Annotated in this window: 53 protein-coding genes and 2 pseudogenes (1 of these 55 only partly in view); 29 read left to right on the forward strand and 26 right to left on the reverse strand. The window is 66.9% G+C overall.

The annotated features are described in order from the left end of the window. Positions 1 to 132 precede the first annotated feature (132 nt). From MQH10_RS27205 to MQH10_RS00020, 5 genes are all read left to right on the forward strand, one after another. Positions 133 to 1,611, forward strand: a complete 1,479-nt coding sequence (locus tag MQH10_RS27205; protein ID WP_242562027.1) for an HAD-IC family P-type ATPase — start codon at positions 133 to 135, stop codon at positions 1,609 to 1,611. Between the two features lie 35 nt (positions 1,612 to 1,646). Next, complete coding sequence (locus MQH10_RS27210) at positions 1,647 to 1,997, forward strand: HAD family hydrolase (protein ID WP_473828303.1); 351 nt, start codon at positions 1,647 to 1,649, stop codon at positions 1,995 to 1,997. Further along, the gene (locus tag MQH10_RS27215; RefSeq protein WP_272886621.1) at positions 1,951 to 2,640 is read left to right on the forward strand and encodes an HAD-IC family P-type ATPase; all 690 of its coding nucleotides are present in this window, start codon (positions 1,951 to 1,953) and stop codon (positions 2,638 to 2,640) included. Before MQH10_RS27210 ends, MQH10_RS27215 begins: the two co-directional genes overlap by 47 nt. Positions 2,641 to 2,834: 194 nt before the next feature. Next, complete coding sequence (locus MQH10_RS00015; RefSeq protein WP_242562028.1) at positions 2,835 to 3,335, forward strand: peptidoglycan DD-metalloendopeptidase family protein; 501 nt, start codon at positions 2,835 to 2,837, stop codon at positions 3,333 to 3,335. A gap of 562 nt (positions 3,336 to 3,897) precedes the next feature. Then, positions 3,898 to 4,365: an SRPBCC domain-containing protein gene (locus tag MQH10_RS00020; protein WP_242562029.1), complete on the forward strand. Its 468-nt coding sequence runs from the start codon at positions 3,898 to 3,900 to the stop codon at positions 4,363 to 4,365. A 47-nt stretch (positions 4,366 to 4,412) separates the two neighbouring features. Here MQH10_RS00020 and MQH10_RS00025 read toward each other — a convergent pair whose 3' ends face one another. Continuing rightward, a complete protein-coding gene (locus MQH10_RS00025; RefSeq protein ID WP_242562030.1) occupies positions 4,413 to 4,757 on the reverse strand; it encodes a copper-binding protein in 345 nt (114 codons plus the stop codon). A 303-nt stretch (positions 4,758 to 5,060) separates the two neighbouring features. Between MQH10_RS00025 and MQH10_RS00030 the strand changes: the two genes are divergently transcribed. Next, complete coding sequence (locus MQH10_RS00030; RefSeq protein ID WP_242562031.1) at positions 5,061 to 6,029, forward strand: cation diffusion facilitator family transporter; 969 nt, start codon at positions 5,061 to 5,063, stop codon at positions 6,027 to 6,029. Between the two features lie 41 nt (positions 6,030 to 6,070). Further along, the gene (locus MQH10_RS00035; protein ID WP_242562032.1) at positions 6,071 to 6,757 is read left to right on the forward strand and encodes a ZIP family metal transporter; all 687 of its coding nucleotides are present in this window, start codon (positions 6,071 to 6,073) and stop codon (positions 6,755 to 6,757) included. A 427-nt stretch (positions 6,758 to 7,184) separates the two neighbouring features. On the opposite strand, the gene MQH10_RS00040 is transcribed toward MQH10_RS00035, so the two are convergent. Both MQH10_RS00040 and MQH10_RS00045 read right to left on the reverse strand, forming a co-directional pair. Beyond that, entirely contained in the window at positions 7,185 to 8,513 is a 1,329-nt protein-coding gene (locus MQH10_RS00040) for an NRAMP family divalent metal transporter (protein WP_242562033.1), read from the reverse strand. A 418-nt stretch (positions 8,514 to 8,931) separates the two neighbouring features. Then, positions 8,932 to 9,387 carry an MgtC/SapB family protein gene (locus tag MQH10_RS00045; RefSeq protein ID WP_242562034.1) on the reverse strand — a complete coding sequence of 152 codons (456 nt, stop codon included), beginning with the start codon at positions 9,385 to 9,387 and terminating at the stop codon, positions 8,932 to 8,934. Positions 9,388 to 9,519: 132 nt separating this feature from the next. On the opposite strand from MQH10_RS00045, the gene MQH10_RS00050 reads away from it, so the two are divergent. From MQH10_RS00050 to lpdA, 4 genes are all read left to right on the forward strand, one after another. Next, a complete protein-coding gene (locus MQH10_RS00050; RefSeq protein ID WP_242562035.1) occupies positions 9,520 to 9,888 on the forward strand; it encodes a hypothetical protein in 369 nt (122 codons plus the stop codon). A gap of 72 nt (positions 9,889 to 9,960) precedes the next feature. Continuing rightward, positions 9,961 to 10,371 (forward strand): TFIIB-type zinc ribbon-containing protein, encoded by a 411-nt coding sequence (locus MQH10_RS00055; RefSeq protein ID WP_242562036.1) that lies wholly within the window; start codon positions 9,961 to 9,963, stop codon positions 10,369 to 10,371. 124 nt (positions 10,372 to 10,495) lie between these two features. Further along, a complete protein-coding gene (locus MQH10_RS00060) occupies positions 10,496 to 11,413 on the forward strand; it encodes a diacylglycerol/lipid kinase family protein (protein ID WP_242562037.1) in 918 nt (305 codons plus the stop codon). Between the two features lie 81 nt (positions 11,414 to 11,494). Then, positions 11,495 to 12,820, forward strand: a complete 1,326-nt coding sequence (gene lpdA / locus MQH10_RS00065) for a dihydrolipoyl dehydrogenase (RefSeq protein ID WP_336605015.1) — start codon at positions 11,495 to 11,497, stop codon at positions 12,818 to 12,820. A gap of 18 nt (positions 12,821 to 12,838) precedes the next feature. Here lpdA and MQH10_RS00070 read toward each other — a convergent pair whose 3' ends face one another. Together MQH10_RS00070 and MQH10_RS00075 are read right to left on the reverse strand one after the other, a co-directional pair. Continuing rightward, the gene (locus tag MQH10_RS00070) at positions 12,839 to 13,183 is read right to left on the reverse strand and encodes a DUF190 domain-containing protein (RefSeq protein WP_242562038.1); all 345 of its coding nucleotides are present in this window, start codon (positions 13,181 to 13,183) and stop codon (positions 12,839 to 12,841) included. Positions 13,184 to 13,251: 68 nt separating this feature from the next. Next, the gene (locus MQH10_RS00075; RefSeq protein WP_242562039.1) at positions 13,252 to 13,518 is read right to left on the reverse strand and encodes a hypothetical protein; all 267 of its coding nucleotides are present in this window, start codon (positions 13,516 to 13,518) and stop codon (positions 13,252 to 13,254) included. 180 nt (positions 13,519 to 13,698) lie between these two features. On the opposite strand from MQH10_RS00075, the gene MQH10_RS00080 reads away from it, so the two are divergent. Next, positions 13,699 to 14,592, forward strand: a complete 894-nt coding sequence (locus MQH10_RS00080) for a cation diffusion facilitator family transporter (RefSeq protein ID WP_242562040.1) — start codon at positions 13,699 to 13,701, stop codon at positions 14,590 to 14,592. A 47-nt stretch (positions 14,593 to 14,639) separates the two neighbouring features. Here the strand turns inward: MQH10_RS00080 and MQH10_RS00085 are convergent, their stop codons facing one another. From MQH10_RS00085 to MQH10_RS00105, 5 genes are all read right to left on the reverse strand, one after another. Then, a complete protein-coding gene (locus MQH10_RS00085; RefSeq protein ID WP_242562041.1) occupies positions 14,640 to 15,029 on the reverse strand; it encodes a response regulator in 390 nt (129 codons plus the stop codon). Between the two features lie 133 nt (positions 15,030 to 15,162). After that, the gene (locus tag MQH10_RS00090) at positions 15,163 to 15,759 is read right to left on the reverse strand and encodes a CC0125/CC1285 family lipoprotein (RefSeq protein WP_242562042.1); all 597 of its coding nucleotides are present in this window, start codon (positions 15,757 to 15,759) and stop codon (positions 15,163 to 15,165) included. Positions 15,760 to 15,846: 87 nt separating this feature from the next. Beyond that, positions 15,847 to 16,488 (reverse strand): hypothetical protein, encoded by a 642-nt coding sequence (locus tag MQH10_RS00095; RefSeq protein ID WP_242562043.1) that lies wholly within the window; start codon positions 16,486 to 16,488, stop codon positions 15,847 to 15,849. Between the two features lie 77 nt (positions 16,489 to 16,565). After that, on the reverse strand, positions 16,566 to 17,090 hold the full coding sequence (locus tag MQH10_RS00100; RefSeq protein ID WP_242562044.1) for a copper-binding protein: 525 nt from the start codon (positions 17,088 to 17,090) through the stop codon (positions 16,566 to 16,568). Between the two features lie 1,567 nt (positions 17,091 to 18,657). Then, entirely contained in the window at positions 18,658 to 19,107 is a 450-nt protein-coding gene (locus tag MQH10_RS00105) for a MerR family transcriptional regulator (RefSeq protein WP_242562045.1), read from the reverse strand. Between the two features lie 804 nt (positions 19,108 to 19,911). Here MQH10_RS00105 and MQH10_RS00110 point away from each other — a divergent pair. The 3 genes and pseudogenes from MQH10_RS00110 (at position 19,912) to MQH10_RS00120 (ending at position 23,863) form a co-directional block, all read left to right on the forward strand. Next, entirely contained in the window at positions 19,912 to 21,180 is a 1,269-nt protein-coding gene (locus MQH10_RS00110; protein WP_242562046.1) for a sodium:proton exchanger, read from the forward strand. A gap of 53 nt (positions 21,181 to 21,233) precedes the next feature. Continuing rightward, the gene (gene lspA, locus MQH10_RS00115; RefSeq protein WP_336605024.1) at positions 21,234 to 21,734 is read left to right on the forward strand and encodes a signal peptidase II; all 501 of its coding nucleotides are present in this window, start codon (positions 21,234 to 21,236) and stop codon (positions 21,732 to 21,734) included. A gap of 84 nt (positions 21,735 to 21,818) precedes the next feature. Then, positions 21,819 to 23,863 (forward strand): annotated as a pseudogene (locus tag MQH10_RS00120) (NAD(+) synthase). Here MQH10_RS00120 and MQH10_RS00125 read toward each other — a convergent pair. Continuing rightward, entirely contained in the window at positions 23,860 to 25,797 is a 1,938-nt protein-coding gene (locus tag MQH10_RS00125) for a cytochrome c/FTR1 family iron permease (protein ID WP_242562048.1), read from the reverse strand. The pseudogene MQH10_RS00120 and the gene MQH10_RS00125 overlap by 4 nt on opposite strands. 162 nt (positions 25,798 to 25,959) lie before the next feature. On the opposite strand from MQH10_RS00125, the gene MQH10_RS00130 reads away from it, so the two are divergent. The 3 genes from MQH10_RS00130 (at position 25,960) to MQH10_RS00140 (ending at position 29,678) form a co-directional block, all read left to right on the forward strand. Next, the gene (locus MQH10_RS00130) at positions 25,960 to 26,832 is read left to right on the forward strand and encodes a cation efflux transmembrane domain-containing protein (RefSeq protein WP_242562049.1); all 873 of its coding nucleotides are present in this window, start codon (positions 25,960 to 25,962) and stop codon (positions 26,830 to 26,832) included. A gap of 69 nt (positions 26,833 to 26,901) precedes the next feature. After that, on the forward strand, positions 26,902 to 29,115 hold the full coding sequence (locus tag MQH10_RS00135; protein ID WP_242562050.1) for a class I SAM-dependent methyltransferase: 2,214 nt from the start codon (positions 26,902 to 26,904) through the stop codon (positions 29,113 to 29,115). Next, entirely contained in the window at positions 29,112 to 29,678 is a 567-nt protein-coding gene (locus MQH10_RS00140) for an MAPEG family protein (protein WP_242562051.1), read from the forward strand. Before MQH10_RS00135 ends, MQH10_RS00140 begins: the two co-directional genes overlap by 4 nt. Positions 29,679 to 29,734: 56 nt before the next feature. Here MQH10_RS00140 and MQH10_RS00145 read toward each other — a convergent pair whose 3' ends face one another. Then, on the reverse strand, positions 29,735 to 30,841 hold the full coding sequence (locus tag MQH10_RS00145) for an aspartyl protease family protein (RefSeq protein WP_242562052.1): 1,107 nt from the start codon (positions 30,839 to 30,841) through the stop codon (positions 29,735 to 29,737). A gap of 238 nt (positions 30,842 to 31,079) precedes the next feature. On the opposite strand from MQH10_RS00145, the gene MQH10_RS00150 reads away from it, so the two are divergent. After that, entirely contained in the window at positions 31,080 to 31,898 is an 819-nt protein-coding gene (locus tag MQH10_RS00150) for a transporter (protein WP_242562053.1), read from the forward strand. Between the two features lie 297 nt (positions 31,899 to 32,195). Here the strand turns inward: MQH10_RS00150 and MQH10_RS00155 are convergent, their stop codons facing one another. The 3 genes from MQH10_RS00155 to MQH10_RS00165 all read right to left on the reverse strand — a co-directional run bounded on the left by MQH10_RS00155 (position 32,196) and on the right by MQH10_RS00165 (position 36,201). Beyond that, complete coding sequence (locus MQH10_RS00155; RefSeq protein WP_242562054.1) at positions 32,196 to 32,843, reverse strand: DsbA family protein; 648 nt, start codon at positions 32,841 to 32,843, stop codon at positions 32,196 to 32,198. Positions 32,844 to 32,902: 59 nt separating this feature from the next. Further along, entirely contained in the window at positions 32,903 to 35,539 is a 2,637-nt protein-coding gene (locus MQH10_RS00160; protein ID WP_242562055.1) for a vitamin K epoxide reductase family protein, read from the reverse strand. 368 nt (positions 35,540 to 35,907) lie between these two features. After that, positions 35,908 to 36,201 (reverse strand): hypothetical protein, encoded by a 294-nt coding sequence (locus MQH10_RS00165; protein WP_242562056.1) that lies wholly within the window; start codon positions 36,199 to 36,201, stop codon positions 35,908 to 35,910. A 186-nt stretch (positions 36,202 to 36,387) separates the two neighbouring features. Between MQH10_RS00165 and MQH10_RS00170 the strand changes: the two genes are divergently transcribed. The 3 genes from MQH10_RS00170 to MQH10_RS26235 all read left to right on the forward strand — a co-directional run bounded on the left by MQH10_RS00170 (position 36,388) and on the right by MQH10_RS26235 (position 38,928). Continuing rightward, positions 36,388 to 36,723 carry a hypothetical protein gene (locus MQH10_RS00170; protein WP_242562057.1) on the forward strand — a complete coding sequence of 112 codons (336 nt, stop codon included), beginning with the start codon at positions 36,388 to 36,390 and terminating at the stop codon, positions 36,721 to 36,723. Positions 36,724 to 36,808: 85 nt separating this feature from the next. Further along, positions 36,809 to 38,311, forward strand: a complete 1,503-nt coding sequence (locus tag MQH10_RS26230; RefSeq protein WP_336605016.1) for a TonB-dependent receptor — start codon at positions 36,809 to 36,811, stop codon at positions 38,309 to 38,311. An 11-nt stretch (positions 38,312 to 38,322) separates the two neighbouring features. Next, on the forward strand, positions 38,323 to 38,928 hold the full coding sequence (locus tag MQH10_RS26235) for a TonB-dependent receptor (RefSeq protein ID WP_272886622.1): 606 nt from the start codon (positions 38,323 to 38,325) through the stop codon (positions 38,926 to 38,928). Positions 38,929 to 39,679: 751 nt separating this feature from the next. Here MQH10_RS26235 and MQH10_RS00180 read toward each other — a convergent pair. The 4 genes from MQH10_RS00180 to fliQ all read right to left on the reverse strand — a co-directional run bounded on the left by MQH10_RS00180 (position 39,680) and on the right by fliQ (position 41,910). Continuing rightward, positions 39,680 to 39,868, reverse strand: a complete 189-nt coding sequence (locus tag MQH10_RS00180; protein WP_242562058.1) for a hypothetical protein — start codon at positions 39,866 to 39,868, stop codon at positions 39,680 to 39,682. Between the two features lie 37 nt (positions 39,869 to 39,905). Then, positions 39,906 to 40,823: an NAD(P)/FAD-dependent oxidoreductase gene (locus MQH10_RS00185; RefSeq protein ID WP_242562059.1), complete on the reverse strand. Its 918-nt coding sequence runs from the start codon at positions 40,821 to 40,823 to the stop codon at positions 39,906 to 39,908. Positions 40,824 to 40,878: 55 nt separating this feature from the next. Then, positions 40,879 to 41,532 carry a c-type cytochrome gene (locus MQH10_RS00190; RefSeq protein ID WP_242562060.1) on the reverse strand — a complete coding sequence of 218 codons (654 nt, stop codon included), beginning with the start codon at positions 41,530 to 41,532 and terminating at the stop codon, positions 40,879 to 40,881. 111 nt (positions 41,533 to 41,643) lie between these two features. Further along, a complete protein-coding gene (gene fliQ, locus MQH10_RS00195) occupies positions 41,644 to 41,910 on the reverse strand; it encodes a flagellar biosynthesis protein FliQ (protein ID WP_242562362.1) in 267 nt (88 codons plus the stop codon). 379 nt (positions 41,911 to 42,289) lie between these two features. Between fliQ and MQH10_RS00200 the strand changes: the two genes are divergently transcribed. After that, positions 42,290 to 42,622, forward strand: coding sequence for a hypothetical protein (locus tag MQH10_RS00200; protein ID WP_242562061.1), 333 nt, complete (start codon positions 42,290 to 42,292; stop codon positions 42,620 to 42,622). On the opposite strand, the gene MQH10_RS00205 is transcribed toward MQH10_RS00200, so the two are convergent. Both MQH10_RS00205 and MQH10_RS00210 read right to left on the reverse strand, forming a co-directional pair. Further along, complete coding sequence (locus MQH10_RS00205; RefSeq protein WP_242562062.1) at positions 42,582 to 44,027, reverse strand: sensor histidine kinase; 1,446 nt, start codon at positions 44,025 to 44,027, stop codon at positions 42,582 to 42,584. The two genes, MQH10_RS00200 and MQH10_RS00205, sit on opposite strands and share 41 nt — an antisense overlap. Further along, entirely contained in the window at positions 44,014 to 44,691 is a 678-nt protein-coding gene (locus tag MQH10_RS00210) for a winged helix-turn-helix domain-containing protein (protein ID WP_242562063.1), read from the reverse strand. The genes MQH10_RS00205 and MQH10_RS00210 overlap by 14 nt, the downstream gene beginning before the upstream one ends. Before the next feature lie 343 nt (positions 44,692 to 45,034). Here MQH10_RS00210 and MQH10_RS00215 point away from each other — a divergent pair, with 343 nt between their 5' ends. The 6 genes from MQH10_RS00215 to MQH10_RS00240 all read left to right on the forward strand — a co-directional run bounded on the left by MQH10_RS00215 (position 45,035) and on the right by MQH10_RS00240 (position 51,140). Next, on the forward strand, positions 45,035 to 45,469 hold the full coding sequence (locus MQH10_RS00215; RefSeq protein WP_242562064.1) for a hypothetical protein: 435 nt from the start codon (positions 45,035 to 45,037) through the stop codon (positions 45,467 to 45,469). 124 nt (positions 45,470 to 45,593) lie between these two features. After that, positions 45,594 to 45,848 carry a hypothetical protein gene (locus tag MQH10_RS00220; protein ID WP_242562065.1) on the forward strand — a complete coding sequence of 85 codons (255 nt, stop codon included), beginning with the start codon at positions 45,594 to 45,596 and terminating at the stop codon, positions 45,846 to 45,848. A 67-nt stretch (positions 45,849 to 45,915) separates the two neighbouring features. After that, positions 45,916 to 46,296 (forward strand): response regulator, encoded by a 381-nt coding sequence (locus tag MQH10_RS00225; protein ID WP_242562066.1) that lies wholly within the window; start codon positions 45,916 to 45,918, stop codon positions 46,294 to 46,296. 635 nt (positions 46,297 to 46,931) lie between these two features. Then, on the forward strand, positions 46,932 to 49,619 hold the full coding sequence (locus MQH10_RS00230) for a TonB-dependent receptor domain-containing protein (protein ID WP_242562067.1): 2,688 nt from the start codon (positions 46,932 to 46,934) through the stop codon (positions 49,617 to 49,619). 71 nt (positions 49,620 to 49,690) lie between these two features. Next, positions 49,691 to 50,398, forward strand: a complete 708-nt coding sequence (locus MQH10_RS00235) for a hypothetical protein (protein ID WP_242562068.1) — start codon at positions 49,691 to 49,693, stop codon at positions 50,396 to 50,398. Between the two features lie 4 nt (positions 50,399 to 50,402). Next, a complete protein-coding gene (locus MQH10_RS00240) occupies positions 50,403 to 51,140 on the forward strand; it encodes a PepSY domain-containing protein (protein ID WP_242562069.1) in 738 nt (245 codons plus the stop codon). Between the two features lie 7 nt (positions 51,141 to 51,147). On the opposite strand, the pseudogene MQH10_RS00245 reads toward MQH10_RS00240, so the two are convergent. From MQH10_RS00245 to hutI, 5 genes and pseudogenes are all read right to left on the reverse strand, one after another. Then, a pseudogene (locus MQH10_RS00245) lies at positions 51,148 to 51,830 on the reverse strand (HutD/Ves family protein). Further along, complete coding sequence (gene hutU, locus MQH10_RS00250) at positions 51,722 to 53,389, reverse strand: urocanate hydratase (RefSeq protein ID WP_242562070.1); 1,668 nt, start codon at positions 53,387 to 53,389, stop codon at positions 51,722 to 51,724. The pseudogene MQH10_RS00245 and the gene hutU overlap by 109 nt, the downstream one beginning before the upstream one ends. A 14-nt stretch (positions 53,390 to 53,403) precedes the next feature. Then, positions 53,404 to 54,216, reverse strand: coding sequence for an N-formylglutamate deformylase (gene hutG / locus MQH10_RS00255; protein WP_419720742.1), 813 nt, complete (start codon positions 54,214 to 54,216; stop codon positions 53,404 to 53,406). Beyond that, positions 54,216 to 55,760: a histidine ammonia-lyase gene (gene hutH / locus MQH10_RS00260; protein ID WP_242562364.1), complete on the reverse strand. Its 1,545-nt coding sequence runs from the start codon at positions 55,758 to 55,760 to the stop codon at positions 54,216 to 54,218. The genes hutG and hutH overlap by 1 nt, the downstream gene beginning before the upstream one ends. Next, positions 55,745 to 56,475 carry the 3' portion of an imidazolonepropionase gene (gene hutI / locus MQH10_RS00265; protein WP_242562071.1) on the reverse strand. Its footprint extends 475 nt past the window's final position, so only the last 731 of its 1,206 coding nucleotides appear in the window; its start codon lies off the right edge, out of view; the stop codon is at positions 55,745 to 55,747. Before hutI ends, hutH begins: the two co-directional genes overlap by 16 nt.

Raw genomic sequence — 56,475 nt, forward strand, 5'->3', positions numbered from 1 at the left:
CCGGCTGCGCGCCTTCGTGACCACCCTCGAGGATCTGACCGATATCGGGCTGGTCACCTTCGAGAAGGTCGAGGTTCTCCGGTACGGCGGGCACCACCCCGAGCATCACGATTAGAAACGGCGCACACACCGATGGCCGATGACCTGCTGCGGCTCAACCCTTCCACCTTGCTTTCGAACGAAGCCGGCGGGTGTCGCCGCTGTATAGACGCCCTCATTCGCGATGTCGGCTCACAGCCGGGCGTGAGTTCGGCTGACATAGCTCGGGCGGGGGATGATTCCGAAGTCATCTCCGTGCGCTTTGATGGGGAGACGACTTCCGCCGAGCAGCTCGGCGGGATCGCGCGGGAGGCCGGCGCCGCGTTGGACGCGCAGTTCGGGCACTTTAGCCTTCCCGTGGGTGGCGGCGCTCACGCGAACGCGGCGGAAAGGATAGTCGACCGACTACGCGAAGAGCCCGGCGTCAGCCAGGCTGTGGTCGGAGCGGATGGGCACAGCTTTGTCGAATACGAACGTCATAAGACCGACGAGGCCCGCTTGCGGGCGGCAATTCGAACGCTCGGCGTCGAGTTCGAGTCAAGCGCCCCGCCCGCGGCGCAGGCTTGGCCCCGCGGTGATGCGGCGTCGGAGGGCGCCCGTCCGGCGGCGCCGGAGACCTCACACGACGCCCACGAGGGCAAGGAACATGCTCCTGGCGATCACGATCACGCGCACGGCGGCATATTTGGTGAACGCACCGAACTGATCTTCGCGGTGCTCGCGGGTATCATGCTGGGCGCCGGCTGGCTCACGGAGAAGTCTGTCCAGGGCTTACTGCCACTCGCTTGCTACGTAATCGCGTACGGTTTCGGCGGCTTCTTCACCCTTAAGGAAGCGCTCGACAACCTGCGCCATAGGCGTTTCGAGATCGATACTCTGATGCTCGTGGCGGCGGTGGGCGCGGCCACCCTTGGGCAGTGGGCGGAAGGCGCCTTGCTGCTCTTCCTATTCAGCCTCGGCCATTCCCTCGAACACTACGCCATGGGCCGGGCGCGGCGTGCGATCGAGGCGCTGGCGGAGCTTGCCCCCGAAACCGCGACCGTTCGGCGCGCCGCGGCCACGAAGGATGTCCCCGTCGCGGAACTGCAGATCGGCGACGTCATCCTGGTCCGGCCCAATGAGCGGATCGCGGCCGATGGCGTCGTAATCGTCGGCGAGAGCAGCGTGAACCAGGCCCCAGTGACAGGGGAGAGCGTTCCCGTCGACAAGACGGCCGCCGCAGATCCTGATCTCGACTTCGCCAAGGCGAGCGCCGAACAGCGCGTCTACGCCGGCACCATCAACGGCGCGGGCGCCCTTGATGTCCGGGTCGCACGTCAGGCTTCGGAGACCACCTTGGCCCGCGTCGTGAAGATGGTGGCCGAGGCGGAGGGCCAACGGTCCCCGACACAACACTTTACCGACCGCTTCGAGAAGATTTTCGTTCCTGCCGTCCTCGTAGGCGTCGCGCTCCTTATGTTGTCTTGGATGGTCGTCGACGAGCCGTTCAGCGCGAGCTTCTACCGGGCCATGGCGTGTTGGTGGCGGCGAGCCCCTGCGCGCTCGCCATCTCCGTCCCCAGCGCCGTGCTGAGCGGGGTGGCTCGGGCCGGTCGTGGCGGTGTGCTGGTGAAGGGCGGCGGCCCGCTCGAAAACCTCGGCACCCTGACGGCGCTCGCCTTCGACAAGACCGGCACCCTGACCGAGGGCAAGCCCCGACTGACCGACGTCGTGCCGGCCGACGGCGTCAATGAGCAAGAGTTGTTGGCCGTTGCTGTCGCTGTGGAACGGCTCAGTGATCATCCCCTCGCGGCGGCGGTCGTGCGCGACGGCGGCGCCAAGCTCGGCGGTCATCCGGAGCCCCGGGCCGAAGCGGTCGAAAGCCTCACGGGCCAAGGGGTCCGCGCTCAAGTGGCCGGTAAGACAACGATGATTGGCAAGCCGGGGCTCTTCGAGAGCGGGGAGGGCCCACCTTTCTGAAATTATCTGGAGCGATGCACGTCGCCTGGAGACGAGCGGCCGAACTGTGATGGTGGTGCGCCAAGGCGACCGCTACCTCGGGGTCCTGGGGCTCATGGACACCGCGCGACCGGCCGCCAAGGCCGTGATCCAGCGCCTAAGAACGCTCGGCATCAAGCGCATGATCATGCTCTCGGGCGACAACCAGTCCGTCGCCGACGCCATCGCCAAAGAGCTTGGCCTCGACGAGGCCAAGGGCGGCCTGATGCCGGAGGATAAGGTCGAGGTCATCAAAGCCATCAAGGCGCAGGCGGGCAAGATCGCCATGGTCGGCGACGGGGTCAACGACGCACCGGCCATGGCCAACGCGACTGTCGGCATAGCCATGGGCGCGGCCGGCTCCGACGTCGCCCTGGAAACGGCCGACGTGGCCCTGATGGCGGATGACCTCAGCCACCTGCCGTTCGCCGTCGGTCTCAGCCGTCGCACCAGCGGCATCATCAAGCAGAACCTTTTTGTCAGCCTCGGGATGGTTGCCTTCCTAATCCCAGCGACGCTGTTCGGGCTGAAGATTGGGGCTGCGGTGATCTTCCATGAAGGCTCCACCCTACTGGTGGTGGGTAACGCGTTGCGCCTCCTTGCTTTCAAGGAAAAAACGGTGTGAGGGCATCGGTATCGAAGAACGCGGACGGCGATGCTCCCCCTCGATTGGCGCACGCAGGTTTCATGATCCGCCGGGCTGCGACGCGGATGGGCCTCGTCGGGCTCCTGGCTGCCGGCGGCCCACTGGGGTTCGTGCTCGGAGCTCACCCCGGTTCAACCCCCGAGAGGTGGGTCCCGGCTGCCGCAGTCCGAATTGTGGCCGGACGATCCGAGATCGCTGGCATCGACCTCGACGGTGACGGCCAGCCTGACATTGCCCGGCCAGTCGCCAATCCCGTTCGCGGCGTCGACGTCTACGGTTCGGGGGCCTTCGGCGCAGCGCGCGATGGCGGCCGCCGGACCCACCATGGCGTGGATCTCGTCGCCGTCGCTGGGGAAGCCGTCCGCGCGCCGATCGCGGGTGTGATCACCCGTATCGGACCGGCCTATGCGGGGCAGGACAAGCTCCAATTTGTCGAGATCGCAAACCCGACGACCCACTATGTGGCGAGGGTGCTCTACGTCGGGCCACTCGTCAGGAAGGGCGTCACGGTCGCAGCAGGGGACTTCATCGGGACAGCCCAAAGCCTGGCTGAACGATATCCAAAGGGCATCATCAACCACGTCCATGTCGAGCTCACCGGACGGCTCGGCGACCGCCTCGACCCGCTTGTGGTGCTGCCACCGCTCGCCGCCCGCGAAGCACCAACAGCATGAGCGCGGCGTCCAGATGAATAAGGAGCCACGCGCACGACCCTCCATCTGGGCGGTGCTGCTGCTCGCAGCCTCCATCGGCTTCCTCGTGACCGGGGTCACGCTTCTCGTCTTCGGATGACCGCCAAGCCCCCCAGACCTGAACTGGAATTCTCGCCATGAACCCCCTGATGACCGCCGGCATCCTTGCTTCATTCGGGCTCGCCGGCTGCGCGGCTTATGGCGGCGCGACCTTACTGAGCTCGCCGATCGACGTCGCGCCATCGCGGAACGCGTCTGTTTCGACGCCCGATGCGATCCAAACCGCCACTGGGACCAGGTTTCATGGATCGGTCTGCCGGAGAGCGCCCTGGACCTCCCCGACGCGGATTCGCATTGAGCGGATCGGACAGGACGGCACGGTTGTCGGGGTGGCGTCACGTCCCATCTCAGGCCTCGGCGGACGGGGGTCGCGGTGCGCCTTCTATGACGTGCCGACCGACTGGACCATCGCCCCGCCAGAGCGGGTGCGCGTGTGCGCGGCCCGCTCAGATGCACCGTGCCAACCTGCGGCTCCGTCTGGATCATGATCGTCTCTTGCGAGACGGAGATTGCTGCGCCGCCGATCAAGGTCTGGCGGGCGCTCAGCGACTTCTCGACCTATCGCCGCTGGAACCCATACCGCGAGGTGATCGGGTCAGCAGCGCTCGGCGCGAAGGTCACACTGATGATCGGCCCAGACCCGGAAGGACGCCGGAAGCTCCGAGCGACGATCAGCGTCTTCGAGCCCGGACACCGGATCGGCTTCACAACCGGTCGGCCACTGCTGGGTCGCGCCCTGGAAACCTACGTCATCGAGCCTGGCCGGCGGGGCACACATCTTCTGCACACCGCCGAGATGAACGGGCTTGGCGCCTTGGTGCTCGGCCGCCGCTCGTTCGAGCCGCGCCTTTTAGGGGTCTATAGGCGCGTCGACGACGCCTTGGCCAAATACCTGGAGTCCGGTTCGCGGGGGCAGCCCTCCGCCAAATCTCGCGGGAGACGCGCGTCTTGACGCTTCGGATGGAAGACTCCCACAAGCGCGCGACCGTAGCGACCTCGCTATCGTTGGGCGGGCGACATGGGAGCGGCCCCGGCTTCGGCCACGTAGGGCTGAAGTGCGACCACTTCGGGTGTGCCAGCACGGTATTCCAGATGAAACTGAGCGCGGTCGCCGACTTTGACCCGATCGAGCAGGCTTGGAGGCCGCACCGCCGCAGTCATGGTGAGAACGGGCCAGTCCCCCGGCGAGCCTGGATCGTGTTGCAAGGTCAACCGTCCACCGGTGCGGTCAATCGCAACAATCCTACCGAGGCTGACGCCGCGGGCCGGGACGTCGGCGATGGCGACGGGCTTGGTCGGTCCATCATGGCGGGGAAGCTCGCCCGCGCGGAGATGCGCCGCCATGGCCTCCGGCGTCCTCTCGACGAGCTTGTCGTTCCTGCCGCACGCGCTGACGCTCAAAAGGCCCAACAGAAGCCAACATTGGGACAAGCGCCGTTGAGAGGCCGCCTCCGCGACAACCGAGGATGCCGACATACGCAAAGGCGACACCTCCTCATTTGCGGGCCGGATACTTGCGAGGCGCATCCTAAACCTGGGCGCTGCAACCGGCTACCGCCAGACGATTTACAACCTAATCAGCCCGCCAGCCTTGATCCTCTAGGGGCTCGAGGATCTACACCCACGCCAGTTAGAAAGAGCAAGTAGATGGCGCAACATCAGCACGGCCATGATCACGCGGATCACGCGGATCACGCGCACGAAGGGCACGGGGATGGAGGAGGGCATTCCCACTCGCATGCGCCCGCCAGCTTCGACCGGGCCTTCGCGATTGGGGTGGCGCTGAACGTCGGCTTCGTCGTCATCGAGGCGACCTACGGCGTTATCGCTAACTCCCTCGCCCTGCTGGCGGACGCGGGCCACAACCTCAGTGACGTCGCCGGCTTGCTGCTGGCCTGGGGCGCGGTGTGGCTGGGCCGCCGCGCGCCGACCGCCAAGCGCACTTACGGATTTGGCCGCACGTCGATCCTCGCCGCCTTAGCTAACGCGGTCCTGCTGCTCGTGGCGATCGGAGCGATCGCCTGGGAGGCCATCCGCCGCTTTGAGGCGCCGCAACCGGTGGAAGGCGGGACGGTGATGGTGGTGGCCGCGATCGGCATCGTCATCAACACCGCCACCGCCTTGCTGTTCATGCGCGGGCGCAAAGGCGACATCAACATTCGCGGCGCCTTCCTGCACATGGCCGCCGACGCGGGCGTTTCCGCCGGCGTGGTGGTGGCCGGTCTGGTGATCACCATGACGGGCTGGCTGTGGCTGGACCCGGTCGTCAGCCTCGTGATCGTCGTCGTCATCGCTTTGGGGACCTGGGGACTCCTCAAGGATTCCGTTGCGATGGCAATCGACGCTGTGCCCCCAGGTATCGACCGGGACGAGGTCTTCGCCCACTTGCAAGGCCTCGAGGGGGTGAAGGAGGTGCACGATCTGCACATCTGGCCGCTCAGCACGACATCGACGGCCCTGACCGTGCACCTGGTGCGCTCCGAGGACCGCATCGATGATGCGTTCACGGCGACAGTCACCGACGCACTGAAGGACCGGTTTGGGATCGGCCACGCGACGATCCAGTTCGAAACCGGGCAGGTCTCCTGTGACCTCGAGCCCAACCACGTCGTCTAGCCGCAACCAAAAGCCTTGGACCGGACAACCGAGAAGCGCTGATGAACGCCCTAACCTACACGCTCATCCCCGTGGGCGCCGCTGTGGTGGGCGGCGGCGTCGCCGTTTGGCGCCAGCCCGGACCCACGCTCGTCAGTACGATTCAGCACTTCGCCGCCGGCGTCGTATTCGCTGCGGCAGCCGGCGAAATCCTACCGGACGTCATGCATGGGGGATCGCCGACGGCCACTTTGGTAGGGGGCGCGCTCGGCGTCCTCGTGATGCTGCTGATCAAGAAGTTCGAAGAGCGGGCGCGGGGACCGGTCGGGCTGCTTGCCGCGGTCGGTATCGATATCCTCGTCGATGGGCTGGTGCTCGGCCTTGCGTTCATCGGCGGGCAAAAGGCTGGCGTGCTGCTCACAATCGCCCTCACGGTCGAGATCCTCTTCCTCGGTCTGACGGTGACGACGGAGCTGAATGACTTTCTCAAATCCCGCTGGAAGATTTTCGCTGCGACCGCGGCGTTGTCCGTCCTGCTCCCCTTGGGAGCGATTGCGGCGGCGCCTGTGCACCTGCTGCCAGCCGTTATGGTAACGGGATTCCTGAGCTTCGGGCTGATGGCTCTGCTTTATCTCGTGACAGAGGAACTGCTGGTCGATGCGCACCAGAAGCCTGACACGGTCTGGATTAGTTCCGCCTTCTTCGTCGGCTTCTTGGCGCTCCTCGCACTCGAGGAATTGATGGGGTAGCCGAAGCCGCTCAGCCGGTCCTTGGAAGTTAAACGCGCCAGACGAGCCGAAAAAGTGTAAGGAGCCATTTAGAGAGATTGCTTTATCACCGGACATACACGCGGGACGGGTGAAGTCTACTGGCGTATACGCCGAGGTTTAGCTAGATATTGGCTCAACATACCCCTCACGATTTCTCGTTCCGTCAAATAACGTCGCCAGCTCTCATGGCCGCTACAAGCAATCCGAGAGGCTAGGCCGAGGCCAGTTTCAGCTGCGGCGAGCGGGACGACCTTCAGCAGCAATGAAAGCCTGATGAGGGAGGTTAGAGCTCGCGACGTCGCGATGGCTGCGTTCGTTGTTGCCCAGGCTGAAACACGACGCCACCTGAGTCTGGCCATACGTCGCCGGATATCCATCAATGTCGTCATGGGTGAGCGCCTCGCGGCTAGCCCCCCCGCGCCAGGGTCGCAAACATCGCGACGGAAGCGACCGCCATGACGCCAGTAGCGGCCCAGCCCACGATCTTCAGCGGCCCGGACAGGATGAACCCCCCCATAATGTCCCTCTTGCCGCCCATAAGCATCATCAGCACCATGACCGGAACCGCGACAACGCCATTGATCACGGCGCTCCAGAATAGCGCTTTGATCGGATCGAGCTTGGTGAAGTTGAGCAGGGCGCCTACCAAGGTCGCGACGACGATGACGGCGTAGAAGCCGCGGGCGCGATTGAGCTTCCGCGCCAGCCCGACATGCCAGCCGAAGGACTCGCCGATGGCGTAGGCCGCCGAGCCGGCCAGGACCGGAACCGCCAGCAGGCCGGTGCCCACGATGCCCAGCGCGAAGATGACGAACGCGAATTGGCCGGCGATCGGCCTCAAGGCTTCCGCCGCCTGGGCCGAGGTTTGGATGTCGGTGACGCCCCGAGCGTTCAGGGTAGCGGCTGTCGACAGGATGATGAAGAGCGCCACCAGGTTAGAGAAGCCCATGCCCAAGTAGGTGTCGAGGCGGATGCGCGCGAACTCCGCCTTGGCTTGTGAGGGTGCGCGCTCGAGCGGTTTGGCCCCGTCACGTTCCTTGACCTCTTCGACTTCTTCTTCGGCCTGCCAGAAGAAGAGGTAGGGGCTGATCGTCGTGCCGAGGATGGCGACCACGGCGGTGATGTAGGCTGGTGTCCACGCGATTTGTGGCGCCACGAGACGGTAGGCGACCGTGCCCCAGGGGATCTTCACGACAAAAGCCACGGCCACATAGGCAAACAAAGCCAGGGTCAGCCACTTCAGCACCGACACATACCGGGTGTAGCGGACAAACACCTCCAGACCGATGCAGAGCACAGCAAAAAGGCCGACGTAGAGCAGTTCCGGGCCGCCCATCACCAGCTTTAGCGCCGCGGCCATGGCGCCGAGGTCCGCACCGAGATTGATCGTGTTGGCCGCCAGGAGCAGGGTGACGATCACCGCGAGCACGCTGCGCGGATAGTGCTGCTTGAGATTGCCGGCCAGCCCGCGCCCGGTCACCCGTCCTATGCGGGCGGAAATCTCCTGGATCGCGCACATCAGCGGCCAGCTGAACAGCATGGTCCATCCGACGTTGTAGCCAAATTGAGCGCCGACCTGAGAGTAGGTCGCGATCCCGCTGGGATCGTCGTCGGAGGCGCCGGTAATCAGACCGGGCCCCAGGACCTGAAGGAGCTTGGGCCGTTCAGGCTGCTTGACGTCGGCAGACGCATTCGGCTCGCCCGCCGGGGTGTCCACCTCCTCGATGTCAGCCACCTGCGACGCTCCTGCTCTGTCGAATGACAGCTCGACCGTGGATATCAAATGATGAGCCAGCGTTTCGTTCCGTGTTCCCGGATGGCGAGCGCCGCGGCCCGGCCGTGACCGGCGGCAACGCCTTCCTCTAACAGTCGTTTAGGCCAGACGTCCGCCGGGCTCCGGGTGATCGGGCGCAGGAAGAGGACTGAGTGATGAACGGCCCGACACAACCCCCGAAGGCCCCGAACCCATCCGGTGGCGGAGCCTCTCCGAAAGCGCCTCAGCCGGAGTCCAAGGGCGTTGGGGAGCAGGGTGGCATGATCGGCGAAGGCACATCCGGCGAGCCCGCGGCGGACGTCACGGAAGATGACCCAAGGACGACGCGCCCAGGCGGGATGATTGGTGAGGGGTAGTGGCCACGGCGACGCGCTGTCGCTTAATCGTCGTCGCCGCCGTTACCTTGCGCTGCCTGCTTCATTGGACGCGCGCAGCGCAGGGTCAGGAAGGTGGTGAGGCTGAGCACAACGGCGATGTCGTAGAGCCCGTAGCCGACGGCGGCCCCGAGGGCGCCGGTGGCCCACAGGCTGGCGGCGGTCGCGGTGCCTGTCGCCTTGCCGCCCTCCTTCAGGATCGCGCCGCCGCCGATGAAGCCCACGCCGGTGATCAGCCCTTCCAAAATCCGGGCCTGGCCCATCGATTCGCGGCCGAGCACGGCGATCCCCACCAGCACAAACCCGCAGCTGGCGATGGCGACGAGCGGAAACGTCCGGATGCCGGCGCTGCGATCCTCGCGCTCGCGATCCCATCCGACGGGCAAGGCGAGGGCGTAGGCCAGGCCCAGATTGAAGACATGGGTCGCGATCTCCCAGAGGCCGGCGGCGTTGGCGGTCATGGGAATCCCCGTCTCGATGTCTTGTGCAAGATGAACAGAAGATGACGCCGACCGTTCCGTCTGAGTTCAGGCGCGCGGAGAGAAGATGCCTGATCGCTGGATGGGTTCGCCATCCGGCAAAGGAGACCACCCATGAGACTCCTCATCGCCGCCACGGCGGCTGTTTCAGTCCTCGGCGGCTCGGCGGCGCTCGCCCAGCCTTACGGCTACGGCGGCCAACAAGGCTACTACGACCAGCAGCCCTATTCCCAGGGGCAGCCGTACTACGATCAGGGGCAACAATACCGTGGCCAGAGCTATGGTCGTGGCTACGCGCCGCCGGTGCAATACGGCTACGCCCAACCCTACGGGGGCAACGCATACCACGGCGGCTCGCCCTACTACGGCGCCCAGGTCTACGGCTACAACACCCGCCCCGACCGCCATGTGCGCCGCGAGCACCGTCGTGACCGGGACCGCCACTATATGGCCCCGCGCGGCGGATACGATCGCCACTGGTAGGGCGAATGCCGGCCCTGACCCGCAAAAACAGCGCCTCGCTCGCCCGAGCGGGGCGCTCGTCAGGAGACTCCGATGACAGATGCCGCCCTCACCGCTTCGGCCCGCCACGAGCAGGGCCTGATCTGCCCGGCCTGCCGGGTAGACCTGGTCATGACAGACCGACAAGGGGTCGAGATCGACTATTGCCCCAAGTGCCGGGGCGTCTGGCTGGACCGCGGCGAACTCGACAAGATCATCGAGCGCAGCGCCGCCTACGAGGCCGGCCTCGGCCAACCGCAGCCTGTCGATGAGCCCCAGCCCCGCACTGCGCCGGGCTATGGCCAGCCCTGGGGCGGCGGCTATTCGGAGCATGGTGGGGGACACGGGGGCGGCCACGGCGGCGGAAAGCACGGCGGCGGCATGGTGGCCGGCGCCGGGGATTCCTCGGAAATCTGTTCGACGATTGACACAGCCCTGCAGATCGCCTGGCCGGCGGTCAGCTAGGAGCGCAACGCGAACGCGCGGCAGCAGTTAGGTCTGAGCCTGCCGCGCCACTGTTTGGTTTCGCAAGGCCGCCTTCGTTCTCAACCCTGCCTCGGCGCCCAGCGCCTGCCCTTGTGAGCCCCCTATGACGCCTGATCTGGATCTGCGTTCGCTTCGCGTCGGGGCACTGCTCAACAATTCCAGCGGCGGCTGCGACGCAACCTCCCGCGAGGCGCTGCTCGCCATCCTCGAAGGGGCAGGGATTGAACCCGCCAAGGTGTGGGATGTCGTCGGCAAGGACGTCGACCAGGCCTTGAGCGAGGCGATCGAGACCGGGGTGGACGTGCTGATCGTCCTGGGCGGTGACGGGACCATCCGCTCTGCGGCTCAGCGCTGCGACCAGGACGGCCCGATGCTGGTTCCGCTTCCGGGCGGCACCATGAACATGCTGCCCAAGGCGCTCTACGGTGCACGGCCCTGGCGGCAGGCGCTCAGCGATACCCTGAACGCACCGTTCATCCAGGCCGTCCACGCGGGCGAGGTCGGCGCCCATCGGTTCTTCGTCGCCGGCGTCTTCGGTAGCGCGTCCCTACTGGCCGAGGCGCGGGAGTCGATCCGCGAAGGCGACCTTGTCGGGGCATTGGGCCAGGGCGTTTCGGCTATCCGCCAGGCGCTGGGGCATGAACTCACCTATCGCTTCGAAGGCCAGGCGCCGTCGAAGGCTGAAGCCGTGGTTGTGCTCTGTCCGCTGCCGCCGCCGCAGAGCGATCTGGACGTGCTGCTGGAGGCCGCGGCCATCGACATCGGGGGTGCGGGCGACGCTGTTCGGCTGGCCCTGATGTCGGCGTTCCGGGACTGGCGGGCGGACCAGACCGTGACCCATGCCCGATTGCAGAGCCTGGACATCGCTTCGGATGATCCGATCCCCGCTATCCTCGACGGGGAGCGATTCACCCTCGGGCGCACGGCGCGCGTGGCGCGGGTCAAGCAGGCCTTCTACGCCTTGCGGCCCGCGCCGGGACCCGAGGACGCTTTGGATGCATCGCCGACGGAAGGAACCTAGTCATGGCTGACTATGACGTCGTCATTATCGGCGGCGGCCCCCGGCGGCTACCCTGCTGCGATCCGCGCCAGTCAGCTCGGCATGAAGGTTGCCGTCATCGAGGAGCGGGACCTGCTGGGCGGCACATGCCTGAACATCGGCTGCATCCCCTCCAAAGCGCTGCTGCAGTCCACCGAGCGTCTGGTGGCGGCCCAGCACCTCGCCGCCTTTGGCGTCCTGGCGGACAATGTGCGCGCCGATCTGACCGGCGTCATGGCCCACAAGACCAAGATCGTCGGCGAGCTGGGCGCCGGCGTCGCCTATCTCTTCAAGAAGAACGGCGTCACCTGGCTCAAGGGTCGAGGCCGCCTGCTCGCCGCCGACCGGGTTGCGGTGACGAAAGCCGATGGGACGGTCGGGGAGATCAGCGCATCCCGCGCGGTGATCATCGCCACTGGCTCGGAGTCCACACCCTTGCCCAGCGTGCCCGTCGACGAGCGCCGGATCGTCTCATCGGCCGGCGCCCTCAGCCTGTCGGAAATTCCGAAGCGGCTGGTCGTCATCGGCGGCGGCTACGTCGGTCTGGAATTGGGGTCGGTGTGGCGGCGGCTGGGCAGCGAAGTCATCGTCGTCGAGTTCATGGACCGGATCGCGGCCGGATTGGACGCCGAGATGGCCGAGGCGCTGCAGAAGGTCCTCGAGAAGCAGGGCATGACGTTCCAACTCGCCCGCAAGGTCGTAGGCAGCCGGCCGACGGACGGCGGCGTGACCCTCGACCTTGAGCCGAGCGCCGGCGGCGAAGCTGCCCAGCTCGACGCGGACTACGTCCTGGTCTCCATTGGCCGGCGCGCCATGACGGCCGACGTCGGCTTCGAGGACGTTGGCGTTCAGCTGGACCCGAAAGGCCGCGTGACGGTGGACGAACGCTTCCAGACCAGCGTGCCCGGCGTCTACGCGATCGGCGACGTCATCGGCGGGCTGATGCTTGCGCACAAGGTGGAGGAAGAAGGTATCGCGCTGGCCGAGCAACTCGCCGGCGGATTCGGCCATGTGGACTACGCAACGATACCGGCCGTCGTCTACACTTGGCCGGAACTGGCGTCCGTCGGGCGAACCGAGGAAGAACTGAAGGCCAGCGCCGTCAACTACAAGGTCGGCAAGTTCCCGTTCTCGGCCAACGCTATGGCCAAGGCGCGCCTGGAGCCTGGGGGCCTGGTGAAGGTCTTGGCCGACGCGACGACCGACGAGATTCTGGGCGTTCATATCCTGGGTCCCGACGCCGGATCGCTGATCCATGAAGCCGTGGTGGCGATGACCTTCCGGGCGGCCTCGGAAGACATCGCCCGCACCAGCCATGCCCACCCGACCTTGCCGGAGGCGCTTCGCGAGGCCTGCCTGGCGGTGGAGAAGCGGACAATCAATCTTTGAGCGAGGGCGGTCGCCCGTTCAGCGTCGATGGCCGCCGTGGCGGTGGCCGCCGTACCCGACGATATCGACCGCCTCCAGGGTCACCAGGCCGGTGTCGTCGGAGACCTCAAGGGTATCCTGAAAGGCCTGCAGCGCCGGCTTGGTGTCCGTAAGTTCGAATATCACATGCTTGCCGGGCTCGAGGTCCGTAGCCTTCGCCATATGGACAGTGGAGGCCGGCCCGAAGGCGTCCAACACCTGCAGGACCGCTGCGTTGGTGATCCCCATGGACCTGGCCCGGGCCATCAGGACCGCCCAGTAGGGCTGTCCGTCGCGCAGCGCCGCTGCGTCGACGTAGACGCGCAGCAGGTGTGTCTGGCTCATGGTTGTTCCTAGCCTGTGCGGTCCGTCAACCGACCCAGTGCAAAGGACAGCGCAGGGTAGACACCAGCTCAGTGCCGCCGGCCGCCCAGATGGCCAAAGCCGTTGTGGCCGCTCGAATATCCGCGTGAAGGATAGGCGTGGCGATCATAGCGGTAGGGCGCGGCGTAGATCGAGCCTCGTCCGTAGCCGTAGGGCGCGCGGTAGGAAGCGCTCGGATAGGATCGTCCGTAGTAGCCGTAATCGCCGGCGCCGTAGGTCGAGCATCCGGCCAGAGCCAGTCCGGATAGTCCCGCAGCCACCAGCATGGACACCTTTCTGACGGTTCTCCTCGGCATCGCCGGTCTCCTTCATTTAGACAACGTCCCATAAAGACAAACGTCCCATCGCCCCCGTTCGTTCAGAGGTGGCGTCGGGCCAACCGGGGCGCCACCCCCGCCGCGACTCGCGCGGCGTGCGTCGATCCTTGATTTCAAGCGTTGCGCCTCAGCGGATCGAACAAGGACAGGGACCAGACCATGGGTGCAGGCCACGACCACGCCGGCGGAACCACCAACAGCCGGCGGCTGATGATCGCGCTGGCCCTGACCAGTACCTTCCTGATCGCCGAGGTCATCGCAGGCCTGGTGTTCAACAGCCTGGCGCTGCTCTCTGACGCGGCCCACATGTTCACCGACGCCGCCGCCCTCGCCATCGCCCTGATCGCTATCCGCATCGGCGCGAAGCCCGCCGATGAGCGGCGCACGTTCGGCTACCGCCGCTTTGAAATCCTGGCGGCCGCCTTCAACGCGCTCCTGCTGTTCGGCGTGGCGATCTACGTGCTGGTCGAAGGTATCCGTCGTCTCTTGACCCCGGAGACCGTGCAGTCGACCGGCATGCTCATCGTCGCCGTGCTCGGCCTGGGTATCAACCTCATCTCCATGCGCCTGCTCGCCGGCGGCAAGGACAAGAGCCTCAACGTCAAGGGCGCTTATCTGGAAGTCTGGGCCGACATGCTGGGCTCGCTCGGCGTCATCGTCGGCGCGCTCGTCATCCGGTTCACCGGCTGGCCGTGGGTCGACCCGATCGTGGCCATCGCCATCGGCCTGTGGGTGCTGCCCAGGACCTGGATCCTGCTTCGCGACAGCACCAACATCCTCCTGGAGAGCGCGCCGCGCGGCGCGGTCCTCGCCGACATCCGCACGGTGATGTCCGAAACGGAGGGGGTCGCCGGTGTGCACGACCTCCACGTCTGGGTCAGCGGCGCTGATCAGTCGAGCCTTTCGGCCCATGTGTTCCTGGCGCCGGGCGCAGACGCCGAGGCGGTGCGGCTCGCCGTCGCTGCGCGGCTTCGTGACGACCACAAGATTGAGCATTTGACGCTGCAGACTGAGCGGGAGCCCTGTCAGGACGCCGCCATCGCGCACCTCTAGGCCATGCATTATGTTCGGACGCTCACCACGGCAACCGTTGACCCGCCCTACCTCGCGTGATGGCCCTCAGCGCCTAGGATGGGGCCGACTACGGCTTCGAAGGCGCGGCGGAATTGCCAATGGTCGATCGGCTTCTCGACGACTGCGGGCGCGGCGACGTCACGAAGCATGTCGAGGTTTCCCGTGACATAGAAATGAGGAATCGTGCCCAATTGGCGAACGATGGACTGGATGGCGTCGATCCCGGTGCCTCCGACGATTCGGATGTCAGCTGTTATCAGGTCGGGGCGCCGGCCGATGGCCCGCTCCAGCGCCTCCGCGGTAGATGAGGCGAAGTCCACCGACGCGAGTCCCAGGTCTCGCAACAGTATCTCCACCTCCAGGGCGATGATCATTTCATCTTCGACGACGAGCGCGTGCCGCACGACCTTCGCCATCGTTCTACCTCGTGTGCCGACAGCGTAGCCCCAGTTGACTTTGCCGCCTTCCCTCGAAGGGCTGTCTCCACAATGGCTATACAACAGAATCGACCTAACCGTCAGGTCGAGTGAAAGGCGTGTGCCGCAAACTCTAGTGGGGCGCGGGGCGCTGGATCCGCGGACCTAGATTTTCCAACACCGCGCGCGCCTCGAAGGCCGCGGGATCGTCGAGGGGCTTCGCACCCCTAGCCATGACGATCTCGGCGGTCGCCTCGAACTTCTGGATTGTGCGGACGTCGATCCGGTTGGCGAAGAAGGGGCCTCCCATGTGCGAATCCCATGTATTCCAGCCGTGGCCGCCATGGTAGCGCCAAGTTGGGGCGAAGTGGCCGAAGTGGGAGCCGTACCACGAATTGTAGAACGGGTCGGTCTGCAGATAGGTCTGAGTCCGCCGGTCCGTTTGCCGGTCAGCGATCGAGAACCAGTCGTAGCCCTGGGCTTGGGTGAGTTCGGCCGCGCGGAACAGCAGGTAGCTCTCCACCGTCTCGCGCGAGGTGAGGCTGTTGCCGGCGAACGTCACCCGGAAGCGGTTCGGCTCGATGCGTTGTTCGGAAAAACCCCCCGCGACCGCCTGTTGCGCCAAACGAGGCTGATAGGGCGTGGCGGTGGCGCAGGCGCTGAGGGCGGCGAGCGCCGCTACAGCAGCAAGAGCGCGCATCGTCGAAGCGGCAAATCTATTGTTGGTCATGGTTAGTCAACTCCGGGTGCGGCGACACGGTTGCCCAGGGCGGACATCAGCCGATCTAGGCGCGCCGACAAGGCAGGTCACTCACGCCTAACGGGCTGTTCGGGCTCCGTACCGCCCGTATTGCGGGCCCCGCGGATCAACGCAGCGGCCGTCATCGGTCCACCCTGACCCGGTCGGCCACAACTGCGTCGTGTTGAAGCGCCGTCGACAATCGCCGGATCGGGCCGAATCTCCAAGGTATAGGGAGACGCCGACCGACTGGCGCGCGCCATGGCCGAAGTTCCCGAGGCCGCCGGAGCCGAAGGCTCCATAGGCACCTGGCCGGTCATAGCCATAATCGTAATAGCCTCGATACGCGTGCTCGCCGCGGGATTCGCTCACGGCGACGCTCAGCATCCCCGTCTCGCCGATCGGAATGTCAGTCTGGACAAACGCGCTTCGGTAACCTCCCGTGCCCACCGCCACGCCGGCCTGGCCGTGGATTTGCCGCTTCACTTCGATGTCCTGGCCTGTGAGCGGGGCATAGTTGCTCCAGGGCGTTGACGGCGCGCTGCGGATGAAAGCGTCGATCTGCGCATCGGTGCTCATCGGAGCCTGCGGGACGACCGGCGGCCCCTCAAACCGCGAACTCTGTTGGACCGCGGCGACAACAGGCGGGGCCGTGGCGATCGGATCCTGTTCCGCGTCGGCGACCGCTGCGGTCGCCATCAGTGAGAGTGACGCGGTCATGGCGGCGCACGCGCAGACATTGACCGCGTCCCGGGCCGGAATGCGGCGGCTCGCAGTCGCGTTAAGCCCGAAAGTCCTCATCGGCGGAACGCCGCACGCGACAGCTCGTCGCTGGCCTTCGGCGCAGGCGCGGGCGGCGGGGGCGCCACGGCAAGCGGCGGCTCCCTGACGACGGCAGGTTTGGGCGTGAGTGACTGCAACTGAGTGATCTGCTGGCTCTCCATCTTGAAGCCCACTTTGTCGCCGACCGCCACGCCTTCGAGCAGCTTGCTCCTACTGACCTGGAACGGCTTCGTTCCCGCCGGCCAGTTCATCACCTCGATCGGCTGGTAGGTGATCGTCACCTGCCCATTGGCCGCATCGATACCTTCGACCACGCCGTACGCCATGTAGTCGCTCAGGTTGACCGGCGCCCGCGCGACCGGCGGAGGGACGGGGGCGCGTCTCGGCGCCGGCCGGCTCGGCCCGCGACCCGCGGGCGTACGACTGGATTGGGGCATGCGGCCCCGGCCGCCATACTGGGCGAGCGCGGGCAGCGCCATGGCGAGTCCCGCGATGACGATGAGCGGCAGAGCGAGTTTCATGGCGATGCTTTTGTCCATCAGTGGCGGCCCCCGCCGCCATGGCCGCCCTCGCGATGGCCGCCGTGGCCACCGCTGAAGTGGCCGTCCCCATGAAAGGCCAATCCGACGCCATAGTAGGGTCGAGGGTAGTATCCTCGGCCAAAATAGCTTGAAGAATAATAGCGCCCGCTTGCGTACGCCGGCGCGCGAAGCGCCGCCACGATGCAGGGGGCTGGGCCGGCAACAGGAGTGGCTGGAGGCGCGGCAGCGCTCGAAACCGGGTCGGGGGACATGGCGCCGACCGGCGCGCCAGGCGGGGCTGGCGCCGCTCCGCCAGTCTGTATGGCGCCGGGCGTGTCGCAGGGGACGACATAGTAGGCGTACTGAGGTTGCTGGGGCCCGATGAGGCTTGCACAGCCACTGAGGAGAACGGAGCCCGCCAGCGCCAGGCCAATAGCGATCACGCTTCGCCACATGCGGGACATCCCTGGTTACTCAATGGCTGGCATACTGCGCCTTTGATGTGCATCCACCTAGTCAATTGACGGTGTTGCCAAATTCTCGGCCGCATCTCTGGATGCAGATAGCACCTGGGCTATCCACACTTCGCCCGAACAGAGGCCGCCTGCGGTCATAGTCTCAACTTGGAATGAGATGCGCCCGCGGTCCGAGACAGGTCTCCCCGGCGGCCGGGGACTGGGAGGGCCGCCGGCGAGAGCACGGGCCGCTGGGGGGCGGGTGGCGGGATCGTGCATCCCGGAGGAGTGCGCTCAGATCGTGGCCGGGGTATGGTCGCGGTCGCCCTCCGTCAGCAGGCGAACGTGACCTCGACGTAGCCTTTGCGCGGGTCCCGGACCAGGCGTCGACAGATGGCTCGTGGCTTTGCCTCCACCGAGCCTAGACGGACATTGGGCGAAGCGGATAATGGACGCGGCGCCGGAATTCCCAGCCCCGTGCGCGACGGGCTAGCGGAAAACAACGGGGTATGTTGCGCCGCGTGGCTGGCAGCGCCCAGGGGGTGCAACTCGGCCCAAGCGGTTGCGGGCAAGACCAACGTGGCCCACGCCGCTACAATGCGGGCTGAGGTCATGGCTTCAATCCCGTCTTTGGAGCGAAGACCGTGCGCTCTTCTGAGCAATGTGGCATGTGGACCAGACTTGGCGCTATCGGACGCCCCCCGCTTGCGAGAAAGGCCGAAGTTCGCCGCCGGGTTGCTGGAGTAGAATCTCGATAGTCCGTCCGGCCCCGCTGGAGGCCGCGGCGAACCGCAGTGCCGCCTCCTCGGCATCCACCCGATAGGCGTAGTCGCCAACCAAACCCCCGTCCGAGATCAGCCGCCAGCCACCAGGGTTGCGAAGGATCGCGAGGGAAATGGGGACCTGCGTCATTGGGACCTCCTCTATCAATGGGGCGCCCAGAGGTGTGGACGGACGCTTGGCCAACATAGAGTCTTCGTGAGCCGGATTTGAGGCCCTCCCCACTATCTCCTGGGTGCGCCAGGGGAAGCTGCGGGCGCGACCTCCTTGCAAACGCTCGAACCCACACCTTAGGACATCGTCCACATCGGGGGTTTGCGCGAGAATGCCTACGGCTAGGGCCCAGAAGCTCACTCCGGCGCAACAACATTTCCGCCAACCGATGCACAACCGGTGAATGGTGCGTGCTCTGCCAGGGCTTCTATCACGCGGCAGCGACCGGGACCCCCCTCACATCTCGACGCGACCATCCGCCCTAGCGCAGACCGCAGTGACTCCAACTGCACGATCTTGCTTTCCACGGCCGCGAGTTGTTCCTGGGCAAGAATGATGGCGTCTTCGCAAGCGCGATCTGGATGATCGGAAAGGTCGAGCAGGGTCCGGACGGCGTCGATAGGAAAGCCAAGCTGGCGCGCGCGCTTGATAAAGGCCAGACGCCCGACCGAAACCTCGTCGTAAAGGCGACGATCGCTTTCCGTTCTTGGCGGTCGCGGCAGCAGGCCGATCTGCTCATAGAAACGGATGGTCGGAACCTTTACGTCCGCCGCCTTCGCGAGCTTACCAATTGAAAGGGTCGCCATCGAATTCTCCAACTCGTGGACAACATTAGCCGCTTGATCCTCTAGTAACTAGAGGGATTACGCTTGCAAGATGGCCCTCCTACGACGCGACCTAGAGCATCTACACGGGAGGCGGCGCACCATATGGATTATGGTCGCACGCGCAGTACGCTCGTGCGTTGGGACGTGTAGGCGCCCAGCGCAGTTCGTTGCGATCCTTCTTGTGGCAGCTTTGCTTCAGGCCCCACTTGAGGCGGCGGTCAGCAAGGACTGCGACTGTCCCACCAGCCTCACCTGTATCTGCCTCGGACAGACCAAGTCTTCGCTGCCGTCGAGGACGGTGTGCCACTGTCTCGCCTCGTTGCCGGTAAGCGATCGGAACGGAGTGCAGTATCCGATGTCGTCACCATCCACGATCGACTTCAACATGTCTATCGCCCTGCCTACCGGATTGACCTTAGCGCCGCCGCTGCGACCTCCGACCTTCGCCTGACGGCCTTGTGAGCGGCTTGACACCGCTCCGATACCGCTTGGGCCTACGCGCCCATTGACGCGAAGGAGATTCGAAATGAAAGCATCACAGATAGCCGGCGCCGCTCTGGCGCTCGTCCTGCTTTCTGCGTGCACGTCGCCCGCCGTCCACTCCACTCCGGCCAGCGCTGGAAATCCAAAGTTCACGACAGGCATCAATGCGCCCGCAGTAAAATTGCCCGCCCAGAGGTGAGCAACCGGGGGGGCGGTCCACGCCGCTCCCCCCTCTCTCCGAGACCGGGACGACAACCACCTGCCGGCGCGCGATCCGGCGGTGCGATGGAAAGGTCAGAGATGCGCCGGTTCGTACTTCTTATATTGATGACCCTGCTTGCGGTCGCGCCAGCGATGGGCTTGAGGCTGACCGGCTGGCGGCCCGACCCAGTCGCGGACGCACTTCTGTTCGGCGTAGCGGTTCTGGCCGCAGGTTTCATGCTCTCCTGGGGCGCGGAAGCCGCTGAAAAGCACATTTCGCAGGGGCTGATCGTCGCTCTGGTCGCCCTGGTCACCGTCCTGCCGGAATACGCGGTCGATCTCTACTACGCCTTCCGCGCTGGCCAGGCGCCGCAGTCGAACTACGTCCACTACGCCGCCGCCAACATGACGGGCGCCAACCGCCTTCTGGTGGGGGTGGCTTGGCCGCTCATGGTGCTCCTGCATTGGCTGCGAACACGCAATCGGGCGGTCGAGCTCTCGCCGGTCAACACTGTCGAGATCGCCTTCCTAACTCTGGGCAGCCTCTATGCCTTCGTCATCGTTTTGAAAGGCGCGATCGCACCATTCGACTTCGCGGTGCTGTTCGCAATCTTCGCTGCCTACCTCTACCGCGTCAGCCAGTTGCCAAAGGCCGACGAGGACGTCGACGAAGACGAGGAGCCGGGCCCTGCGGCGGCGCTTAGCTCGCTTCCTCCTGCCGCCCAATGGGCCTGGATGGGCGGTCTCACCTTGATCGCTTTCGTCGTTATCGCCCTCTCCGCCGAACCGTTCGCCGAAGCCATGGTGCAGTCAGGCCGGATTCTCGGCATCGACGAATTCCTCCTGATCCAGTGGCTGGCGCCGCTCGCCAGCGAGGCGCCTGCCGTCACGATCGCCGTGCTCTTCGTCCTGGCCGGCCGCGCCGTGAGCGGCCTGACCGCGATGATCAGCGACAAGATAAACCAGTGGACCCTTCTCGTTGGCATGCTCCCCTTGGCCATGAGCCTGGGCGCTGCAGGCCTGACTAGCCTGCCGCTGGATGCTCGGCAGAAGGAGGAATTCCTGCTTACCGCCGCCCAGTCCCTCTTCGCGATCATGCTACTCGTGCGCCTGCGACTCTCGGTTTTAGCTGCGGGCCTGTTGTTCGGGCTCTTCGCCGTGCAGGTCGGACTGGCATTCCATTTCCGCGAGGACGAGGCGGCGACGATCAAGAGCCTCACAACCCTTGCCTGGATCTATCTGGCCTTGGCGGCGATGCTCATCCTGCTCAACGGTCAGCAGCTCGCGAGCACCCTGCGCGATGGCCTCGTGCGGTCACATCGCCGCCTGGAGACGGCGCACAAGGCCCAGCGCCCAGCGGGCGACTAGCTCGTTTCTGGCCGCTAGGGGCGGAGGGCGGTGACGTGCATTTAGGTGAAAATATGCCGCATCGGACGCTTTCTGGAGCGCTTACAGTTGGAGTGTTAATGGCCGACCAGGCCGCCAAGCTCCTGGCGCGCGCTCATTTAGCCGAGCCCGTCGCCTTGGGTCCCCTCCTCAACCTGCGCCTTGGTTTCAACACCGGGGTCACCTTCGGACTGTTCGCGGGCGCGGGTGACCTCAGCCGCTGGACATTGGTCGCCGCCACCGGGGCCGTGGCGCTTTGGCTTGGAGGATGGATGTGGCGAGAGGCGCGCTTGGCCGTAGCGATCCCCCTCGCGCTGATCGTCGGCGGGGCGTCAGGGAACATCCTCGACCGTGTACGGGCAGGCGCCGTCACCGACTTCATCGACGCTCACATCGGCAGCGCCCATTGGCCGACGTTCAATTTGGCCGACAGCGCCATCGTGCTCGGCGCTGCATGGCTGATCTTGGCATCGGCCTGGCGCCGCGCGCCCGCGACCTCCAGAGCAGCGCTCCGTTCAAACCAACACCGCCGATGAATGGTGGACGCGCGTGGCGCGGCCCAGCGGCAACCTCTGCGGGCTCCGAGGCTTTGATTCATCGCACAGCAGAGGTGAGGGCCCGTGACGTCGAACTTCTATTCCATCCACGCGCAAGGCTTCGTCCGAGTCGCGGCCTGCACGCCGCGCGTCGCCGTCGGCGACCCCGGGTTCAACGCGGTCGAAACCCTAACTCTGGCGCGGGAGGGCGACGCTCGCGGCGTCGATCTCATGCTCTTTCCGGAGCTCGGCTTGTCCGCCTACGCCATCGACGACCTGTTCCTACAGGATGCCTTACTGCGTCGCGTCGAGTTGGAACTGGCTCGTCTCGCCGAGGCGACCGCGGGCCTAAACCCAGTCTTGATCGTCGGCGCGCCGCTGGCGCACCACGACCGGCTCTACAACTGCGCCGTGGCCATTTCCCGCGGGCGGATCCTGGGCGTCACGCCGAAGAGCTTCCTTCCGAACTATCGGGAGTACTACGAGAACCGTTGGTTTGCGCCAGGCGCCGGTCTGACGGGGCTTGAGATGCGGCTAGCAGGCCAGGCGGTCCCGTTCGGCACAGACCTGATCTTCGCGGCCAGCGACCTGGCCGACTTCGTGTTCCACATGGAGATGTGCGAGGATTTCTGGGCCGCCACGCCCCCGTCCACTCAGGCCGCGCTCGCGGGCGCCCACATCCTTTGCAATCTCTCGGCGTCGAACATCATCGTCGGCAAGGCGGAAGACCGAGCGCTGCTCTGCGCTTCGCAATCCTTGCGCTGCCAGGCCGCCTACCTCTATTCAGCGGCCGGCCCCGGGGAAAGCACGACCGACCTCGCCTGGGATGGCCAGGCCACGATCCACGAGCTCGGCGTGCTGCTCGCACAGACCGATCGTTTCCCGGCCAAGGCGCAGATGGCGGTGGCCGACGTCGATGTCGAGCGGCTGCGCCTGGAGCGCATGCGGACCCCGACCTTCAACAACGCCGCGCGCGCTTCCGGCCATCCGGAGTTACGCTTCCGGCGTGTCGCGTTTGAGCACCGGCCGAGCTTCAGCGACCTCGGTCTCATACGTCGGCTCGATCGATTTCCCTTCGTGCCGGACGATCCCAACCGACTCGACAAGGATTGCTACGAAGCCTTCAGCATTCAGGTCCAGGGGCTGGTCAAACGCCTCGAGGCCACCAAAGCCAAGCACGCGGTGGTTGGCGTGTCGGGTGGGCTGGACTCCACGCATGCCCTGATCGTCGCGGCCAAGGCGTTCGACGCCTTGGGCAAGCCGCGATCCGACATCCTAGGCTTCACCATGCCTGGCTTCGCCACCAGCGAAGGCACGAAAGCCAACGCCTGGAAGCTGATGCAAGCTCTCGGGGTCACCGGCGAGGAGATCGATATCAAGCCCGCCGCACGCCAACTGCTGGGGGACCTTGGCCATCCGTTCGCCAAAGGAGAGCCCGTCTACGATGTGACGTTCGAAAACGTGCAGGCGGGCCTTCGCACCGACTATCTCTTCCGCTTGGCCAACCAGCGGGCTGGCTTCGTGCTTGGGACCGGCGACCTCTCAGAGCTGGCGCTGGGCTGGTGCACCTATGGCGTCGGCGACCAGATGAGTCACTACAACGTCAACGGATCCGTCGCGAAGACCCTAATCCAGCACCTGATCCGCTGGGTCGCCCAGACTGGCCAGTTCGATTCCGATGCGTCTAAAACCTTACTGTCGATCCTCGTCACGGAAATCTCGCCGGAACTCGTGCCCGCGGACGCCTCCGGCGCCATTCAGAGCACGCAGGCCAAGGTGGGACCCTACGAACTGCAAGACTTCAACCTCTACCATATCACCCGCTACGGCCTGCGACCCTCGAAAGTCGCCTTCCTGGCCTGGCATGCCTGGCGGGATCGCGACCTGGGGCAGTGGCCCGCACACCTGCCGGCGGAGGCCCGCACCGCCTATGATCTCGTCGCGATCAAGCACTGGCTCGCGGTGTTCCTCTTCCGCTTCTTTGAAATCAGTCAGTTCAAGCGGTCTGCCATGCCCAACGGACCAAAGGTGATCTCAGGCGGAAACCTCTCACCGCGCGGGGACTGGCGCGCGCGTCCGACGGGACGGCGCGCACTTGGCTCGAGGAGTTGGCGGCCAACGTGCCTTAGGCGTTCGCCCGTCCTTCGGCGCGGCGCCCAGCGGCCCAGAAGCCGATCACCACGACGGCCAAGGTCGCGAGCTGAGCGACAAGCCCCTCCCAGGTCGGGAAGACGCCGAGCACCTCGATCCTGGGCAACGCCGGGAGCGGTCTGACATTCAGCCAACCCGCCTCCTGCAGCCCGGCAACGCCCTTGCCGGCGAGCACCACGGCGAGGGTGGCGATCAGCAGGGAGCTGTAGGAGAAGAACTGCGCGATCGGCAGGCGCTTGCTGTAGCTCAAGAGCGCCCAGGCGATCACGCCGAGGCAAGCCACCGCCAGCGCGGCGCCGGAGACCATCGCGACCTGTCCGCCTTGGCTCCAGAGGGCGGCGTAGAACAGGATCGTCTCGAAGACCTCCCGGTAGACGACGATGAAAGCCAGAAGGAACAAGAACCACGCCGAGCGCTTCGAAAGCGCGGCCGAAAGCTTGTCTCGGATGTAGGCCTGCCAGGCGCCAGCCTGCGCCTTGCCATGCATCCAAACCCCAACCGAGATCAGCACCACGGCCGAGACCAGCGAGCCCACGCCTTCGGTGAGTTCGCGGCTGGCCCCGCTGATGGAGATCAGGTAGGTCGCCGCCGCCCAGGTCAGGCCGCCGCCCGCCAGAGCTGACACCCACCCCGCATGAACATACGGCAGCACGTCGTGGCGTTCGGCCTTCCGCAAGAAAGCGATCATCGCGATGACGATGAGCAACGCTTCGACACCTTCCCGCAGGAGGATCGTAAACGCACCCAGGAAGGTCGAAGCTGCGCTGGCTTGATCGGGGGCGAGCGCCTTGGCCGACTGGTCGAACAAGGAGTCCAAAGTGCGGACCTGCGTCGCGACTTCGGTCGCTGGAGCGCCTCGGCTAATGCTCGCGCGCAGCTGACCCATGCCGGCCTCGACCTTCGCCATGAGGCCGCCATCGCGGGCGCGGAGCATCGGCTCGACCGGCTCGAACCCATCGAGATAAGCGGAAAGCGCGAGTTCTTCCGCGCGCCTTCGGTCGCCGGCCTGGTAGGCCGTCAGGCTCTCGGCGAGCTTGCGGCGCGCCACACCCAGCCCGCCCGCCGACTTCGTCGCGATGACGTCCGGGTTGCGTCTCAGATAAGCGACGAGCTGGCTGGCCTGCGGCTCGCCGACACGTGCGGCGAACGCGGCGGGTGTGGTCTGCACGAGGGCTTGCAGGTCCGCAACGTCGGCGCGCAGCTCCGGGCGGCTGCGCCATAGCTCCCCGCCGGCGCGCCCGGCGTCCTGCGGATAGGCGAGGCTTCCCACATGAAACGCCAGGGCCCAGCGATCATCGGACGACAGATGGGCGAAGCTTGGCATGGCCGTTCCGTCGAGCCCTTGACCGATCACCTGGTAGAGCCCGAACAGGCTACGTTCCTTGGCCCTGGCCACGTCCGTGAACGCGACAGGCCGCGGGTTCAGATTCTTGGCGGTGGGGCCATCGCCCCGGCCGCTGGCGCCGTGGCATGCGGCGCACTGCTCGGCGTAGAGGGCGGCGCCGCGCGCAAGGTCCGGCGCCTGACGGGGCGCGAGGGGAACGGGGTAGGCTTTGAGGAGGTCGCTCCCCAGGCTCCGCGCCTGCAACGCCACGGTCTTGGGTTCGGCGCGCCGGTCCACGGCGGCGGCCAGCGCGGCGGATTCGGCGAGGAGCTGAGACTTGGCCGGGCCGGCGGGCAGGGCGCCGATGCGGCTGCGCACGGACGCGGAGAATTCGCGCATTTCAGCGTACTCCGCATCACTGACGATGCGCCCGCCTGAGACCGCCCGGGGGTAGTCCACGGCAATGTAGTCGAGAAGCCGCCAGGCGACCGCGGCCGGGGAGGCGGACTCCTGTCCCATGGCGGTAACGGGGAGCTGGGCGGCCACCAAGAGGGCGACCGTAAGGAAAAGGCGTGCGAGCGCCGGCATCGAAACGTCCTGACTGCAACTGAGAATGGATCTCAATAACAGAATACATGCTCAAGCCACTAGAGGATCAAGGGGCGCAACTTTCGCATCTCATAGGTTCGCAATGGCTTGATCCTCTAGCCGCTAGAGCAAGTAGGCTCATCGCTCAGAGGAGGATTTCGCATGCCGAACACGCCGGCGGTCGCTGAGACGCTTCGCTACCGCGTCACCGGGATGGATTGCTCGAGCTGCGCCGAGAAGATCCAGTCCGCGGTGATCAAACTTCCCGGCGTGGAGGCGGCGCGCGTCTCGATCGCCTCGTCGATGATGACCCTGAAGGTCGACAAGGCCGAACGGCGAACGCCCGTGATCGAGGCGACTGTGGCTGAGCTCGGCTACCAGCTGGATCGGGACGAGGTTGTTGCGAACGACGATGAGCGCGAGATCGCGAAGGACCTCAGCCATATCACGCCGTCGTACCGGCGCGCCCTTTGGGCCGTGGTCCTGATCAATGTCGGCTACGGCCTGGTGGAGATCGTCGCCGGCTTCGTCGCGCGGTCTCAGGCGCTGAAGGCCGACGCCCTGGACTTCGTGGGCGACGGGTTGATCAGCTTCCTCGGGCTGCTGGCGATTGGATGGTCCCTTGCGTGGCGGGCCAAGGCGGCCTTGATCCAGGGCTACTTCCTGGCGGCGCTCGGATTGGGCGTGCTCTTGAACACCGGCTACCGCGTCCTCGTCCTAAACCAGCCTGAAGCTGAGCTCATGGGAGCCTTCGGGATCGTGGCGCTGGTGGCCAACGTCGCGGCCGCTCTGATCCTGATTCCGCACCGGAAGGGTGACGCCAACGTCCGGGCCGTCTGGCTCTTCTCGCGCAATGACGCCCTCGGCAATTTGGCGGTCGTCGTGGCGGCGGGCCTGGTCTTCTGGACCAAGACGGCCTGGCCGGACCTCGTGGTGGCGGTGATCATTGGCGGGCTCTTCCTGCAGTCTGCCTGGTCGATCGTCCGCGACGCACGCGCCGATCTGCGCGAGTCGCAGGCGCTGAGCCCGGCGTAGCCGCTTATGAGACGGCCGCCGCCACCTCTGCTGCGCCGACCGCCGGCCGTCGGGCCGCCGCCCCAGGTGATGGCGGACCTGCAGCGCGCGGTCGCGCTTTTGAACGGCGGCGAGTGGGACCAGGCGCAGCTTCACGCCGAACGCGTCCTCGCCGTCAGGCCAGCGGATCCGTCGGCCCAGAATGTCCTCGGAACCGTGGCCATGAACACAGGCCGGGCTGAGGACGCCCTGACATGGTTTGAACGCGCGGCCGCCGGCCAGCCTCGGAACCCGTTCATCCAGTTCAATCTGGGAGAGGCGCACAGGCGCATGCTGGCCTATCCGAGAGCGGCGAAGTTCTTCCAGCGCGCCGCGGCGTTGAAACCGGACTTTGCAGAAGCCCACGCCGCCGCAGGCGACATCTTCCGGATGATGGGGCAGGGGGCGGACGCCGAGCGTAGCTACCAATCCGCCTTGCGCCAGTCTCCGGCCCTGCTCAACGCCCTCAACGGATATGGGCTATTGCTGCTACAGCGGGGGGACCTCGGCTCCGCAGCAACACGCTTCCAAGTCGGCTGTGCAAATGCGCCCATCGGCCATCCCATGCGGCCGACCCTTCTCACCAACCTTGGTGTCTCCCTACTACATCTCGGGCAGGGGCTCCCGGCCCTCAACGCCCTCGCGCAGGCCGTGGAGGCCGCACAAGAGGACGATGAGGGTTGGCGGCGACTAGCCAGCGCGCTGCGCGACACCCGGGTTGCGCCCGGCACCGCCGCTTTCCGGGGTATCCTGCTCCGCCTCTTCGAGCGGGTGGACATCAATCCTCGGAATCTCGCGACCGCAGCCATTGCCGTCTTACGCCAGGACGAGAACATTAACGCCCTCCTGGACGCGATCGCCGCCGCGCCGCGAGCGCTGGGGCGGACGCTTGAGCAAAGGGCGGACGCCGCCTCGCAGCTGGTCCAGGATCCGCTGTTCCAGACGCTCCTTGCCGCTGCGCCGATCCCGGACGCAGCGATCGAGCTTCTGCTCGTGCAGCTTCGGGCCGACCTGTTGACGGCCGCCCACGACGAACCGGCAAGTCTGGAGGAGGAGCTTAGCCTTGTCGTCGCGATCGCGCGGCAGGCGTTCCTTAACGAATATGTCTTCTTCACCGGCGCTGAAGAGCAGGGCCGCGTGGATGCCCTGATCGCCCAGCTCGATCACGACGAGTTCGAATGCGGGGCGGGCGTGGCCGCCAGGATCGCCGTCGTGGCGGCGTACCGCCCGCTCACTTCCACCCCGCTCGCGGCGCGGCTCCACGACCTCAATCACCCCGCCTTGGCCGACCTCTTGTGCGAACAGCTGGTCGAGCCGGCCGAGGAGGCCCGTCTTCGGTCTAGCTTGCCGCTGCTGAAGCCCGCGGCCGACGCCACCTCGCTCGCCGTGCAGCAGCAGTACGAGCAAAATCCCTATCCGCGCTGGACGCGCTGCAGTCTGGGCGTGCCGCTGCCGTTCCGGGCGGCCGTTCAGAGTGCGTTGCCTGAGCTTCCCGCGCGGGAGATTCCCGAGACTGAGGCTCCCCGCGTGCTCATCGCAGGTTGCGGCACGGGACTGGAAACACTGCGCGTGGCGGGCGCCTATCGTGACGCGTCGATCCTCGCGATTGACCTCAGCGGCGCCAGCCTCGGCTACGCCATGCGCAAGAGCCGAGAATACGGGCTCGAGGTCCAACACATGCAAGCCGACATTCTGGATCTCCCGGCGCTAAGCGAGCGGTTTGATCTGATCGACAGCTTTGGCGTCATCCACCACATGGCCGAGCCGGCGAAGGGTCTTAAGGTGCTCTCGGAGCTGTTGAAGCCGCAGGGCTTCATCTTCCTGGGGCTCTATAGCGAGATCGGCCGGCGCGCTGTTGTCGAGGCCCGACACCACATCGCCGAAAAGCAGTACGCCGACACGGCGGAGGGGATCCGCGCCCTGCGGCGCGAACTGATGCTCGCCGGCGCACCCGCGCAGTTGCAAGACGTCGTGAGCCCGGCGTCGGATTTCTGGACGCTCTCCGACTGCCGCGACCTCCTCTTCCACGTTGAGGAGCATCGATTCACGCTGCCTCAGATTGGCGACCTGTTGGACGCTGCCGGCTTGGAATTTCTCGGCGTGCAGTTCGGCCATGCGGCGGATCGCACCCGATACCGCGCCGAAAACCGGCAAGCGGGCGCAATGCGCGATCTCCAGCGACTTCATCGCCACGAGGTGCAACATCCCGAGATCTTCGGCGACACCTACCGGCTTTGGGCTCGACCGAAAAAGATGCTCCGATGACGGGAGAATTCACGCCGCCGCCGGTCGACCTGGCGAAGGAGCAGAGAGCGGTTCGCCGGCAAGCCGCCCTCGCGTTCATCGTCTGCGTCCCGGCCCTTGCGCTGGCGAGCCTCGGCCTCCCGCGACTCTTCGAATTCCCGACGTCCGTGGCCGACCGCGTGGCCTTTTGCCTACGGGCCAACCTGGTGCTCGGCTTCTGGGTCCTGCTGGCCGTGCGCAGGGTTGCGAACGTGCGGTTCGCGTCGGCCGCTGACAACGCCGGCTCCGCCTTCAGCCGGCCAAGCGCACGCCTGGCGGTTCCCGCTGCATTCCTGCAGAACACCCTTGAGCAGGCCTTCGTGGCCGCCCTTGGCATCTTGGCGCTCGCCACGACCAGGGGTGAAGCCGCGCTAGCCTACATCGTTGGGGCCGTCGTCCTCTTCAGCGTCGGGCGGATCACGTTCCTTCGCGGCTATCCCCATGGTGCCGGCGGCCGCGCTTTTGGGATCGCCACCACAGCGCTGCCCATCATAGGCGCCTACTGCTGGGCCATCGTCGACGTCGGTGCGAATCTATTGCGTTGATCATGATGAAGAGTGGAGGGACGCGCCCGCGGGTCACCGGTCCTCGAGCGCGCGCCTCAATAATAGCGTTGCAGCACCAGCGTGCGCTCAGATCCGTCCGACAGCGACAGCACGGCCTTGCCGCCTGCCGGCCCGTAGCGCCACCGCGCCAACCCTCCCGTCACGTAGTCCGGCCCGATCGGCACGCCGTTCACGGCGATGATGTTCTCGCCCTCGCGCCAACCGGCCAGGGCCGCCGGGCCGCCCACCGCGACGTGAACCACCCGAAGCCGGTCGGCTTCTAGGGCGAGGCCCAGGCCCGAGAGGTCGCGCTGGAAGGGCGCCGCGAGCAGGCGTCGCGCCGGCCGCAGCCAGAGCGCTCCGCCCGCCACATCCAGCGCGAATCCGTAGCGCTCGAGGACCGGCAGACCCAGTTTGGCCGGCGCCAGGGTGGCGTCGGTCTTCGCCAGAATCTCGCAGGGCACGTCGTTCAGTTGGTCCTGCCCAAGTCGCAGCGTCGACACAGAGATGGTGCGACTGATCGAAATGCCGTCGACGCCGCCCGTAGCGGCTGACGAGACCTGGCGACCGTTCAGCAGGCCCAGCGCCTCCGCCAGGGTTGGCGAGACGGTCAGCGGGTTGGAACTGCCTAGATCGAGGGCGGCGTCGACCGGCGCCTTCCCTTCGAGCACGATCGGAATGAAAAGCTGCCCGCGCGCGCTCCGCGCGACCGCGAACCGTTCAGAGTCCTTGCCGGGCTGAAAGCCCGCCCGCGGCCAGATCGCCAGGCGCCGCGCGGGGAAATCGATGTCCAGCACAGCATCCTTCAGCACGTCGACACCGAGGATGAGGTGGGGTGCGCCGCTGTCCGCGCCGAAGATTGGCCTGAAGTCCGTCACGAAGTAGCGGTCGGTGGCCAGCTTCACGCCGCCGACTTCGAAGGCGAGGGCGCCGCCCGCGCCGAGTGTCACCGAGCCAATATCACCGCGGACGCTGCGACTCTCCGCAGGCTTCAGACCGAGCCGCTGCGCGAGGGCGGCGTCGACCATGGTCGCGGCCGAGCCGGTGTCGATCAGGACCCGCACGCGCTCGCCGAGCACCGTTCCCGTCACGATCACTGCGTCCGGATCGGGAAGCAGCGGCGTCCATTGATCCTCGGAATTCGGGGCGGCTTGTGTGCTCATCGCTCTGCCTGCTAGCGCTGCTCCGCCCGACAGCAGAGCCAATGCGCCCACGCCGTGCAGCACGCGACGACGAGACCTTCTTGCGCTGCGCATGGATGCTGCTCCCGGTCGTCGGCTCCTGGCGCCCGTTAGCATGACCCTAACCGGCTTGTGGCCCTTGAGAATGATCGTAGGACTTTAGCCGAGCCTGTGGATTCGCGATCGCACTGAGTCGCGCGGTCCGGGATGAGGGGCGACCATGACGTGGACATATTCGGGCTGCGCTGCGGCGCTGGGGCTTGGCTTGGCCCTGTCGGCTCCGATCTGCGCCCGGGCGCAGGCCGCTGCGGGCGACGACTACATCAACCCCGATCGTCCGGGCATCGCCGATGGCAGCAATGTCGTTGGACCTGGTCACTTCCAGATCGAGACGGGTGTGCAGGAAGAGTTTCGGCGCTCCGGCGGGGTGTCGGACCGGACCCTTCTCCTGCCGACGTTGCTTCGCCTAGGGCTGAACAAGGACTGGGAGCTGCGGGTCGAGACCACGGGCGCCTACATCTGGGACCGGGTGAACGATCCCGCCTCGGGGATCACCAAGAGCCAGGGCGCCGATCCCGTCTCCCTGGGCGTGAAATATCACTTCCAGGACACCGCGGGCATTGCGCAGCCTTCGCTGGGCGTGATCCTGCGGGTCTTCGCGCCCTCCGGCACCGGCCCGTTCAAGACCAGCCATATGACCGCCGACCTGCGCCTGGCCGCCGACTGGGACATCGCGCCCAAGTGGTCGTTGAACCCGAACGTAGGCGTGGCGGTCTATGAGAGCGGGGGCCGGACCTACGAAGCTGGGCTGTTCGCCACGACCCTCAACTACAACCCGAGCCCGATCCTCAACTTCTTCGTCGACACCGGCGTCCAGTCGCCGGAGACCAAAGGCGGGCGCACGTCGGTGATCTACGACGCCGGCCTCGCCTACATCCTCGGACACGACATCCAGCTGGACGCCAGCGTCGGCACGGGCGCGGCTGGCTCGACGCCACCGCACCCCTTCGTCGCGGCTGGGATCAGCAAGCGGTTCTGAGCGCCGCTCACGGCGCGAGTGTCGATCGATCAGACTATTTCCGATAACGCCAAACGCGCGAGCCACCGGAAACGCCTTATTACACAACGCCCCTAAGTCATTGATTTCGCATAAGATATATTGGCAGACGGGGAGGTGCGAAGGCCGAATGTTCCGGTGCCTGTCCGCCAGCTTGAGGACGGCAGGCGTAGCGTACTTGTCCGAAGTTTCACGGAGAGGTTCGGACAACGGGACGCCAACTGGCGTCTTCTTTGTGCAGATGACCCCGTTCGCATCTAAGGCGAGGCCAGCACGCGCTCATCCGTGCCGGCTCCGGTCGGCGCGGGCGATCTTCACCAACCGCCGCAAGGCGGCATCGTCCAGCCCGCCGCGAACGAGCTGCCGCCCCACGAGGTAGGCCGGCGTTCCCTCAAGGCCCAGCGCGAAGGCCTGCAGCGCGTGACGGCCGAGCTGCGCCTCGATCTGCGCGGCGTCACGGCTCCGATCCGCCTCAAGGCGCGACCAGTCGACGCCCGCCGACAAGGCGGCGTCACGGATGCGTTCCGCAGTTAATGCACCCCGTGACGCCATGAGGGCGACATGGACCTCGGCATAGCGTCCCTGGCGCGCGGCGGCCAAGGCGACCTGCGCGGCCGCTCGGGAGGTCTCTCCGAGGATCGGCCAATCCTTGTAAATGACCGCGACCTGTAGATCCTGCGCGATCAGTCGGCCGAGGGCGGCGTCTGTGCGACGACAGACCGGACACTGGTAGTCGGTGAAGATCACGACCGTCACGTTCGCATTCGTCGGCCCGATCCGAGGTGAGCCGGGGTCATCCACGACCTGGCGGAAGACGGGCGTGTCGCCCAGTCGCTGCGGCGGCGCGCCCTGCTGTCGCAACCACGCCGACACGCCCCAACCCAGCAGGCCGGCGGCGCTGAGGCCAAGCCACGCGCGTCGATCCAACTGTCGGGGTCCGCGCCCCGCGGCGCCCTCGGGCCGGGCGACCCGCGGCTCGCCGGAGCTCATAGCACCAGCCTGTCCCAGCTCGCATAATGCTCACGACTGCGACGGCCGCGCGGCAGGCTGAGCGCGACGAGCGCGAGCCCCAGGGCGATGCTGGCGATGCGGCCCAGCGGCGTGTCGCCGCTCAGCAGGAAAGGCGCGGCGACGAGCCAAAGGCCCAGCGCCGCGTTCACCAGCCGGAGCGCGCGGGCGACCTCCGAGGTGGCGATGATCGCGACCGTGATCACGAGCGCGCCCACGACATGGTCGCTGTTGGCCATCTCGCCGGAGGCTCCGAACACGACCCGCGTCAACATCAGGAGACCGCCGACGGCGACGCTCACCGCCAGCGTCCAGGGCAGGGTCATCCCACGGACCGAATCCGTCCAGAAGGCGCTGGGGCTCGCCAACGCATCGGCGTCGTCCACCTCGCCGCCGTCTACGGGACCGCCCTGGAAGAAGGTGCGGATCACCGGCTTGCCGGAGCAATGCACCCACCAGAGGTACTGTCCCATGGCGATTACCTCATCCAGTGCGAACGGGATCATGATGAGCATCGCCAGCGCGGCCAGCAGGCATAGTGTGCACCAGGTGCCGATCACGATCGGCTGGATGATGATGAAGTAGATGCTGACCACACCTAGCGGGATCACCAGGATGCCGAAGAAGGTCACCATCCACGGCATCGTCCGCCAGCGGTCGCGCCCGCCCATGACCGCCATTAGGATCTCGAGGGTGTAGCTGATCGCGCCCAGGCCCGCGTCCGGGACCGGCCAGGCCTTTGAGACAGAGGAGGTGATGATCTCCTCGGTCCCGTTCTTCAGGTTGGTGGGGTCGCCGCCGAAGAAAGGCTCGAACACCGCGTCGATGTGCCCGAGCTGATAGGCGGTGAGCACACGCGAGATCAGCAGGCCGATCAGGCCCAGCATGGCGATCGGCAGGCGCTGCGCCCAGGTCGAGGGACAGTAGGTCCAACCGGGCGGGATGTTCTTCGGGTCCATCATCCCGGCCATGCTCATGCCCGGCATCATCGGGATCAGCACAGAGAAGGCGATCACCAGCACGCCCACGAGGGTGTCATTGAGGTATTGCGCGGCGCTCGGCGTCCAGAACAGCATCGGCGCGAAGAGCAGCCAAAGGCCCACGAAGGTGTTGGCCCATTGGGCGAACCAGGCGGTGCGCTTGGAGAGCGAAAGCGCCCCGAAGCCGGCGATCGCCAGGCCGCTGAGGAGATCGCTGAGGAAGAGGGCTGTGGCCCGCACATCGAGGCTGGCCAGCCCGCGGTCTTCGGTCACCGCCCGCACCAGCGGGCTCGCCGCGGCTGCGCCCAGCCCGTCGTAGATGAACGGGCTGGCGGCGAGCCAGAGGCCCAGGCCGATATTGGCGAAGTGCGCCCAGCGGACCCGGCGAGCGTCGGCGTCCATCATCGCCATGTGATCGTGTCCGCCGCCGTGTGTGGCGTGCTGACTGGCCGGGCCGGCATTGGACGCAGCCGCTAGGTCCACATGATGCGCCATCGGATCGCCGGTTCTGGTCCGTCCAGCGGGCGCGGCGGCGTCCGTGCCGGGCGCGTGCGACGCGCCGTGTTGTGGCCGATTCCAGGCCACGGCCGCAGCATCCAGGCCATTGGTCTCGTACCACCCCTGGGGATCGCGCTTCAGCGCGTCCACGATCTTCGGTAGGGTGGCCCTGAGACTGTGCCGCGGCGTCCAGTCGAGCAGGGTACGGGCGCGCGTTATGTCGAGCACATAGTGGTCGTTCGACTGGTCGACCATCCACGGCTTCACGAACGCCTCGTCGCCTAGCGCCTCGGTCTGCAACCAGGCGCCCAGCTTGGCGACCGGCTTGGGGATGCGCACCGTCTCCCAGTCCTCGCCGTGCAGGGTCTGGCCGATGATGTCCTGCACCGCGCCATAGCCGAGCGCCTCTGGCTCGCCGAGCAACAGCGGAAGCTCGGGGGGCAGTTGGGCGCGGCGCGCGACGAGTTTGGCGATCCCGTCGACCAGATCCTCGAGATGGATGAAGGACTGCCCGGCGCAGAGCATGCCCGGATAGACGTGGGCCGTCAGCCGATGCTCATAGATCCGCGCCACGTGTTCCGCGACAAAGGGGGAGTGAGCCTGGTCGTCGTAGACACCGGCGATGCGCAGCAGCACGAGAGGAATATCGCCGTGCTCCTCGCGCAGGATGGCTTCGCTCCTGACCTTCGATTCTGGATAGGCCCAGCCCGGCGCGATGGGCGAGTCCTCGTTGATGGTCTCGTCCGGCCGGTCGGTAGGCCGATGCACCAACATGGTGCTCGCCAGGATGAACTGGCCGACCTCGAACCCTTGGAGGCCCTCGATCAGACGTCGCGCCCCCTGGACGGTGATCTTGTCGTAGAGCGGATTGGGCTTGCCGGAGACATCGAAGTAGGCGGCCAGGTGGACGACAGAGGCGATCCGGCCGCCGAAGCGGGCGCGGACCGTCTCCAGGGCCTTGGCGACCCCCTCGTCGGTTCCCAGGTCGAAATCGACCGCCTCGGCCTCGGCGGGAGGGGCCGGCGGACCCGCGCGGTCCAGCGCCACCACCTGATAGTCCTGCGCCAGGCGTTTGATCACCGCGCTGCCGATGAAGCCGCTGCCGCCGGTTACCAGTACGAGTTCGCGTTCCGCCATCGTGCGCTCCCTTGGTCTTAGTCGTCCGGACTCGCTCTATGAGGATAAGCGCGAACCCGCGGCTACCCGGCAGAACTAAGTCTTTTCTCCGCCGCCGCGCCCAGCACTAGGCGCGGGGGCGCTAGCGGTTGCGGGCATGCCAGAAGGCGTCGACCATGGCTCCGATGCCCAGCAGGGCCATCACAGTGGCGTCACCAAGCAGATGCTGCTGGGAAAGACCAAAGACTGGCCCGCCGCGCACCCCGCTGATCCACGCTGTGACGAGGACCAGAAGCGCTAGCCCAAGGAAGACCCTCCCGATCCCCACCATGACTAACAAGCTGGAACCTCCTCCGTAGTCGACGTCCAAGGCGATCTGAGCGTCACGCTCAGTCTCGCCCCTCAAGAAGAGTGGACGGAGCGAAGTGGCCAGCGCTGGAAAGCACCGCATAGGGCCTCGGCGTGACTATGGCCGACGCGACGAGCGCGGCGCCCGTGGTCACGCCCATCGCCAGCGCCAGCACGACGGAGGCGACCCGCACCGGTAGGAGCTCCGCCAGGACGCGGGCCTCCGCCCGCAGGGCGACGATCCTGCGGATGACCTCGCTCTCCATGCTCTCGAAACGCGCATCGGTGGGCGTCGCCGCCAGGTCTGCCATCAGCCGGTCCAGGCATTCGCTCATCTGCGCACCTTTCACGCCATCCTTGGGGATACGCGGCAGGCGAGCTCCAGCCCTCAGATCGACAATCCGATCACCGAGCAGAGCAAAATGTCGCGCAGCGGGATGGCGACGTCCGGCTTTTGAGGGGCCCGACCTCGCTGGGACGTATGCTCTTTAGAGCAGGCCGCAGCGTCTGGAGGCTTACCCATGCCCGAACCCGTTCCCTCGCCGATCCAGATCGGCCCCGGTCGTGCTGCGAGTGAGCAGGATCGCACTTGGCGCGCGCCAAAGCGCGTCGCCGTCACCGTCTCGGGCGCACTGCTGTCGGTCGTCCTCAGCGGCTGCGTTAGCGCCCCGGAGATGGCGGCCCGGCACCGGCAGGCGTGCGTCACCTACGGCTTCTCGCCGGGCACTGAAGCCTATGCCAATTGTCTCCTGCAGCTCGATGTCGGGGATTACGGCTATGGCCACCACGGCCGGCCCCGGCTGATGCTGCACCCTTACACCACACCGGCGCCGGCGGCCGCGCCACCCGTATACTAGCATTTATGAGAATGCGTCGCATTCTCATTGACAAGATGCATGCCGGTTCGTAGAAGGCCCGCAAAACTGCGCAGGAGCCTTCACCGTGTTCTTCTCCCTTCGATGGGCGGTCCGCCGCGCGACCCTGTTCACCGCGACCGTTTCGTTGCTGCCGCTCCTGGCTCCCGGATTAGCCTGGGCGGATGACGCGGCGACGGAAGTCTCGAGCGTGACGGTGCGGGGCGCGCGGGGAGGCTACGGCGTCGAGCAGACCCGGACCGCGACGAAGACGGCCACCGCCCTGATCGACACGCCGCAGGCGGTGAGCGTGGTGACGCGCGAGTTGATCGATGACCAGGCGATGCAGGGCATGGCCGACGTGGTCCGCTACATGCCCGGCGTGGGGATGGCCCAGGGGGAGGGCAACCGCAACGCCCCGATCATGCGTGGCGTCAGCTCGACGGCGAACTTCTTCGTCGACGGCGTGCGCGATGACGTCGAGTATTTCCGCGATCTCTACAATGTCGAGCGCGTCGAAGCGATGAAAGGGCCCAACGCGATGATCTTCGGCCGCGGCGGCGGCGGCGGGATCCTCAACCGGGTTACCCGGCAGGCGGACGGAACCCGAGGTGGCGAGTTGGTGCTGCAAGGCGGCTCATGGAACAACCGCCGCGTCACCGGCGACCTGCGCCAGCAGCTGAATGATCGAATCTCACTGCGGGCGACGGGCGTCTACGAGAACTCGGACAGCTACCGCGATGGGGTGCAGCTGGAGCGCTACGGCGTCAACCCGACGGCCAGACTGGTCTTGAGCGAGCGGACGACCGTTCGGCTCAGCTACGAGTATTTCACCTACGACATGGTGGCCGATCGCGGGATCCCGTCATTCCAGGGACGGCCGGTCCGCACCCCTCCTTCGACCTTCTTCGGCGATCCCGCCGGCAGTCCCACGGGCGCCACGATCAAGGTCGCCAGCGGCGTCATCGAACACGATTTCGGCGGCGTCAGCCTGCGCAACGTCACCAGCTTCGGCGACTACGACAAGGCCTACCAGAACGTCTATCCGGGGGCAGTCAACGCCGCCGGGACCGCGGTCTCCCTCTCGGCCTACAACAACGCCACGCGGCGCGAGAACCTGTTCAACCAGACGGACCTCACCTGGTCGGCGGCCACGGGTCCTGTCGGCCACAAGCTGCTGCTGGGCGCCGAGTTCGGCCGGCAGAGGACCGACAACTTCCGCCAGACCGGCTACTTCACGGGCGTCGGACCCACGGTGACCACGATCACGGTCCCGCTGACCGCTCCGACCGTCTCGGTTCCGGTCACCTACCGCCAGAGCGCCACCGACGCTGACAACCACGGCCTCGCCAAGATCGCCGCGGCCTACGCGCAGGACCAGATCCAGCTCACCGGCCGCCTGCAGGCGATCGTCGGCCTGCGCTATGATCGGTTCGACGTGAACTTCCGCAACAACCGCACCGGCGCGGTGTTCGCGACACAGGACAAGCTCTGGTCTCCGCGCGCGGGCCTGGTCTTCAAGCCGGTGGAACCGCTCGCCCTCTACGCCAGCTACAGCCGCTCTTACCTGCCCGCGCGGGCGACCAGTTGAGTTCGTTGTCCTTGTCCAACCAGGCGCTCGATCCGGAACGGTTCATCAACCGGGAGGTCGGCGTGAAATGGGACCTGCGCCCCGATTTCTCCCTAACCGCGGCCATCTACCAGCTCGATCGTGAGAATGTGGCCGCGACCGATCCAGCCGATCCCACCCGTCTGGTTCTGGTTAAGGGTCAACGCAGCAAGGGCGTGGAGCTTGGCGCCGAGGGCGTCGTGCGGCCCGGATGGACCCTCGTGGGCGGTTACGCCTACCAGGACGGAGAGATCACCCAGACGCAGTCGGCCACCGTGCGCGCCGGCGCGCGCCTGGCTCAGTTGCCGAAGCATTCGGCATCGCTGTGGAACCGGGTGGAGGTGACGCCGCGTCTGGGCCTCGGCCTCGGCGTGATCTACCGCAGCGCCATCTTCGCTTCGACAGACAACGCCGTCACGCTGCCGGGCTTCACCCGTGTCGACGCGGCCCTCTATTACAAGGTCTCCGATCAGGTGTCGGCGCAGCTCAATCTCGAGAACGTCTTCGACAGGGGCTACTACGCCGCTGCCAACAGCAACACGAACATCACCCCCGGCTCGCCCCGCGCCCTGCGGCTGTCGCTGCGGCTCAGCTACTGATCAATCTGTGTGGACCCCCGCTCACGCAGTGCTCGGCGCTCTTAAGGGCTGCAGCCCACGGCGCGCGTATCCAGATTAGAGCCCCGATCGGCTCTGGTGGCTGCGCTGGCCCGATCCCCCGCCAGCGACGCACGCAGGGTAGGGGGCGCGGCCCACCTCGGTCGCGTCCCTCTTCCTCGGCGTTCTCCGGCGCGCAGGCCGCTCGTTCGACGGGGCGACCTGTGGTGACGACAGGAGGCGCGCCATGACCCGTTGTTTGAAGATCATCCTGCTTTGCGCGGCCCTCGCGCTCCCTGCGGTCGCAGTCGCGCACGAACGGATGCTGCGAGGCCCTGTGGGGAGGTGGGTGGAATATGGCTATAGCACCTACCCGCGAGGCGATTATCTGCCCGCTTACCGCGGCGGCGCCGGCTACTCGGACTACTCGGGTTACTCTGCGCCGTATTGGACGCCAGGTCCTCGGGTCTACGTCTATCCGCATGGGACGCGCGTCTGGTACGGACCAAGTGTGGCTCCAGGCTACAGCTACGGATCTGGCGGACACGCTGGCTACGGTTACGGCGGCCATCACCATCCCCACCACGTTGACCACCACCATGGTTGGTGACCACGATGCCGGACTCCGAGCATGGCGGGCGGCCGGTTGCCGGCCAAGCTGACGGGTCCTGAGCTCTCCGGGGGTCAAGTTGAGCCCACGGCCCGGGGGCGAGGAGCTACTGACCTCGCCGCACCGAAACGGGCTCGGCGCCACTTACATCCAGTCGTAGTCCGCGCGCAGGAACCCATTCTCCACCGCCGCGGGATCGACTCCGACCCCGGCGCAGAGGATGCGCACGGCGCCGGGCAGGGCTTCAATCGCTTCGCGCGTCGCCAAGCGACTGGCCGCGGCGGGGGCGCCGCCTGTCGAGCAGGTGAAGTGATAGACCGTGATGGTGGACACCGCGGCTCCTGAGCGCGCGGATCGTGGCCGCGACACCTCAGTCATGGACGGTACGCACAGGCGGGAGGCTATTGTGGATGGAGGTCGCGGCGATCGCCGCCTCACCGACAGCGACGCTGATCTGGTCGAGGCCCCGCGCGACGTCTCCCGCGGCATAGACGCCCGGGAGGAAGGTGCGCTGGTGCTCATCCACGAGGATGCATCCCGAACCGTCGACAACGACGCCGATCGCCTCGGCGAGGCCCGACTGCGGCTCAACGCCCAGCGCGCCGTAGATTACTTCGAACGGTTCGAGCTCTGATCCATCCATCCGCCAGGCGTGCAGCCGGCCGCCTTCGACCTTCAGGCTATCGGCCTGCACAGCGATCAGCGGTACGCCCGCTGCGTCGAGGGCGTCGCGGCTCGCACGCGAGACCGCATGGTTCGGACCAAGGGTCAACAAACTAACGCTGGGGCTGTAAGCGCGGAGGAACAGCGCCTCGTTTGCGGCGTGATCGTCCATGCCGATGACGGCAATCCTATCCAGCATGGCTTCGAAGCCGTCACATATGGGACAGAACCGAAGCAGTCCATCATGGATCGCCTGCTCGGGCTCGGAGATCGGCGGGCGCCGGTCAACCACGCCGGTGGCGAAGAGGACGGTGCGGCCGAGGACAGCCCGATCCGCGAAGGTCGCACGCCAAAGGGTTTCGTCCACGCGCTCCAAGCCCGTCACTTGGCCCGCCCAGTCCACCGGGCCGAACGGCGCCAGTTGCTCGCGCAGTTGGGCGAGCAGGTCCAGCCCGCGAATACCCCCGGCGAAACCGGGGACGTTATGACTGCGTGGGATCAACGCCGCACGGCTCTGTCCGGCGTCGGCGACCAAGATACTTCGGCGAAACCGCCGCAGATAGAGCGCCGCAGCGAGGCCGGCCGGTCCCGCGCCCAGGATGAGACAATCGAAGATGTCGTCCACGGGAGGCTTCGGATCGACGTCTTCGCTCGGGCGGGGGCTCTCGTGCATCTGCGGCTCAGTGGCCATCGCCGGCATGCCCGTCCGGCTCCTTGGGCGGCATCGCCATCCCGGGCATCGCCATGCCCGGCATCCCGCCTTCCTTCATCATCTCGTCGTGGTCGGCCGGCGCGCTCTTAATGGCCGCCTGGTATTGTGCGGGCGACATCTTGGGCAGCTGGCGGACAAAGGCCACCATGTCCCATATCAGCTCGTCGCTGTGGGTTCGCCCCCAGGCCGGCATGGCGGTCATCTTGATACCGTGTTTGATCGCCCAGAACTGCTCGCCTGCGGAGAGGTCTGCGTGCCGCCAGAGCTCAGGGGCTTGCGGATAGAGCCCTTGGCTCATCTCGGTTTTTTCGAGGCCAGGCGCCAGGTGGCAGCCGCTGCACATCTCGGTGTACAGCCCCGCACCGCTCGCGATCCGCTTGGGGTCGTTCAAGTTCGCCGGCGCCTTGACGCCCGCCGCTCGGACACTGATGGACCGGTCGCGCAGGGTTTCCAGCACCTTGTAGACCGGCCGCGTGTGAGGTGCGTCTGCCCCGATGTTGTAAAGCCCCAGGCCGATCGTCACGCCTATGGCCACCGCCACGAGCAGCCCAGCCGCGCCCAGCACCACGACGATCCCGAGATGCGTCCTCGGATGCCTCAGATCCCACCCCATCACGTGCATCGGTCTTCCCTCCCTATGAGATCTACGAGACTGCGATGGACGCCGTGGGCGGCGCCTGTCTCGAACATGAATTTGGTTTAATGTCGTGAGGTCCGCCGCCGCCGCGTGCCGCTACATCGCCGCGATCCGTTGCGCGATGTGCTCCATGAAGCCCTTCATGAGGGCGGCCATCATCGGCAGGAAGATCAGGAGCGCGATGAAGATCGCCACGATCTTCGGGGCGTAGACGAGCGTCTGCTCCTGGATTTGCGTCAGGGCCTGCAAAAGACCGATCGCGACCCCGACAACCAGGCCAACGATCAAGACCGGCGCCGAGATCTGCACCGTCAGCCAGATGGCGTCGCGCGCCACGTCGAGGACTTCGGCGCCCTCCATCAGCGCCGTGGCGCGGGCGCGAACCCGTGGTAATCTCGATGTGGATCGGAGATCCAGATCCGGTCATCGGCCTTGGACGTGTTGGTTCCGACGACTTCATAGGCGGTCAGTCCGACAATAACGGCGGCGACGAGGAGCGCCGCCGTCCAGAAAAGCGGGCCGCGCCGGCGCCCGCTCGTGCGATCAAGTCTCGTCTTCCGGCGGACCACAGGATTCCCCTGTCAGCACTGCTAATGGGGTTACGCGCCGGGTCCCGGCGATCCCTCAGCGCGCACCTGATCGCCTAAACCGGATGTCACGTCCGCTTGCGGTCCACGACATCCGCGTGGGCGACAACGCTCCTCATCGCCGACCTCTCGTCGGCCAGTCCAAGGAGCCTCCCATGCAACGCTTTCTTGCCGCCGCCGCCGCGACGGCGGCCCTCACGATGGCCTCGGCCGCCTCGGCGCAGCCATATGCCCATCCCGGCGCGCCCTACGCGCCATCGGTCAGCGCCTGGCGCTCAAACCCTTACGGCGCCGCAAGAACGTACCAGGACGACCGCGCTTACGACGGTGGCGCGCGCTACGACTACGGCGCCCGCCGCAGCTACGATTCCGCGGTCGGCCCCACCCGTCCATACGGCGCCTATGGATACGCGCCCAACCGCACCTATGGCGGCTGGGGCGCGCGCTTCACCCTTCCGTTCCGATCACCCGGCCAGTCTCACCGGTGACCTCCTTGGCGCGGGCGAGGCGCAGGTCCCGGTCCGGGCTCAGCGGCAAGCGTAGCTCCGCCCTGAGCCCGGGCTGATTGTCCGCCAGCACGAGCTGGCCACGATGGACCCGCGCGACGGTCGCCACGAGGGATAGCCCAAGGCCGCTGCCGGGCGTGGAGCGGCTCTCGTCCAGCCGGCTGAAGCGCTGCACGGCCCGTTCGCGCGCGTCCGGAGCGATTCCCGGCCCTCGGTCGCCAATGGTGAGGCTGCTGGCCGCACCGTCGATTCTCGTGGCGACGACGATCTGGCCGCCTGGGCTCCCATGCTTGATGGCGTTGTCGATCAGGTTGGCGGTTGCGTGGAGGAGTAGGCTTGAAACTCCACGCGTCGGCGCCGGCGAGAGTCGAAGCAGGAGATGCTGACCCGCGTCCTCTGCCAGCGGCGCGTAGAGGTCGTAGGCCTCTTCGGCGACCGCAGCGAGGTCGAGCGGCACGAAGCTATCGGCCGTGGTGGCGTCAGCCCTGGCCAGCACCAGCAGCCCGTTCACCAAAGCCAAGAGGGCGTCGAGATCGCGCGCCGTCTCCGCCAGAATGTCCTGCTGCGGAGCCTCGTGCCCACGTAGCGCCGCCAATTCCAGCCGCGCCTTGATGCGTGTGAGCGGCGTTTTCAGGTCGTGTCCGAGGCCATCGGTGGCGGCGCGGAGCGACCGGACCATGCGCTCGATCTCGTCGAGGCAGGCGTTGAACACCTCGGCCAGGCGATCGAATTCGTCGTCGCGGGGTGAGACCTTGAGCCGCTCATCCAAGTGACCGCTTAGGAATCGATCGCCCGTGTCGGCCGCCGCCCGCACGACGCGCACGCCGCGCCGGCTGACGAGCCAGCCGAGGCTCGACCCGAGCACGGCGGTGGCCAGCACCGACAGGGCGAGGGACACCCAATAGCGACGTCCGAGCGCGATGCGGCTGTCCGCCAAGTGCCCGACCAAGAGCCGCGTGTCCGGCCCGAGGGTGCGGACCTCGGCCTCGATTCGTCTCGATTGGACCTGACCGCCTCGCCGCACCTGCACGGTGGTAATGGCCAGGTGCTCGGCCGCCAACCCGCCTGGCCAGACCAAGACATTGCCGGCCAGACGCCGCCCGGCGCCGTCGGAAACCATATAGACCACGTCGCGCCGCTGCGTCCGGGTCTGCTCATCGATGTAGCTGGCCAGGCCGCCCAGGCCGCCGTCACGATAGCGGAGGACGAGCGCGTCCGCCTCGCCTTCGAGCAGGTGCTCGAGTTCGATCTTCAGCACCCGGACGGTCTGAAAATGCTGGACGCTCAGCGCCACCACGGTCGTGACCACGGCGATCAGCGTGATCCACAGGGCGCCGCGGAACGCCGCCGCCTGCGGTCGGCGCCGGGGCGGCTTAGCGCGCGTCAAGCTGGTAACCGGCGCCGCGAACCGTGTGCAGCAGCGGCGGCTCCTCCGCGTGTTCCAGCTTGCCGCGAAGCCGGCTCACGTGGACGTCAATGACATTGGTTCCGGGATCGAAGCTGTAGTCCCACGCAGCTTCGAGAAGCATGGTGCGTGTCACGACCTGGCCAGCATGGCGCATGAAGTATTCGAGGAGTTGGAACTCCTTGTTGAGCAGCTCGATGCGCCGGGCGCCCCGCTTGGCCGAGCGCGCCAAGAGGTCCAGCTCCAGATCGCCCACCTGCAGGGTCGTGGTGGCCGTGGCCGCGCCGGAACCCCGCCGGACGATGGCGGCGATCCGCGCCATCAGTTCCCCGAACGAAAACGGCTTTGTCAGATAGTCGTCGCTGCCCGCGTCCAGGCCCTTGATCCGATCATCGACCTGCCCGAGCGCGCTGAGGATCAGCACCGGCGTCCTCTGGCCCTGCGACCGTAGCGCTTGCAGGACGGACAGGCCATCCAGCTGCGGCAGGTTCCGATCGAGGATAATCGCGTCGTAGGGGTTCGTGAGCGCAGCCGTCAGCCCGTCGAGCCCCGTTTCCGCGTGGTCGCAGGCGTGACCGAGCTCCGCCAAGCCCTGCTGGACGTAGCTCGCCGTCGTGCGGTCATCCTCGATCAGGAGAAGCTTCATGGTCAGAGTCTGAAGGGTCCTTGGCGTCCGATCCAGGGGGCATGTCGGTCTCGGCGATCGCCGCCAGCTGCCGGCGGGATCGACCGGCAGCTGGCGGCCTTGGCCGGCGCCTTAAGCGCGTCCACCGGGGGGCAGGTGGACCGCTCGGCGTCAACGCGCCGCCACCGACCAAGATGCGGCCGGGAACTTTCAGGCGAGTGGGGCCGGCGTGAACTCGATTTCATGTTCGCGGTCGGGGCTTCGGAGCCGCCATGATGAAACAGAATTCATCCCGCTCCCATGCGTACGACACCTGGCGGGTCAATCTGGTCAGATCGCTTGGCGCCGAAGAGGAGCGCCCATCATGATCAAAATCATCCGAGCAATTGCGATGGCGACCGCCGGACTAGCTGCGCCGGCCATCGGCGTCGCACAGCCCGTCGGTCCCGCCCCGCCGCCGTTCGTCTATTACGTCGTGCCGTGCGGCAGTCCGGGCGCGATCGCGACGACGCCGGCCTTGCCGCCATCGGCCGACCCGGCCCTGCCGGCGGAGGCCGTCTGCGTCGTGCCGGTCGCCACCGATGCGGCTCCGCCGCCCCGCCCGCGCTATTCCTCCTATGCTTACGATCCTTGGGGGCCGAGCTACTATTCAAGGCCGTTCTACGGCTCCTTCGGCCTCAGCTTCTTCAGTGGCGGCCACCAAGGCGGCGGCCACTTCGGCGGAGGCCACTCAAGCTTCGGCCACGGTGGCGGTGGCCATTTCGGCGCTGGGCACGGCGGGGGCGGCCGTAGCCATTGAATCCAAGTCCTCGAGCTCGTCGCCGCGCGGCCAAGCGCGATCGCTTCACGAAAGGGCGTCGCAAGGCATCTGTGAGGGTGTAGTTTCGGGGCGTAAGGCACGCCTGGACGGGAGGGAGCCAAAGATGGAGACCTGGACCTATTCGGTCGTGCCGGTTCCGGGTGGCTGGGCGGTCGAACAACCTTCGGGCCTACCGCTCATGTTCCTCTCCGGGGGGCGCGCGGAAGCCAAGGCCAAGCAACTCGCCCAACAGGCGGCCGCCCAGGGTGGTTGCGCCGAGGTCCTTGTGTTCGATCGCGACAAAAGGCTCCTGGCCCGCCGGCGATACGCCCAGCATTTCGCCCCTCAGGTCTCCGAAGCGCCGCCACGAGCGGGATGAGGGCGAGGCGCGATCTCCCGCGTAAGCCCTTTAGGACCCGAGTGTCTGGGCGGGGGGACGGAGTCTTATGGGTCGCGAGGTCGTCCTGGTCGTGGAAGACGACCCCGCATGCCGGGACCTGATCTCTGAGATCCTGGCGGACGCCGGCTATGACTGCTTGCAGGCCGACGGCGGCCGGGCGGCCATCGCGCTGATGGCGCGACGGCCGGACGTGCTGCTGACCGATCTGTTGATGCCGGACAAGGACGGCGTCGAAGTGATTATGGAAGTCCGGCGGCGCTGGCCCTCGACCCGGATCGTGGCGATTAGCGGCGGCTTCGGCTTCATCGAAGTCAGCCAGCTTCTCCGTACGGCCGCCATGCTCGGCGCTGACGCTACGCTACCCAAGCCGTTCACGAGCGCGCAACTCGTGGAGTGCGTGGCTGGAGCGCTCTCGGGACGCTCATAGCGTGCAAGCGGCCTCATCGGGGGGCGCCGACGTGACTGCTGGACGGCCAGCGGGCGTGGGAGGCAGCATGGGGGCTGATCTGGTTGGCGAGAGCGTGGGGGAAAAGCAAGTAGCCGCCAAACGGGGCAGTTTGCTGAGTATGTCCGTCCCCGAGAGCAGTGAGTATGTCCGTCCCCGAGAGCAGAATGCAGCACGCCACTAATCCACAGCCTAAACCTTCCAATAATGGTAATGTTTAATGAAGCTAGCCGCAGGCTACAGGACCGACCACCCGAGTGACGCTGATCCCGATCCTATCGTGGCGGGGTTCTGACGACAGTTTGTTCTATAATTCCACCTGTATATAAAATGGGCGCCACAGCCGTGGGCGGGTCTAACCTTTTCCTCTCATGCAGAAAGCAAGCATTCTGCACATTATACCAAATTCTAGGTAGTTTTTTCCGCATACCCAGGATTTGCATTGTCCCCACCGCGACATTCGCGGAATTGACGCAAAACGTCGCCGCGTGCGACTGGCCGATTATGTATATACATGACTTGACAGCGGGTTGTGATCGACGGGAGAACCGCAGCACGTCGGATGCGCAGACGAGGGTCGGGGGCGTGTCCGGGATGGCCTAGAGGGGGTGTAAGTCATGAACCTGACGTCGAAGCGGCTCCTGTTTGCGAGCGCATGCATAATGCTGGCGGCGACCGGCACGTCGGCCCTAGCCGCAGACGCCGCTGGGGCGGACGTCGCGGAAGTTATCGTCACCGGAAGCCGGATCAAGCACGCCGACATCACCGGAGTCGGGCCCGCGACCGTCGTCACCGAAGAGGCCATCTCGCGCACCGGTGTGGCTAATGTGGAGACGCTTTTGCAACGCCTGCCCGCCTCGGCCGGCAACGCCGGCGGTCAGACCAACGCCTACTGGACTGGCAACGGCTACGGCACCGCCCAGGTCAACCTGCGGGGCCTAGGAATCAACCGAACCCTGGTGCTGCTCAACGGCCGCCGCGTGGTCTACGGCGGCACCGGCGCCAACAGCGCGGTGGACCTGAACACCATTCCCGCGGCCATCATCGGCCGCATCGACGTCCTTAAGGACGGGGCCTCGGCAATCTACGGCGCCGACGCGGTGGCCGGTGTCGTTAACATCATCACCCGTACGGACTTCGAGGGCGTGCAGGTCACCGGCAAGTACGGCGTCACCGATAAGGGCGACGGCGAGGAGTTTACCGGCGACCTGCTCTGGGGCCAGCGCGGTGAGCGAGGCGGCTTCACCGCGGCGCTCAACTATCAGAAGACCAAGCCGGTCAACATGGCCGACCGTGAGCCGTGCGGCCTGGGCGAGGTCGGCGGCCAGTTGGTCTGCGTCGGCAGCGCCTCGACCATCGGCGGCCGAGCCGTGCTCCCGAACGGCCAGCAGATCAACTTCAACCAGACACTTGGTGGAAACGGCAACTTCTTCGAGCCTTACAGCGCGGCCAAGCACAACTTCAACTCTAACCCCTTTTTGAACGCGGTCAGCGCCATCGAGCGGATCAGCGTGGGCGTGTTTGGGGACTACGACCTCACCGACAATGTGCAGATGTTCGGCGAGTTCATGTTCACGAACCGCAAGACCGACCAGATCGCCACGCCCGGCACGCTCCGAAACCTGTCGATCGCCGCGACCAATCCCACCAATCCGACGGGGCAGAACATCGTCCTGATCCAGCGGCGTCTAGCCGAGCCGGGTCCGCGGCAGTTCTTCCAGGAGACGGACACTTGGCGGCTGGTCGGCGGCGCGCGCGGCAAGTTCGCGGGTGACTGGACTTGGGAGGTCGCTGGCAACTGGGGTAAGACGACCGGGGTCGACGGCTCGACCAACATCGCCAACCTGCAGCGGGTGGGGGAAACTTTGAACCCGGCCGTCTGCAGTGCAGCGGCGAACGCCACCATCCCCTGCGGTGACTATCTCGGCTTCGGCGACCTGACACCGCAGGTGTTGAAGTACATCCTGGCGACCACCCGCGACACGGGCGGCAACGAACAGAAGAGCGTCACCGCCGACGTCACCGGCACCCTCTTCCAATTGCCGGCCGGCCCTCTGGCTGCGGCGGCGGGCGTCGTCTACCGCGAGGAAATCGGCTACCGGAACCCGGATCAGCTGACCGTCCTGGGCATAGCTAACACCAACCAGCAGTCGCCGATCCGCGGCCAGGTGAAGACCAAGGAGGCTTATCTTGAGCTCTCCGCACCCCTGCTGGCCGACCTGCCGATGGCCCAGCGCGTGGAGCTCAACGGCGCCGTCCGTTACTCGGACTACGACCTTTTCGGCGACAATGTCACCTACAAGGTCGGCCTCAACTGGACGGTCATGCAGGGGCTAAGGCTTCGGGCCACCTACGGCACCGGCTTCCGCATCCCGAGCGTTCCGGAGCTGTTCGGCGGCGTAGCCGAAGGCAACTTGACGACCACCGACCCCTGCAGCCGCTACTCGACCAGCAGCAACGCCACTCTGGTCGCCAATTGCCGCGCCTCGGGCGTCCCGGCTGGGTACGTCCAGTTGGGCAACACCGTGCTCACCACCGTCGGCGGCAACCAGAACCTGCAACCTGAAAAGTCGGAGAACCTGACCCTCGGCGCAGTCTTCCAGCCGACCTTCGTGAGTGGGCTTTCAGTGACGGTCGATTATTTCGACATCCAGATCACGGACGCCATTCGCAACATCCCGGGCTCGACGAAGCTGTCGGTCTGCTACGCCAGCCCGAATCTGTCGCACCCGTTCTGCTCGCCCGCCAACTTCCGCCGAAGCCCCCTGACCGGCGAGGTAAACTTCCTCTCCTCACAGCCCAGCAACGCGGGCAAGGAAGTCATGAAGGGTGTGGACTTCGGGGTCCGCTATACGCGCGATATTGGGTCGCTTCGCGCCGAGCTCGACTGGAACACCACCTACCTCGCTAAGTACGAGATCACCCCGTTTCTGGGCGCCGACCCGATCATCTTTGACGGGCGGATCGGCGGCGGCAACGGCGGCTATCCGCACTGGCGCTCAAACGCCGCCCTCACGGTCTCGGACACCAACTGGAACGCCAGCTGGTCCGTGCAGATGATCGGCAAGGCGAAGGACTTCAACGCCGCGCCGACGGCCATCGGATCGACGACGTCCAACGTCTTCTACCACTTCGTGCAAGCGTCCTACCGCATCAACGAGAAGGCCAATGTGGCTGTGGGCATCGACAACCTGTTCGATAAGGACGCGCCGTTCATCCAGAGCTGGACCGACGCCAACACCGACACCATGACCTACGACCTGCTGGGTCGCCGGGGTTACGTGCGCCTGCAGTACACGTTCTAGCGGTCGCACGATCAGGCGTCGGCGGCGTGTCCCATAGCCGTCGGCGCCCGAACTTTTCTTGAGAGGACCAAATGCGCTGGCCAGCCCTCGCGCGGACCACCCACAAGTGGCTCGCCCTGATCATCGCCGTCCAGGCGGTCTTCTGGACGCTGAGCGGCCTCTATATGAGCGCCGTCCACATCGACATCATCCATGGGGACCGGCTGGTGAAGGCCGTCGCGCCGCAGCCGCTCGCGCTCGCGGGCCTCGTGGAGCCGGCGCATCTCGCGCACATGGCGCCCGGCTTGAAGTCCCTTCGGCTGGACACCCAGCTCGGCAAGCCTGTCTACATCGTCGAGACGACAGCCGGCCACGACCTGTTCGACGCCCGAACGGGCCGCGCCCTCTCACCCCTGGGCGAGGCCGACATCCGCGCGCGGGCCAAGGCGTTGTACGCCGGGGAGGGCGACATCGTCAGTCTCGAGCTGCTTACCAAGGTCCCGGGGGAGATCAAGTCGCGGCCGGCTCCGATCTGGCGGGCGGAGTTCGAGGGCGCGTGGCGGCCGACGTTCTACATCTCGCCGCAGACCGGCGAACTGGTCGCCAGGCGGCATGACCTCTGGCGGACCTACGACTTCGTCTGGATGTTCCACATCATGGACTACGAAAACCGGACGGACGTGAACAACATCCTGCTGCGCGTGGCGACCTGGATGGCCCTGGCGACGTCGCTCACCGGCGCCTGGCTGCTGCTTTACAGTTTCCGGCGGCGGCGCCGCGCGCGCAGATCGGTCGCGTGACTTCATGATCCTGTTCCTCCGATGGCTGCACAAATGGATCGGCCTGATCGTCGGCCTGCAGTTTGTGCTGTGGACCTTCAGCGGCGCGGCGATGGCGCTCCTCGACCACCACAAGGTCGCCGCCGAGGGCGTTATCCGCCCCCCGGCCGATGTCCCGCGCTTGGAGCAACCGGTGTCCCTGGCCCGCGTAGCCCAGGCCGCCGGCGCGCCGATCCTGCGGCTGGAGCTCAAGCCGCTGCAGGGCCGGTATGTCTATGAGGCGGCGACGACCGATGGCGTTCGCCTGATCGACGCCGCGGACGGCCGGCCTGTCGTCATCGACGCCGACCGCGCCCGGAGCCTGGCGGTGTCGGCCTATCGGGGCGCGGAACCGGTAAGGTCGGTGGCCCCGGTGACGGAAAGCACGTTCGAGACCCGCACCTTCGCTCGGCCGGTCTGGCGAGTCGAATTCGCCGACAAGGACCACACGGCGCTGTTCGTGTCGGCCGGGACCGGCCAGGTGCTGGGTGCGAAGAACGACGCCTGGCGGCTCTGGGACTTCGTCTGGATGATCCACATCATGGATTACACCAAGCGCGAGAGCTTCAATCATCCGCTGATCATCACGGTGGCGACGGGGATCGTCTGGCTGGCGCTCAGCGGTCTTATCCTGCTCTTCCGCAGCTTCCGCAGGTCCGACTTCAGCTGGGTGCTCGATCCCATCGCGCGGCTACGCGCCGCCGCCAAAACCGGCGCGCGGTAGCGCCGGCCTAGAGCGGGTAGAGCGCCACGAGGTACGCGACCGCCGCCGACGGACTGCGCAGCGTCAGCAACTGTCCAGCGCCGTGGCGGACGTGGGCGGCGTCCAGGGGGTCGAGGGTCAGGCCGGCCTCGGCCAGCGAGACCTGGCCGGCGGCGACGAACAGCAGCATCAGATGGTCCCTCAACCGCAGGGCCGTTTCGCCTGACACCTCAAGCCGCTTCACCTGCGCGCGCCATTGTCCGCGACGGACCATGATATTCAGGTCGCGCGCGCGGGGGTCGTCAGCTTCGCGGCGGCGGCCGCGTCGCCCGGAAACGCGAGGGGCGGCGACGCCGGCGTCAGGTCGATCGGGTCGCGGCCGGCGACGGCCAGCCGGACGCCGCCCTCGAGCATCACCAGCGTCCGATCGACCTCCGGGAATGTGGAGAAGGGCCCGTCCGCGGCGATCTCGGCCATGCTGACGCGCCAGTGGAAGTCCTCGAGGCCCGCGCCGGGCGGGGCGGCGGCGATCTCGGTGGTGACGCCGCCGCCGTTCTTCCAGGCGACCGCATGGCGGTCGGCTCCGGCCAGCCGCGTGACGATCACCCGACGATGCCCGGCAGGTCGAGGCCTTTCTCGCGGGCGACGCGCAGCGCGATTTCGTAGCCGGCATCGGCGTGGCGCATGACGCCGGTCGCCGGGTCGTTCCACAGCACGCGCGCGATGCGCCTGGCGGCCGCCTCGGTCCCGTCGCAGACGATGACCATGCCGGCGTGCTGCGAATAGCCCATGCCGACCCCGCCGCCGTGGTGCAGCGAGACCCAGGTCGCGCCCGAGGCGGTGTTGAGCAGGGCGTTGAGCAGCGGCCAGTCGGAGACCGCGTCGGAGCCGTCGCGCATGGCCTCGGTCTCGCGGTTGGGCGAGGCGACGGAGCCGGAGTCCAGGTGGTCGCGGCCGATGACGACGGGCGCCTTGAGCTCGCCCTTCGCCACCATCTCGTTGAACGCCAGGCCGAGCCGGTCGCGGTCGCCGAGGCCCACCCAGCAGATGCGCGCCGGCAGCCCCTGGAACTTGATCCGCTGGCCGGCCATGTCGAGCCAGTTGTGCAGGTGGGGATCGTCGGGGATCAGCTCCTTCACCTTGGCGTCGGTCTTGAAGATGTCTTCGGGGTCGCCGGAGAGCGCCACCCAGCGGAACGGCCCGACGCCCCGGCAGAACAGTGGACGAATGTAGGCCGGCACGAAGCCCGGGAAATCGAAGGCGTCGGTGACGCCCGCGTCCTTGGCGACCTGGCGGATATTGTTGCCGTAGTCGACCGTGGGAACCCCGGCCCGGCGGAACGCCAGCATCGACTGGACGTGCTCGGCCATGGAGGCGCGCGCCGCCTCTTCGACCTGGGTCGGGTCCTGCTCGCGCATCGCCGCCCAACGCTCCAGGGTCCAGCCCTTCGGCAGGTAGCCGTTGATCGGGTCGTGGGCCGAGGTCTGGTCGGTGAGGAGATCCGGCCGCACGCCGCGGGCGAAGATCTCCGGCAGCAGCTCGCACGCGTTGCCCAGCAAGCCGACTGAGACCGGCGCCTTGTCGCGGCAGGACTGTTCGATGATCTGGAGCGCCTCGTCGACGCTTTCGGTCGCGCGGTCGAGATAGCCGGTGCGCAGCCGCATCTCGATGCGCGAGGGCTGGCACTCGATCGCCAGGCACGAAGCGCCCGCCATCACCGCCGCTAGCGGCTGGGCCGCGCCCATGCCGCCCAAGCCCGCGGTCAGCAGCCAGCGGCCGGCGAGGTCCCCGGCGTAGTGCTGGCGGCCCATCTCCACGAAAGTCTCGTAGGTGCCCTGCACGATCCCCTGGGCGCCGATATAGATCCAGGAGCCGGCGGTCATCTGGCCGTACATAGCCAGGCCTTTGCGATCGAGCTCGTTGAAGTGCTCCCAGGTCGCCCACTTGGGAACCAGGTTGGAATTGGCGATCAGCACCCGCGGCGCATCCGCGTGGGTCTTGAAGACGCCGACCGGCTTGCCGGACTGGATCAGCAGGGTCTCATCATCCTCCAGGCGGCGCAGGGTTTCAACGATCTTGTCGAAGCTCTCCCAGTCCCGGGCGGCGCGCCCTATGCCGCCATAGACGACCAGCTCTTCGGGGCGTTCGGCCACGTCCGGGTGCAGGTTGTTCATCAGCATGCGCAGCGGGGCCTCGGTGAGCCAGCTCTTGCAACTCAGCTCGGAGCCCATGGCGGGGCGGATCACGCGGGTGGGGTCGTTACGGGTCATGGGGCTCTTGGGGCTCAGGAACGGGTGAAGGCGAGCGCCGCCTTCAGGACGTCGGTGAGGACCGCGCGCATCGGCGCGGCGTGGTCGGGATCGAACGGCGACGGCCAGGTCTGCGGCGTCGGCGGCGCGTCGGGATCGTCCATGTAGCCGCGGCAGGCGAGCTCCATCTGGATCGCGTGCACGCCGGCCTCGGGCCGGCCATAGCGGCGAGTGGTCCAGCCGCCCTTGAAGCGGCCGTCGGTGACGCGGCTGAACGGACGAGCGTCGCAGGCCGTCTCGATCGCGGCGGTCAGGGAAGGGTCGCAACTCGCGCCGCCGTTGGTCCCGAGGTTGAAGTTCGGCAGCTCCCCCTCGAACAGCCGCGGCACCCGTGAGCGGATCGAATGGGCCTCGTACAACACCACCTTGCCGTGGCGCGTGCGAAGGCGATCGAGCTCCGCCCGCAGAGCGGCGTGGTAGGGCGTGAAATAGCGGTCCCGGCGCTGCGCGATCTCGCCCGCGTCGGGGGCTTCGCCGGGGCGATAGAGCGGCTCGCCGTCAAAGGTGGTGGTAGGGCAGAGGTCCGTCGTCGCCTGACCGGGATAGAGCGAGGCGCCCGAGGGGTCGCGATTGACGTCGATGACCGTCCGCGAGATCGCGGTGCGGACGGTAGTCGCGCCCAGGTCGGCCGCGAAGCCGTACAGCTCATCGACCCACCAGTCGGCGTCCTTGCGGGCGAGCCAGGGGGATGCGAGCCGCGCCTCGATCTCCGCCGGGATCTCCGTTCCGGTGTGCGGGAAGCTGACCACCAGGGGCGCGTCGCCGCGCGCGACCTCGAGCCACCCCATCAGGCTACCCCGGGCAGGGCGACGGCCGCGGCGGCGTCGATGATGTCACCCGAGCGGACCAGGTCGTTGGCGGTCTCCATGTCCGGGTGGAAATGACGGTCGTCCTCGAGCATGGGCACCCAGGCGCGCAGGGTCGCTCGCGCCGCCTCGAGCGCCGGGCTGGAGGCGACCGGCCGGTGGAAGTCGCAGCCCTGGGCGGCGGCCAGCAGTTCGATCCCGATCACGGCGGTGGCGTTGCGCACCATGGCGGGCAGCCGCGCGGCGGCGTGGGCCGCCATCGAGACGTGATCTTCCTGGTTCGCCGAAGTCGGGATGGAGTCGACGCTGGCCGGATAGGCGCGCTGCTTGTTCTCCGAGACTAGGGCCGCGGCGGTCACCTGCGGGATCATGAACCCGGAATTGAGCCCAGGCTTCGGCGTCAGGAACGCCGGCAGGCCGGAGAGCGCCGGGTCGACCAGCATGGCGATACGGCGCTCCGCGATCGAGCCGATCTCGCAGACCGCCAGCGCGATGATGTCAGCGGCGAAGGCGACCGGCTCGGCGTGGAAGTTGCCGCCGGAGAGCGCCTCGTCGGTGTCGGCGAAGATCAGCGGATTGTCCGACACGCCGTTGGCTTCGAAGGCCAGCGTTTGCGCGGCCTGGCGCAATATATCCAGCGCCGCGCCCATCACCTGCGGCTGGCAACGCAGGCAGTAGGGGTCCTGCACGCGCTCGTCGTCCTTCAGGTGCGACGCGCGGATGGCTGAGCCGGCCATCAGATGGCGCAGGGCCGCTGCGGTCTCGATTTGGCCGGGCTGGCGGCGCAGCAGGTGGATGCGGGGATCAAAGGGGGTGTCGGAGCCCTTTGCGGCCTCGGTCGCCAACGCCCCGGTGACCAGGGCGGTCTGGAAGAGGCGCTCGGCGTCGAACAGGCCGGCCAGCGCATAGGCGGTGGAGAACTGCGTGCCGTTCAGCAGCGCCAGACCTTCCTTGGGCCCCAGTGCCAGCGGGGCGAGGCCGGCCTGCTTCAGCGCCTCAGCCGCCGGGCGGCGAACGCCCGCAGCCTCGATGTCGCCGACCCCGATCATCGCCGCCGCCATGTGCGCCAGTGGGGCCAGATCCCCGGAGGCGCCGACCGACCCCTGGCTCGGCACGACCGGCGTGAGGCCGGCCGTGATCATCCTCTCCAGCAGGGCGACGGTCGCCGGCTGCACGCCGGAAGCGCCCTGCGCCAGGCTGGCCAGCTTCAGCGCCATCATCAAGCGCGCGACGGCGGTTGGCGCGGGATCGCCGGTCCCGGCGGCGTGGGACAGCACGATGTTGCGTTGTAGGGTGGCGAGGTCGCCGGCTGCGACGCGGACATTGGCGAGCTTCCCAAAGCCGGTGTTGATCCCATAGACCGGCTCGCCGCGCGCGAGGATCCGGGCGACGGCGGCGGCGCTTTGGGCGATCGGGCCGGCGGCGGCGGGGTCCAGCCTGACGCCCGCGCCGCGATAGATCTCCCGCCACGCCGCGAGCGGCGTCGCCCCTGGCCGCATCAGCACTTCAGTCAACGGCCTCTCCAGACGCGGGCATGCAGCGGGTTGAATCCCATGCGGTAGACGAGCTCCGCGGGGTGCTCGATGTCCCAGATGGCCAGATCGCAGCGCTTGCCGGCTTCCAGCGTCCCGGTCTCGCCGCCGACGCCGAGCGCGCGCGCGGCGTTGCGCGTGACGCCCGCCAGGCACTCCTCGACCGTGAGCCGGAACAGGGTGGCGCCCATGTTCAGGGTCAGCAGCAGCGAGGTGAGGGGCGAGGTGCCGGGGTTGCTGTCGGTGGCCAGCGCGATCGGCACGCCGGCGGCGCGTAGGGGGGCGATCGGCGGGGACTGGGTTTCGCGGACGAAGTAGTAGGCCCCAGGCAGCAGGGTTGCGACGGTCCCGGCCGCCGCCATAGCCGCAACGCCTGCCGTGTCGAGGTGCTCCAGGTGATCGGCGGAGAGCGCGCCGAACTCGGCCGCGAGCGCGGCGCCGTGCAGGTTGGACAGTTGCTCCGCATGCAGCTTGACCGGCAGGCCGTGCGCGCGGGCGGCTTCAAACACCCGCCGGGTCTGGGCCGGGGTGAACCCGATCCCCTCGCAGAAGGCGTCGACGGCGTCGGCCAGGCGCTCGGCGGCGACGGCCGGGATCATCTCGCGGCAGACGAGGTCGATGTAGCCTTCGGCGTCGCCCGCGAACTCCGGGGGCAGGGCGTGGGCGCCCAGGAAGGTCGTGACGATGCTGACGTCCCGCATCGCGCCCA

The sequence above is a fragment of the Phenylobacterium aquaticum genome (genome assembly GCF_022695515.1).
Lineage (GTDB): Bacteria > Pseudomonadota > Alphaproteobacteria > Caulobacterales > Caulobacteraceae > Phenylobacterium > Phenylobacterium aquaticum.

Bases quoted from the DNA above. Each gene is read 5' to 3' on its own strand.
- MQH10_RS00190 (WP_242562060.1), bottom strand. From the start codon at position 41,532: ATGCACGTGATGGGGTGGGATCTGAGGCATCCGAGGACGCATCTCGGG.
- lspA (WP_336605024.1), top strand. From the start codon at position 21,234: ATGCCGCATCGGACGCTTTCTGGAGCGCTTACAGTTGGAGTGTTAATG.
- MQH10_RS00100 (WP_242562044.1), bottom strand. From the start codon at position 17,090: ATGGACAAAAGCATCGCCATGAAACTCGCTCTGCCGCTCATCGTCATC.
- MQH10_RS00030 (WP_242562031.1), top strand. From the start codon at position 5,061: ATGGCGCAACATCAGCACGGCCATGATCACGCGGATCACGCGGATCAC.
- MQH10_RS00110 (WP_242562046.1), top strand. From the start codon at position 19,912: ATGCGCCGGTTCGTACTTCTTATATTGATGACCCTGCTTGCGGTCGCG.
- MQH10_RS00095 (WP_242562043.1), bottom strand. From the start codon at position 16,488: ATGACCGCGTCACTCTCACTGATGGCGACCGCAGCGGTCGCCGACGCG.
- MQH10_RS00135 (WP_242562050.1), top strand. From the start codon at position 26,902: ATGGCGGACCTGCAGCGCGCGGTCGCGCTTTTGAACGGCGGCGAGTGG.
- MQH10_RS00230 (WP_242562067.1), top strand. From the start codon at position 46,932: ATGAACCTGACGTCGAAGCGGCTCCTGTTTGCGAGCGCATGCATAATG.
- MQH10_RS00240 (WP_242562069.1), top strand. From the start codon at position 50,403: ATGATCCTGTTCCTCCGATGGCTGCACAAATGGATCGGCCTGATCGTC.
- MQH10_RS00020 (WP_242562029.1), top strand. From the start codon at position 3,898: ATGATCGTCTCTTGCGAGACGGAGATTGCTGCGCCGCCGATCAAGGTC.
- MQH10_RS00045 (WP_242562034.1), bottom strand. From the start codon at position 9,387: ATGACCGCCAACGCCGCCGGCCTCTGGGAGATCGCGACCCATGTCTTC.
- MQH10_RS00160 (WP_242562055.1), bottom strand. From the start codon at position 35,539: ATGGCGGAACGCGAACTCGTACTGGTAACCGGCGGCAGCGGCTTCATC.
- MQH10_RS00235 (WP_242562068.1), top strand. From the start codon at position 49,691: ATGCGCTGGCCAGCCCTCGCGCGGACCACCCACAAGTGGCTCGCCCTG.
- MQH10_RS00210 (WP_242562063.1), bottom strand. From the start codon at position 44,691: ATGAAGCTTCTCCTGATCGAGGATGACCGCACGACGGCGAGCTACGTC.
- MQH10_RS00130 (WP_242562049.1), top strand. From the start codon at position 25,960: ATGCCGAACACGCCGGCGGTCGCTGAGACGCTTCGCTACCGCGTCACC.
- MQH10_RS00150 (WP_242562053.1), top strand. From the start codon at position 31,080: ATGACGTGGACATATTCGGGCTGCGCTGCGGCGCTGGGGCTTGGCTTG.
- MQH10_RS00105 (WP_242562045.1), bottom strand. From the start codon at position 19,107: ATGGCGACCCTTTCAATTGGTAAGCTCGCGAAGGCGGCGGACGTAAAG.
- MQH10_RS00145 (WP_242562052.1), bottom strand. From the start codon at position 30,841: ATGAGCACACAAGCCGCCCCGAATTCCGAGGATCAATGGACGCCGCTG.
- MQH10_RS00075 (WP_242562039.1), bottom strand. From the start codon at position 13,518: ATGCCGAGGAGAACCGTCAGAAAGGTGTCCATGCTGGTGGCTGCGGGA.
- MQH10_RS27205 (WP_242562027.1), top strand. From the start codon at position 133: ATGGCCGATGACCTGCTGCGGCTCAACCCTTCCACCTTGCTTTCGAAC.
- MQH10_RS00090 (WP_242562042.1), bottom strand. From the start codon at position 15,759: ATGACCAACAATAGATTTGCCGCTTCGACGATGCGCGCTCTTGCTGCT.
- lpdA (WP_336605015.1), top strand. From the start codon at position 11,495: ATGAAGGTTGCCGTCATCGAGGAGCGGGACCTGCTGGGCGGCACATGC.
- MQH10_RS00170 (WP_242562057.1), top strand. From the start codon at position 36,388: ATGCCCGAACCCGTTCCCTCGCCGATCCAGATCGGCCCCGGTCGTGCT.
- MQH10_RS00060 (WP_242562037.1), top strand. From the start codon at position 10,496: ATGACGCCTGATCTGGATCTGCGTTCGCTTCGCGTCGGGGCACTGCTC.
- MQH10_RS00220 (WP_242562065.1), top strand. From the start codon at position 45,594: ATGGAGACCTGGACCTATTCGGTCGTGCCGGTTCCGGGTGGCTGGGCG.
- MQH10_RS00200 (WP_242562061.1), top strand. From the start codon at position 42,290: ATGCAACGCTTTCTTGCCGCCGCCGCCGCGACGGCGGCCCTCACGATG.
- MQH10_RS00070 (WP_242562038.1), bottom strand. From the start codon at position 13,183: ATGAGCCAGACACACCTGCTGCGCGTCTACGTCGACGCAGCGGCGCTG.
- MQH10_RS00125 (WP_242562048.1), bottom strand. From the start codon at position 25,797: ATGCCGGCGCTCGCACGCCTTTTCCTTACGGTCGCCCTCTTGGTGGCC.
- MQH10_RS00085 (WP_242562041.1), bottom strand. From the start codon at position 15,029: ATGGCGAAGGTCGTGCGGCACGCGCTCGTCGTCGAAGATGAAATGATC.
- MQH10_RS00080 (WP_242562040.1), top strand. From the start codon at position 13,699: ATGGGTGCAGGCCACGACCACGCCGGCGGAACCACCAACAGCCGGCGG.
- MQH10_RS00140 (WP_242562051.1), top strand. From the start codon at position 29,112: ATGACGGGAGAATTCACGCCGCCGCCGGTCGACCTGGCGAAGGAGCAG.
- MQH10_RS00225 (WP_242562066.1), top strand. From the start codon at position 45,916: ATGGGTCGCGAGGTCGTCCTGGTCGTGGAAGACGACCCCGCATGCCGG.
- MQH10_RS00055 (WP_242562036.1), top strand. From the start codon at position 9,961: ATGACAGATGCCGCCCTCACCGCTTCGGCCCGCCACGAGCAGGGCCTG.
- MQH10_RS00215 (WP_242562064.1), top strand. From the start codon at position 45,035: ATGATCAAAATCATCCGAGCAATTGCGATGGCGACCGCCGGACTAGCT.
- MQH10_RS00035 (WP_242562032.1), top strand. From the start codon at position 6,071: ATGAACGCCCTAACCTACACGCTCATCCCCGTGGGCGCCGCTGTGGTG.
- MQH10_RS00165 (WP_242562056.1), bottom strand. From the start codon at position 36,201: ATGAGCGAATGCCTGGACCGGCTGATGGCAGACCTGGCGGCGACGCCC.
- hutU (WP_242562070.1), bottom strand. From the start codon at position 53,389: ATGACCCGTAACGACCCCACCCGCGTGATCCGCCCCGCCATGGGCTCC.
- MQH10_RS00050 (WP_242562035.1), top strand. From the start codon at position 9,520: ATGAGACTCCTCATCGCCGCCACGGCGGCTGTTTCAGTCCTCGGCGGC.
- hutG (WP_419720742.1), bottom strand. From the start codon at position 54,216: ATGGGGTGGCTCGAGGTCGCGCGCGGCGACGCGCCCCTGGTGGTCAGC.
- MQH10_RS00025 (WP_242562030.1), bottom strand. From the start codon at position 4,757: ATGGCGGCGCATCTCCGCGCGGGCGAGCTTCCCCGCCATGATGGACCG.